General features: G+C 59.5%; 50 protein-coding genes (2 of these 50 running past the window's edge). 29 read left to right on the top strand and 21 right to left on the bottom strand.

Features of this window, described 5'->3' with window-relative positions; translation table 11 throughout:
* Positions 1-280, bottom strand: partial view of an RHS repeat domain-containing protein gene (locus tag DBP26_RS09155; protein WP_158541412.1) — the start only. The gene continues 1,412 nt to the left of window position 1, outside the view; only the first 280 of its 1,692 coding nucleotides appear in the window; its start codon is at positions 278-280; its stop codon lies off the left edge, out of view.
* A gap of 317 nt (positions 281-597) precedes the next feature.
* On the opposite strand from DBP26_RS09155, the gene DBP26_RS09160 reads away from it, so the two are divergent.
* Entirely contained in the window at positions 598-942 is a 345-nt protein-coding gene (locus tag DBP26_RS09160) for a hypothetical protein (RefSeq protein ID WP_108236970.1), read from the top strand.
* A 346-nt stretch (positions 943-1,288) separates the two neighbouring features.
* Here DBP26_RS09160 and DBP26_RS09165 read toward each other — a convergent pair whose 3' ends face one another.
* Both DBP26_RS09165 and DBP26_RS09170 read right to left on the bottom strand, forming a co-directional pair.
* Positions 1,289-2,278 carry a hypothetical protein gene (locus DBP26_RS09165; RefSeq protein WP_108236971.1) on the bottom strand — a complete coding sequence of 330 codons (990 nt, stop codon included), beginning with the start codon at positions 2,276-2,278 and terminating at the stop codon, positions 1,289-1,291.
* Between the two features lie 100 nt (positions 2,279-2,378).
* On the bottom strand, positions 2,379-3,320 hold the full coding sequence (locus DBP26_RS09170; RefSeq protein WP_108236972.1) for a hypothetical protein: 942 nt from the start codon (positions 3,318-3,320) through the stop codon (positions 2,379-2,381).
* Positions 3,321-3,655: 335 nt separating this feature from the next.
* Between DBP26_RS09170 and DBP26_RS09175 the strand changes: the two genes are divergently transcribed.
* From DBP26_RS09175 to DBP26_RS09185, 3 genes are all read left to right on the top strand, one after another.
* Positions 3,656-4,774 (top strand): GGDEF domain-containing protein, encoded by a 1,119-nt coding sequence (locus DBP26_RS09175; RefSeq protein ID WP_108236973.1) that lies wholly within the window; start codon positions 3,656-3,658, stop codon positions 4,772-4,774.
* Positions 4,767-5,717, top strand: a complete 951-nt coding sequence (locus DBP26_RS09180; RefSeq protein WP_108237045.1) for an iron-sulfur-binding ferredoxin reductase — start codon at positions 4,767-4,769, stop codon at positions 5,715-5,717. Before DBP26_RS09175 ends, DBP26_RS09180 begins: the two co-directional genes overlap by 8 nt.
* Positions 5,718-5,848: 131 nt before the next feature.
* Entirely contained in the window at positions 5,849-8,659 is a 2,811-nt protein-coding gene (locus tag DBP26_RS09185) for an RHS repeat-associated core domain-containing protein (protein WP_108236974.1), read from the top strand.
* Positions 8,660-8,716: 57 nt separating this feature from the next.
* Here the strand turns inward: DBP26_RS09185 and pyk are convergent, their stop codons facing one another.
* Positions 8,717-10,168, bottom strand: coding sequence for a pyruvate kinase (gene pyk / locus DBP26_RS09190; protein ID WP_108236975.1), 1,452 nt, complete (start codon positions 10,166-10,168; stop codon positions 8,717-8,719).
* A 188-nt stretch (positions 10,169-10,356) separates the two neighbouring features.
* Here pyk and DBP26_RS09195 point away from each other — a divergent pair, with 188 nt between their 5' ends.
* Both DBP26_RS09195 and DBP26_RS09200 read left to right on the top strand, forming a co-directional pair.
* Positions 10,357-10,731 carry a hypothetical protein gene (locus tag DBP26_RS09195; RefSeq protein WP_108236976.1) on the top strand — a complete coding sequence of 125 codons (375 nt, stop codon included), beginning with the start codon at positions 10,357-10,359 and terminating at the stop codon, positions 10,729-10,731.
* A gap of 320 nt (positions 10,732-11,051) precedes the next feature.
* The gene (locus tag DBP26_RS09200; protein ID WP_108236977.1) at positions 11,052-11,411 is read left to right on the top strand and encodes a PilZ domain-containing protein; all 360 of its coding nucleotides are present in this window, start codon (positions 11,052-11,054) and stop codon (positions 11,409-11,411) included.
* A gap of 12 nt (positions 11,412-11,423) precedes the next feature.
* On the opposite strand, the gene DBP26_RS09205 is transcribed toward DBP26_RS09200, so the two are convergent.
* Genes DBP26_RS09205 through DBP26_RS09230 form a run of 6 tightly spaced genes read right to left on the bottom strand, consistent with a single transcriptional unit; the run spans position 11,424 to position 18,344 of the window.
* Entirely contained in the window at positions 11,424-12,767 is a 1,344-nt protein-coding gene (locus DBP26_RS09205; protein ID WP_108237046.1) for a DUF58 domain-containing protein, read from the bottom strand.
* A gap of 8 nt (positions 12,768-12,775) precedes the next feature.
* A complete protein-coding gene (locus tag DBP26_RS09210; RefSeq protein ID WP_108236978.1) occupies positions 12,776-13,828 on the bottom strand; it encodes a MoxR family ATPase in 1,053 nt (350 codons plus the stop codon).
* Positions 13,825-15,045, bottom strand: coding sequence for a DUF4350 domain-containing protein (locus DBP26_RS09215; RefSeq protein ID WP_108236979.1), 1,221 nt, complete (start codon positions 15,043-15,045; stop codon positions 13,825-13,827). The genes DBP26_RS09210 and DBP26_RS09215 overlap by 4 nt, the downstream gene beginning before the upstream one ends.
* Positions 15,042-16,643: a DUF4129 domain-containing protein gene (locus DBP26_RS09220; protein ID WP_108236980.1), complete on the bottom strand. Its 1,602-nt coding sequence runs from the start codon at positions 16,641-16,643 to the stop codon at positions 15,042-15,044. Before DBP26_RS09220 ends, DBP26_RS09215 begins: the two co-directional genes overlap by 4 nt.
* Positions 16,630-17,610, bottom strand: coding sequence for a stage II sporulation protein M (locus DBP26_RS09225; RefSeq protein ID WP_108236981.1), 981 nt, complete (start codon positions 17,608-17,610; stop codon positions 16,630-16,632). The genes DBP26_RS09220 and DBP26_RS09225 overlap by 14 nt, the downstream gene beginning before the upstream one ends.
* Entirely contained in the window at positions 17,607-18,344 is a 738-nt protein-coding gene (locus DBP26_RS09230; RefSeq protein WP_108236982.1) for an RDD family protein, read from the bottom strand. Before DBP26_RS09230 ends, DBP26_RS09225 begins: the two co-directional genes overlap by 4 nt.
* A gap of 183 nt (positions 18,345-18,527) precedes the next feature.
* On the opposite strand from DBP26_RS09230, the gene sbcB reads away from it, so the two are divergent.
* Positions 18,528-19,958 carry an exodeoxyribonuclease I gene (gene sbcB / locus DBP26_RS09235; protein ID WP_108236983.1) on the top strand — a complete coding sequence of 477 codons (1,431 nt, stop codon included), beginning with the start codon at positions 18,528-18,530 and terminating at the stop codon, positions 19,956-19,958.
* Positions 19,959-20,060: 102 nt separating this feature from the next.
* Here the strand turns inward: sbcB and mvaT are convergent, their stop codons facing one another.
* Entirely contained in the window at positions 20,061-20,438 is a 378-nt protein-coding gene (mvaT, locus tag DBP26_RS09240) for a histone-like nucleoid-structuring protein MvaT (RefSeq protein WP_108236984.1), read from the bottom strand.
* Between the two features lie 342 nt (positions 20,439-20,780).
* Between mvaT and purU the strand changes: the two genes are divergently transcribed.
* Positions 20,781-21,632 (top strand): formyltetrahydrofolate deformylase, encoded by an 852-nt coding sequence (gene purU / locus DBP26_RS09245; protein WP_108236985.1) that lies wholly within the window; start codon positions 20,781-20,783, stop codon positions 21,630-21,632.
* Positions 21,633-21,793: 161 nt separating this feature from the next.
* A complete protein-coding gene (locus DBP26_RS09250; protein WP_108236986.1) occupies positions 21,794-21,976 on the top strand; it encodes a hypothetical protein in 183 nt (60 codons plus the stop codon).
* On the opposite strand, the gene DBP26_RS09255 is transcribed toward DBP26_RS09250, so the two are convergent.
* Positions 21,953-22,948: a lysylphosphatidylglycerol synthase transmembrane domain-containing protein gene (locus DBP26_RS09255; protein WP_108236987.1), complete on the bottom strand. Its 996-nt coding sequence runs from the start codon at positions 22,946-22,948 to the stop codon at positions 21,953-21,955. The two genes, DBP26_RS09250 and DBP26_RS09255, sit on opposite strands and share 24 nt — an antisense overlap.
* A gap of 288 nt (positions 22,949-23,236) precedes the next feature.
* Between DBP26_RS09255 and DBP26_RS09260 the strand changes: the two genes are divergently transcribed.
* The gene (locus tag DBP26_RS09260) at positions 23,237-24,727 is read left to right on the top strand and encodes a helicase HerA-like domain-containing protein (RefSeq protein WP_108236988.1); all 1,491 of its coding nucleotides are present in this window, start codon (positions 23,237-23,239) and stop codon (positions 24,725-24,727) included.
* Between the two features lie 70 nt (positions 24,728-24,797).
* On the opposite strand, the gene DBP26_RS09265 is transcribed toward DBP26_RS09260, so the two are convergent.
* Both DBP26_RS09265 and DBP26_RS09270 read right to left on the bottom strand, forming a co-directional pair.
* Complete coding sequence (locus tag DBP26_RS09265; RefSeq protein WP_108236989.1) at positions 24,798-26,270, bottom strand: inorganic phosphate transporter; 1,473 nt, start codon at positions 26,268-26,270, stop codon at positions 24,798-24,800.
* 193 nt (positions 26,271-26,463) lie between these two features.
* Positions 26,464-26,661 (bottom strand): hypothetical protein, encoded by a 198-nt coding sequence (locus tag DBP26_RS09270; protein WP_108236990.1) that lies wholly within the window; start codon positions 26,659-26,661, stop codon positions 26,464-26,466.
* 812 nt (positions 26,662-27,473) lie between these two features.
* On the opposite strand from DBP26_RS09270, the gene pcaR reads away from it, so the two are divergent.
* From pcaR to pcaD, 6 genes are all read left to right on the top strand, one after another.
* Complete coding sequence (gene pcaR / locus DBP26_RS09280) at positions 27,474-28,316, top strand: pca regulon transcriptional regulator PcaR (RefSeq protein ID WP_108237047.1); 843 nt, start codon at positions 27,474-27,476, stop codon at positions 28,314-28,316.
* Between the two features lie 166 nt (positions 28,317-28,482).
* Complete coding sequence (locus tag DBP26_RS09285) at positions 28,483-29,340, top strand: CoA transferase subunit A (RefSeq protein ID WP_108236992.1); 858 nt, start codon at positions 28,483-28,485, stop codon at positions 29,338-29,340.
* On the top strand, positions 29,337-30,119 hold the full coding sequence (locus tag DBP26_RS09290) for a CoA-transferase subunit beta (RefSeq protein WP_177411032.1): 783 nt from the start codon (positions 29,337-29,339) through the stop codon (positions 30,117-30,119). The genes DBP26_RS09285 and DBP26_RS09290 overlap by 4 nt, the downstream gene beginning before the upstream one ends.
* Positions 30,116-31,318, top strand: coding sequence for a 3-oxoadipyl-CoA thiolase (pcaF, locus tag DBP26_RS09295; RefSeq protein WP_177411033.1), 1,203 nt, complete (start codon positions 30,116-30,118; stop codon positions 31,316-31,318). The genes DBP26_RS09290 and pcaF overlap by 4 nt, the downstream gene beginning before the upstream one ends.
* A 176-nt stretch (positions 31,319-31,494) precedes the next feature.
* Complete coding sequence (locus tag DBP26_RS09300) at positions 31,495-32,784, top strand: MFS family transporter (RefSeq protein ID WP_108236994.1); 1,290 nt, start codon at positions 31,495-31,497, stop codon at positions 32,782-32,784.
* 93 nt (positions 32,785-32,877) lie between these two features.
* Complete coding sequence (gene pcaD / locus DBP26_RS09305) at positions 32,878-33,666, top strand: 3-oxoadipate enol-lactonase (RefSeq protein WP_108236995.1); 789 nt, start codon at positions 32,878-32,880, stop codon at positions 33,664-33,666.
* Between the two features lie 121 nt (positions 33,667-33,787).
* Here the strand turns inward: pcaD and DBP26_RS09310 are convergent, their stop codons facing one another.
* The 3 genes from DBP26_RS09310 to DBP26_RS09320 are packed head-to-tail and all read right to left on the bottom strand — an operon-like array spanning position 33,788 to position 39,522.
* Complete coding sequence (locus DBP26_RS09310) at positions 33,788-35,254, bottom strand: AdeC/AdeK/OprM family multidrug efflux complex outer membrane factor (RefSeq protein WP_108236996.1); 1,467 nt, start codon at positions 35,252-35,254, stop codon at positions 33,788-33,790.
* Positions 35,251-38,379: an efflux RND transporter permease subunit gene (locus tag DBP26_RS09315; RefSeq protein WP_108236997.1), complete on the bottom strand. Its 3,129-nt coding sequence runs from the start codon at positions 38,377-38,379 to the stop codon at positions 35,251-35,253. The genes DBP26_RS09310 and DBP26_RS09315 overlap by 4 nt, the downstream gene beginning before the upstream one ends.
* A gap of 3 nt (positions 38,380-38,382) precedes the next feature.
* The gene (locus DBP26_RS09320) at positions 38,383-39,522 is read right to left on the bottom strand and encodes an efflux RND transporter periplasmic adaptor subunit (protein WP_108236998.1); all 1,140 of its coding nucleotides are present in this window, start codon (positions 39,520-39,522) and stop codon (positions 38,383-38,385) included.
* Between the two features lie 252 nt (positions 39,523-39,774).
* Here DBP26_RS09320 and DBP26_RS09325 point away from each other — a divergent pair, with 252 nt between their 5' ends.
* On the top strand, positions 39,775-40,422 hold the full coding sequence (locus DBP26_RS09325; RefSeq protein ID WP_108236999.1) for a TetR family transcriptional regulator: 648 nt from the start codon (positions 39,775-39,777) through the stop codon (positions 40,420-40,422).
* 406 nt (positions 40,423-40,828) lie between these two features.
* Positions 40,829-42,010, top strand: coding sequence for a formate-dependent phosphoribosylglycinamide formyltransferase (gene purT, locus DBP26_RS09330; protein WP_108237000.1), 1,182 nt, complete (start codon positions 40,829-40,831; stop codon positions 42,008-42,010).
* A 90-nt stretch (positions 42,011-42,100) separates the two neighbouring features.
* On the opposite strand, the gene DBP26_RS09335 is transcribed toward purT, so the two are convergent.
* From DBP26_RS09335 to ccsA, 3 genes are all read right to left on the bottom strand, one after another.
* Positions 42,101-43,420 carry an MFS transporter gene (locus tag DBP26_RS09335; protein ID WP_108237001.1) on the bottom strand — a complete coding sequence of 440 codons (1,320 nt, stop codon included), beginning with the start codon at positions 43,418-43,420 and terminating at the stop codon, positions 42,101-42,103.
* 299 nt (positions 43,421-43,719) lie between these two features.
* Positions 43,720-44,958 (bottom strand): CNNM domain-containing protein, encoded by a 1,239-nt coding sequence (locus DBP26_RS09340; protein WP_108237002.1) that lies wholly within the window; start codon positions 44,956-44,958, stop codon positions 43,720-43,722.
* A gap of 10 nt (positions 44,959-44,968) precedes the next feature.
* Complete coding sequence (gene ccsA, locus DBP26_RS09345; protein WP_108237003.1) at positions 44,969-45,781, bottom strand: cytochrome c biogenesis protein CcsA; 813 nt, start codon at positions 45,779-45,781, stop codon at positions 44,969-44,971.
* 239 nt (positions 45,782-46,020) lie between these two features.
* Between ccsA and ffh the strand changes: the two genes are divergently transcribed.
* The 11 genes from ffh to DBP26_RS09400 all read left to right on the top strand — a co-directional run bounded on the left by ffh (position 46,021) and on the right by DBP26_RS09400 (position 57,214).
* Positions 46,021-47,400, top strand: coding sequence for a signal recognition particle protein (gene ffh / locus DBP26_RS09350; protein WP_108237004.1), 1,380 nt, complete (start codon positions 46,021-46,023; stop codon positions 47,398-47,400).
* Between the two features lie 246 nt (positions 47,401-47,646).
* Positions 47,647-47,898 (top strand): 30S ribosomal protein S16, encoded by a 252-nt coding sequence (gene rpsP / locus DBP26_RS09355; RefSeq protein ID WP_108237005.1) that lies wholly within the window; start codon positions 47,647-47,649, stop codon positions 47,896-47,898.
* 5 nt (positions 47,899-47,903) lie between these two features.
* The gene (rimM, locus tag DBP26_RS09360; protein WP_108237006.1) at positions 47,904-48,440 is read left to right on the top strand and encodes a ribosome maturation factor RimM; all 537 of its coding nucleotides are present in this window, start codon (positions 47,904-47,906) and stop codon (positions 48,438-48,440) included.
* 3 nt (positions 48,441-48,443) lie between these two features.
* Entirely contained in the window at positions 48,444-49,196 is a 753-nt protein-coding gene (gene trmD, locus DBP26_RS09365; protein WP_108237007.1) for a tRNA (guanosine(37)-N1)-methyltransferase TrmD, read from the top strand.
* A gap of 43 nt (positions 49,197-49,239) precedes the next feature.
* On the top strand, positions 49,240-49,590 hold the full coding sequence (rplS, locus tag DBP26_RS09370) for a 50S ribosomal protein L19 (protein WP_108237008.1): 351 nt from the start codon (positions 49,240-49,242) through the stop codon (positions 49,588-49,590).
* A gap of 174 nt (positions 49,591-49,764) precedes the next feature.
* The gene (xerD, locus tag DBP26_RS09375) at positions 49,765-50,661 is read left to right on the top strand and encodes a site-specific tyrosine recombinase XerD (RefSeq protein WP_108237009.1); all 897 of its coding nucleotides are present in this window, start codon (positions 49,765-49,767) and stop codon (positions 50,659-50,661) included.
* Between the two features lie 166 nt (positions 50,662-50,827).
* Entirely contained in the window at positions 50,828-51,568 is a 741-nt protein-coding gene (gene dsbC, locus DBP26_RS09380) for a bifunctional protein-disulfide isomerase/oxidoreductase DsbC (RefSeq protein ID WP_108237010.1), read from the top strand.
* A 76-nt stretch (positions 51,569-51,644) separates the two neighbouring features.
* Positions 51,645-52,949, top strand: a complete 1,305-nt coding sequence (locus tag DBP26_RS09385; RefSeq protein ID WP_108237011.1) for a homoserine dehydrogenase — start codon at positions 51,645-51,647, stop codon at positions 52,947-52,949.
* Positions 52,950-53,098: 149 nt separating this feature from the next.
* Positions 53,099-54,508 (top strand): threonine synthase, encoded by a 1,410-nt coding sequence (thrC, locus tag DBP26_RS09390; protein ID WP_108237012.1) that lies wholly within the window; start codon positions 53,099-53,101, stop codon positions 54,506-54,508.
* Between the two features lie 114 nt (positions 54,509-54,622).
* A complete protein-coding gene (locus tag DBP26_RS09395; protein WP_158541413.1) occupies positions 54,623-56,776 on the top strand; it encodes a transporter substrate-binding domain-containing protein in 2,154 nt (717 codons plus the stop codon).
* Positions 56,777-56,917: 141 nt separating this feature from the next.
* Complete coding sequence (locus DBP26_RS09400; RefSeq protein ID WP_108237014.1) at positions 56,918-57,214, top strand: DUF3509 domain-containing protein; 297 nt, start codon at positions 56,918-56,920, stop codon at positions 57,212-57,214.
* A 162-nt stretch (positions 57,215-57,376) separates the two neighbouring features.
* Here the strand turns inward: DBP26_RS09400 and DBP26_RS09405 are convergent, their stop codons facing one another.
* Positions 57,377-57,671: the final stretch of a TIGR02285 family protein gene (locus tag DBP26_RS09405; RefSeq protein WP_108237015.1), read on the bottom strand. The gene runs 599 nt beyond the window's last position; 295 of the gene's 894 nt are visible here — the last part of the coding sequence; the start codon falls outside the window, past its right edge — the gene reads right to left on this strand; it ends in the stop codon at positions 57,377-57,379.

Genomic DNA, 57,671 nt, shown 5'->3' on the forward strand with positions numbered 1-57,671 from the left:
TTTGTTCATGAGGCAACTGGCACCACGCTGGCTGTTCGTCCCAGTGGGTGTCAGGCTTGATACCGAACGTGGTCTGGCGCCTGATCTCGGAATCCCCCTGGCGGGTGGATTCACTGACAGGCAGGTGAAAGCGGTTCCAGGTGCGCGTCGTGGTCGCGAGCGTGCGCGCTTGTTCATCCATCTGCGTTTCAATGACTTCGTAGTTGTAATCTTCCTGGACCGCATAGAGGTTGTCGCGTCCGGTCTGCCAGTTGAAGGGGTGCTCGCTTCCGAATCCCAAAAGTTGAGTGCACCGACCCATTCGTAAGAGCGGGTCAGTTCAACGTCTCCCGTTCCGGATGAATGCTTCCATTCAATCACCCTTGGCAGTTCGGGGAAGGGAGCACCGGGTGGAAGCTGGTGGCCAAACTCGCCCGTCCCCCATCGGATGCTGTCCGATGTCCCCAATGGGCTGGTAAGTTCGGAAGGCAATAGTATTTCCAGTTCGGCATTCACCGGATGCGCCTCATAAGTCACGGTGAAGGGTCGTTCGATGCCAGGCAGGTACACAGCGCCCAGCATATCGTTCGTCAGTTGCAGTGACAGGGTACGAGCCTCATGGCCTGGCACCTGAAATACGACTTCTCCACCGTCGCCCTGAACCTCCAACAGCGTGCGGGTCTCGTCGCGGATTTTGTCGAGTCTGAAGTCGTCATTGGCGAACGCAGACCAATCCACGTACAGCCTGCGTCCCTCCTGGCTGCGAAGCTCCGTCAGCACGTATTTGGCACTGTTGGGTTGCTTGGTCAGAATCTCGGTCTGCCCGGATTTGTGATCGATTCGGACTTCAGTGTCGCTTTGGCACGTGACGACCATGGATTTGAGCTTGTTGTCGAACAGCACCAGCTCTTTGCCAGGCGAGAAGTCGGTATTTTTAATATCGATGGCAAAACGTTCGCCTGAAGAAAGCTGGAGGGAGGCTGAGGTTTGCTGCAGGTTGATTTCGCTGAAACCCAGTGCCCAACCGTAGCCAAATCCCCGGTCGACGGTCGAGGTCAATACGTTGAAGGACAAGGTGGGCGAAAGAGAGGGCCCCGCGAGATCGTTGGCGGGAAGTAGCGGCAGCTGGAATGCAATCGTGAACTGCCCTGTACGGGCATCGACGCCCGTCTTTATAAAATCCACGAAATTTGTCGCTTGGGTATGAATACCGCTGATTGACATATCATCACTCCCTGTAAATATGCCTGATAAAGAACGCACCCTTTTGAACGTCCGCTCAAAAGGGGCGTCGCTACCGCTGCACTATTCAGTGGTCATCGTAGTGCTCGTCAATGACTTTGAAGTTTGGAATGTTGCCGTTGGATTCCGTGAACATCTCGATTTTGTGTGTGTTTCCGTTCTGATCCCGCAACAGCCATACACTGCGCTCATTGAGGGGTTTGACCGATACAGGAAACGCAGGGTGTTTCTCATAAATGTTGACGCGTACGAAATTCATGACATTGCGTCGGGAGACATTGATGGTGATGTGTTCGTTGCTGAAACTCAGCTGTGTACCGACTCTGTAGGCGATGTGCATCTGTGTACGGCTTTCTTTGCTGTCAAAAAACCAGGATGCCTCGGCTTCGAACTTTTTGTGGAACCACGGCTCTCCCTCATCCACGGTTCCTTCTTCAGCTTTTACGGACTCCACCAGCCGGTGTCGTGGGTCCTTGAAGGACAGATGGTAGACGTCGACGTCCAGCTCTTTCGTGGCTTTCTGTCCTGCGTGCCAACTGCTCAGGTCCTCCCAGTGAACATCTTCGCCCCAGAATTTAAAATCCTGGCGAGTAAGTCTCAGATTCGGATTGACCGTCGTAATGGTGCACGATGAGTTGAAGTACTTGGTTCCGGTGATTGCTACAAGCTCCTCATCTTTGTTCATGGCTGCATGAAGATTGATGGGGATACCCGCTTCATGTGTGGAGGAAATGTAGAAGGTTTTGATGTTCTGGCCTGCGATAACCTCCGGTGCTCTCAAGTTGGACGGGCCGTGCGGGTCTTTAAAATAGTTGAACCGAGGGTCGCGCGTGGTCGAGACTTTGAAGTCATCCGACAGTTCACGGTATTCACCCCCTTTGGAAGTGACGAGCCTGAGGCTGCTCAATTGCTCTTCAGACAGCTCCACATTTTTTGCCGCTTGGTAGGTGACCGTTATTTCGATCTGCTGATGCCCGTTGTTATAGATTCGAGGCTGGCCAGAGGTTATCTGAATTTTAAATGTGCTGAGAAAGTGGGTGTTTTCAATGATCTTCATTTCATTCCATCCATGGAGTGACGTGCCGCTCGATCAAGATGTGCTTGAAAGAGAAGCCAGGCGGTTTGCCTACGTTAAACAGACTGAGGTCGTTTGCGCTTCACATGTACTCGAGCAACGCGAAATCCAGACCTGCGCCATCGTTGAACTGTTTCATCTCGATCGTGTGCGCATTGCCATATTGGTCCAGTAACGCCCAACGGCTGGCGTCGTGATGAAATTCCACCTCAGGGCGGTCGCTGGTCGTCTTCAGCCGCACGAAATTCATGACGCCCGGCGTCTGGTTCAGCGGGAGGGAGGTGCCCTGAAAAACGAACGCCTTGGGTTCGCCCATCGTGTAGGCGTAGTGGTAGAAGTTCTGAAAACGCGGTGGGACGGACGCTTCTTCATCAGCGTCCTCCCAGGGGGAAATATCGAGGTGGTTCTGGTAATAGGCGACGCCTTCACCAGCCCCGCGAGGAAGGGATGCCACAATTCTGCGTGCTGGGTCCTTAAAGGCCAGGGAATAGATTTCGCAGCTTGCCTGTGCGAGAGCAGGCTCAGGGTTCGGTACAGCGTCTCCCCAGAACAAGAAGTCGTCTGCACTCACCTGGGTGGGTGCTACCGACTCCACAGTGACCGAAGCGTTGAATGTGCTGCTGTGAGTGACGCAGCGCGTCTCGTCGTCCTTGCTGATGACGGCGTAGAGGGTGTCCTGGCGGGCCTCTGGGCGTGTCGACGAAACATAGAAAATCCGGCGCTGAGTCGTGGATTCGAGGCCTGTAATGTCGGAGGCAGATGCGTCCGGGTGATAGTCGAAGCGTTCGTCACGTTCGGTGCCGAGCTGAAGATCGCCAGAAAGCCCCTGATAATTGCCCTCATCATCCAGGGTGACGAGCTGGATGCTCGCCATCTGCTCTTCGGTGACTTCTTCACCTTCTTGTGGGGTGACTCCGACCGTGATTTCCACTTGGTGGCGCCCATTGGAGAACACCTTGTTGGAGCTGGAGGTGACAGCGAGGGTAAAGGTGCTGATCCATTGGGTATCGTCTGTATAGCTCATGGGGATTACCGTCCGTGGTGCTGATAAGAGACCCGAGTGTAGAAGTCGTCCCGCACCAGATGGATATACATATATATCGCGCGGCGACAGAGGTTTTCAGGAGTTGTCAGGGTGGGTGTTCAGCGGTGAGCGTCATCCTGCTTGAGGCAGCGGTAGGGATGGTCTATCGGATGTGTGGCAATGGCGGAGTCGCTGCGCGCGTTGGCGAATCGCCATGTTTGCTCTACATTGGCGTTTCCTGATGACCTCGGGACCGCGGCACTGCCTGCCGTCGCAAGACGCGGCCGTCGGCGGCATGAGGCGGGTCCACCTGGCTTGACTGTAGAGCTCCAACAATGAATCACCCTCATGTAGATGGATCTATTCAGCGCTTGCGGATGAAGCGCTTCGCCATGGCGGCGGGTACCTACATGCTGCTGATCGTGCTCATGTGGGTCGCGTACGGCGCGGGGTATTACCGAGCCGATTTCTTCGATGTCTGGCTCGTCAGTGTCTCGGTCATGATGTCGCAGGCAGCCCTGAGCCTGGTGTTTTTCAGCGGCTTTAACCAGCGCTTCAGGGATTCTAGCCTGACGGAGTTTCAAGTCCTGATGGGCCTGGGGTGGGAGACGTTTCTGCTCTACCACCTGGATTCGGCGCGGGGCACGTTCCTGGTGCTGTATGTGCTGGTCTTGCTCTTCGGTCTGTTCCACCTGCCGCCGAAAATATTCACCCGCTGCGCTGTCGTGGCGCTGCTCGGGTTTACCGCGCTCAACCTGTGGGACGCGCATCAGGGCCAGTTGTCCGACCCCGGTCTTGCCAGTCTGCAGACCAGCGCGCTGTTCATCGTTCTGGGCTGGCTGTGCCTGTATGCCCGTTTCGTACAAGGCTCGCGCCAGCGCATGCACCAGCACCGCATCACCTTGCAAGCGCACCAGGAAACGCTGCGCGGCATGATGTTCCAGCTTGAGGAGTTGGCCTCAACTGACGAACTGACCAACCTCTACAACCGCCGTCACTTCCTGCGCCTGGCAACGCGCGAGTTGGAAAGCATGGAGGGGAGTTACACCGCAGGCCTGGCGCTGATCGACCTCGACCATTTCAAGCGGGTGAACGATGTCTATGGGCATGCCACGGGCGACCGGGTCCTGCAGGTGTTCGCCTCCGCGGCAAGTCAATGCCTGCGTGCCGACGACATTCTTGCCCGATATGGCGGGGAGGAGTTCGTTCTGCTGATTCCCCGCTGCACTCGGGCACAGTTGATCGAGTGCTGCGAGCGCGTGCGGTTGGCCTTCGAGCAAACTGACATTCCCGAGTTGTCCGGCCTGCAGTTGAGCCTATCAGTGGGCATGACGGTCATCGAGCGTGGGGATGACATGGACCGCGCGCTGCACCGTGCCGACCAGGCGTTGTATCGCGCCAAGCATCACGGTCGCAATCGCTGCTATGGCGCCTGGGATCATGTCGATGCCTGAGTTGCGAGCAGCCGATCGACAGTGGTCAGTGGCTTCGGGTAGCAGCCTGCTCGATGCTTTGAATGACGCCGGTGTCGCTGTGCCCTATAGCTGTCGGGCAGGCAGTTGCCATGCGTGCCTGGTCCGTTGCCTCAGTGGCGAGCCACTCGACGCGATGCCCGACGCGCTGCCAGCCGCCAGGCGAGAGCAAGGCTGGCGCCTGGCGTGTCAGTGTCGAGTCGTCGAGGACGTCTGTGTCGAGGTGTTCGATCCTGTTCGAAACGGTGTTCCAGCCCATGTCAGCGGATCCGAATGGCTCAGTCCGACCGTACTGCGCCTGCAACTGCAACCCGAGCGGCCTCTACGGTATCGGACCGGTCAGCATCTGGTGCTCTGGACTTCGACAGGGGTCGCCCGGCCTTACTCGCTGGCGAGCTTGCCAGGAGAAGACCCCTTTCTGGAGTTTCATATCGATTGCTCACGGCCCGGCGCTTTTGCCGATGCCGCACGTGGCCTGAAGCCTGGCGATACGCTGCGTCTGGGCGAGCTTCGCGGCGGCGCGTTGCACTATGATCCCGATTGGCAGGAGCGGCCCCTTTGGCTCTTGGGCTCGGGCACCGGGTTAGGGCCGCTTTGGGGCATCCTGCGCGAGGCGTTGCGTCAGCGACACCAAGGTCCGATCAGAGTGATGCACGTTGCGAGCGAGCCTTATCTTGCGGCTCGGCTTCCCAGCCTGATGGCCGAACACAGCGCCCTGCAGGTGGAACTGATCGAGCCCGAATCCTTGCCGAATGTCTTGTCGAGCCTGCGTGTTCCCTCTCGGCAAACCATTGCGCTTGTCTGTGGCGCGCCTGCGAAGGTCGAGGCCTTCACGAAGCGCTTGTTCATTGCCGGGTTGCCGCGAGGGCAGGTGCTGGCGGATGTGTTTCTGGAAAAGGCCCGGTCAGTTGAGGGCCCACGGTAAATAGCATGCTCCCTACTGTCATTTCTGACAGTAGATAACGTTCGGACGAGGGGGTATCTATCTCGCTGGGCACTGCGACGCTCAGGAAAACGCAGGGTGGGACGCAGTGCCAACTGACCAGGGAGGTTTGCATGTCGAATTCTGCCTCATCCGTACATAGCGCGACGCCGGGCATCAGGGTCTTCGATCCAAGGGCTTTGGTCGTGTCAACGGTCGAATTTCATCGTGCAGCGGCGGATGCGATTGCCGAGCCGCGCGCCCATTACCAACGTTACGATAGGGCGGGGCGGCTCATTTCGGCCTACGATCCGCGTCTCGGGCGCACGTTAGCCGCGCAGGAAGGGGGTGTTCCCAACCGGTCTTATCACCGGAGCCTTTCAGGCACCGTGCTTCTTTCTCAAAGCGTCGACGCAGGGTGGGTGCTCAATCTTGCAGGCGAGGCGGGCGAATCACGAGTTGTATGGGATGGGCGCGGTCATGTTCACTACCGCGTATTCGATGATGAACTTCGGCTCACAACCGTCCTACAGCAGACAACTGATGGTTTCGCGAGTGTGGTCGAGCGGATGACCTATGGCGGCCCTAAGGAACATCATCAAAACCTCTGCGGGCGGTTGGCGCGGCATGACGATATGGCGGGGACGCTGCAAATGTCCTGCTACGATTTGGCGGGAAACGTTGCCGCCGAGCAGCGGCGCTTTCTCAAGACGCTGGACGATCCGGATTGGCCATCGGCTCTCGCCGCCCGTGACGGGTTATTGGAAATCGAAAGCGCGGAGACTTGCCGCGTTTTCAATGCCTTGAGCGAACCGTTACGGTGGATTGACGCGCGGCAGAATATTCAACGGTTCGAGTACGACATAGGTGGCCACTTGCATCGGGTTTCGTTGCAACTGAGTGGCGCCGAGCCACGGTTACTGCTCAGTCAAGTTCGCTTTAACGCGCTCGATCAGATCGTGAGCGAGACAGCGGGGAATGGAGTGGTGACATCAGCGCAGTTCTGCCCTCAGAGTGGCCGCCTGCTTCATCTGGAGTCCGGGCTACCGGGGGGTGCGGCGATTCAATGCCTGGCCTATCAATATGACCCGGTGGGGAACGTCACGCGCGTCGACGACGGCGTGAAACCCTCGGTTTTTTTTCGCAACCAGCAGATCAGCGCTACGAACACTTACGCCTATGACTCGCTCTACCAATTGATCGAGGCCACAGGCTTTGAGTTTATCCGGTCCGAGGGCTGGCGGAGCCTGACCGGCGCATACTTGGGTACTGCCGATCCGGGGCAACTGGCCAATTATTGCGAGCAGTACGCGTACGACTCAGCGGGCAATCTTCAAACTGTGGTGCACAGTGGCGCCCAAGCGTTTACGCGTCGCATGATCACTTCGGCGACCAGCAATCGGAGCTTGTTGGTTCAAGGCGATTGGACGCCGGATGAGCAGGATATTGCCAAGGGTTTCGATGCCAATGGCAATCAACAGGCTTTGTTCCGTGGTCAGGCTCTGGAGTGGGACGTGTGCAACCGGCTACGTCAGATCACTCCGGTTATCAGAGACGACGGGAGTACCGACAGCGAGCGATATGTCTACGACGCCTCGGGACAGCGTGTGCGCAAGGTGCGACTGGTGGGGGGGATTCCTCAGGTTCGCCGTCGAGAAGTGCGCTATCTGCCCGGTCTGGAGATACACAGCGATTCGGTGGGCGACACAGCGTGGCACACGGTTGAGGTCCACGCGGGTCGCAACCGGGTGTTCTGGACCCAATGGGTGAATGGAGCCCCAAGTACGGGGCGAGACAGCTTTGCCCGCTTTTCCCTCACCAATCACCAAGGCTCGGCGACGCTGGAATGTGACGAAACCGGCACGTTGCTCAGCCAGGAACACTACTACCCATACGGCGGTACGGCATGGTGGGCCCAGGCGCAGACCACCGCTGCGGGCTTTAAAACTCGACGTTATTCGGGCAAGGAGCAAGACGTCAGCGGGCTGTATGACTACGGAGCCCGTTATTACGCGCCGTGGTTAGGACGATGGATCAACCCGGATCCGGGAGAGGATGTGGATGGGCTGAATCGGTATCGATTTGTTAGCAACAATCCAGCCACAATGACCGATCCTGATGGGAGGGAAGGGACGGTGACATTGTTGTATGGGTTTGATCCTGCGCGGGACAAGTACTTGGAAGGCGGTAGCGAGGCGTCATCCCGCAGCATCGTGACGATCGATTTGTTGAATGCCGGGATCGGCATTTCGCCTGATACGGTGATGGGGTATTACGGGGATGTTATCGAGCCATTTTTTGACGGTAATGCCGAGGAGGGTGACGATACGGACGATCGTCAAGTACCTGAAGAGGGCGTAGATATATTTCTGGAAAAGGCTACTCATTATAAAGGCAGCAGAGAACAAGCCCACGCGCTCTTGCAGAGCTGGTCCGACTTTCTCTATGCGCACAATGAGAGATTCAACGTGCGCAACAAAATCAAACGGTATGACGAAAGACCAGAAAAATGGGGAGAGTTCTGGCGCAAAAATATGAGAATGCCGTTATCGCAACAAGGGCAGGGGGCAATGGCTGCGATGCTCCAAAAAGACCCCGAGGCATTGTTTGGAGGTTCCTCATCGGCAATGGAGCATGCCGCCGAGGGCGTAACCAACTGGATATTCAGACGCATATCCAAATTGGGGCTGGATTGGGCCCACAGCGATTCTGCGACGCTCCCCGCCGACGTCGAGTTCGTCGACGTAGGATTGAGTAGCCCTGCTGACGCTTCCAGCGGCTGGGAAGATCTGAACTCGACGCATTACAATTCGCGACGTTATAAAACCATCTCTTCAGACAATACCTACGAACCCATTACCTATTCGGAGCGTCGGCATGTGGAGCGTAATAAGGCCCAAATGTCGAAGGTGAGATTCATCAGGATGAACCAGCTCCACCATTAGCTCACTGAAAAGCCCCGAACGCTCACGCGCCGGGGCTTTTTCCATGACGGCAGCGTCTTACACGATTGGGTCGCCGACGTGCAGGATCTTCATGCCGTTGGTGCCGCCAATGGTGTGGTAGCTGTCGCCTTTGGTCAGGATGACCCAGTCGCCTTGCTCAACCAAGCCGCGCTTGACCAATTCGTCCACAGCCGATTGGCTGACTTGACCTGGCGGCAGGGAGGCCGGGTCGAACGGAATGGTGTACACGCCACGGAACATGGCGGCACGCGCCTGGGTTTCGCGGTGCGGAGAGAACGCGTAGATCGGCACCGAGGAACGGATACGCGACATGATCAGCGGGGTGTAGCCGCTTTCGGTCAACGCGATGATCGCTTTCACGCCCGGGAAGTGGTTGGCGGTGTACATGGCCGCCAGCGCGATGCTTTCGTCGCAACGGGTGAACGAGTGGCCGATGCGATGGCTGGAGGTCTTGCCGGTCGGATGGCGTTCTGCGCCGACGCAAATGCGCGCCATGGCCGCGACGGCTTCAACCGGGTACGCACCGGCCGCGCTCTCAGCGGACAACATCACGGCATCGGTATAATCGAGCACGGCGTTGGCCACGTCCGAGACTTCCGCGCGAGTCGGCATGGGGCTGGAAATCATCGACTCCATCATCTGAGTGGCGACGATCACCGCTTTGTTGTGGCGGCGCGCGTGCAGGATGATTTTCTTCTGGATGCCCACCAGTTCGGCGTCACCGATTTCCACGCCCAGGTCGCCACGGGCAACCATGACCGCGTCACTGGCGCGGATCAGCGCGTCAAGGGTTTCGTCATCGGCAACGGCTTCGGCGCGCTCGACCTTCGCCACCAGCCAAGCGGTGCCGCCCGATTCGTCACGCAGCTTGCGGGCGTATTCCATGTCGGCAGCGTCGCGAGGGAAGGAAACGGCCAGGTAATCCAAGTCCATTTCAGCGGCGAGCTTGATGTCTTGCTTGTCTTTTTCAGTCAGGGCCGGTGCCGTCAGGCCACCACCACGGCGGTTGATGCCTTTGTGGTCCGAGAGCGGGCCACCGATGGTCACGGTGCAATGCAGGGCGTCGGCGGTCTGGGTGTCGACCCGCATGACCACACGTCCGTCGTCGAGCAGCAGTTCGTCGCCTACACCACAATCCTTGACCAGATCGGGGTAATCGATGCCGACCACTTCCTGAGTGCCTTCGGTCAGAGGATGGCTAGTGGAGAAGGTGAACTTGTCACCGACTTTCAGCTCGATCTTCTTGTTCGCGAACTTGGCAATACGGATTTTCGGCCCCTGCAGATCGCCGAGCAGTGCAACGAAGCGGCCATTTTTGGCGGCGATGTCACGAATCAGCTTCGCGCGAGCCTTGTGCTCGTCGGGCGTGCCATGGGAAAAGTTCAGGCGGGCGACATCCAGGCCAGCGAGAATCAGCTTCTCGATGACTTCCGGCGAATTACTGGCAGGGCCAAGGGTGGCGACGATTTTGGTGCGACGAACGGACATGCACAAACTCCTTAATTGAAGCGCAGCGGAAGGCTACTCCTGTATTGCGCTGTAGTCATTGTTCCTTTGCACTACGCGTCACGGATTGCATGGGTAATCGGCCCAGTTCGTGCAAAGCCACAGCCGACGAAACGGACTTGAAGAAATCCGCCGCCTCGCCGATATGTTGGAGAGCACAGGAGACTCTCATGCGAATCGTGATGATATTAATGGCGCTGGTAGCCTTGAGCGGCTGCACGCGCTGGGCAATGAACAGCCATCTGGATAACGCTAATCGAGCGTACGCGAAAGGCGATTGCGACGCCGTGATGTACAACCTGTCCAAGGTAGACCGCGAGAGCCGCGCGCGCCGTTACGTTCAGCCTGAGGTGTCGATGTTGCGCGGTCAATGCCTGGAACGCCAGAAGCTTTACGTGGATGCGATCCAGACGTACCAGTTCATCATCACGCAATACCCCTATAGCGAATACGCATTCAGGGCCCGCGCGCGATTGGACACGCTGCACCAACTGGGGCATGACAACCTCGCACCGTCGGCGGTTGCTCGACCTGCTTCACTTTAGTTACACCCGTATGGATAGGGCGTCACGTTTTTCGAGTGGCCTTTCTGGAATAGTCGGCTAGTCTGCAAACGGTAGGGACCTAAGCTTTCTTCACAGGAGTGGCGAAGGGCACTTCAATTATTTCCACGAGGGCGAGCGTTCGCGTTCGCTATCGCGAAATTGAATAATGGATGCGTGACTTCGATTCTGTCTGCTGAGTCAGATGACGTCCCTGTGGTATGAACAGGTGGTTCGATCGGTCGTCGTCTGTGCTCACGCGTGATCGGATCTCTTCGCATTAGCAAGACCATGCTCAATGGTCATTCGAGGATCTCTGTCGAATGCTCAACGAAAGACGAATCGAGCGGCACCAATTGCCCTATTACCTCCAGGTGTTCAACCGCTACACCGACAAGCCATTGGGTTGCCTGGGGAATGTCTCAGAAGAGGGCCTGATGTTGATCAGCGATCTGCCGATTCTGGTCGGCGCCGACTTTCAGCTGCGCCTGAAAGTCCCGGATGAGAAAAACGGTCTGTACAACATAGACATCAACGCCAGTTGCCTGTGGTGCCAGGAAGACGAGACGCCAGGCGTCTACGATTCCGGTTTTAAACTGAAAGCCGCCCCTGCCGAGTATTACCATCTGATTCAGGCGTTGCAGCGTTACTTCAGCTTTTATCCTTTGGAAGCGTCTGCCTGAAACCGGCACCTGTCACAGGGTGCCGGCTTTTTTCCAGCTCAGGTAACGACTGACCAAACGTGGCCCCAATTCGGCGGGCCGAACGTCCAGCACCGGAATGCCATGAGCGGACAGCCGCTCATGCAGCTCTGCCCGCGCATTGAGAAAATTTACCGCGCCACAGTAGTCCAGCGCCTGCTGCCACGTCTGAATGGGCGTATGCCGCAGTTCGTCCAGTACTTCTTCACGCAAGCTGGCCACCAGCACCCGGTGCTGACGGCTCAATCGTTTGATCGCGCCCAGCAGCTCATCGTCATCTTCATCGCGCAGGTTGGTGACCAGAACCACCAGCGCCCGCCGCTTCTGCCTGATCAGCAAGTGGGTGATCGCAACGGAATAGTCAGCAGGTTTCTGAGTGCTCTGCAGGTCGTAGACCTGATTGAGCAACAGGTTCAACTGGTTGGAGCCCTTGACCGGTGTCAGGTGCCGGTCTTGTTCGGCAGCGAAGGTCGACAGCCCCGCCGCATCGCCTTGCCTCAGCGCAGTGTAGGCCAGCAGCAGACAGGCATTGAGTGCATGATCGAAGTGGGTGAGTTCGCCGTCCTGACTGCGCATCCGCCGTCCGCAATCGAGCAGGAAGACGATTTGCTGATCGCGTTCGTCCTGATACTCCCGTGCAATGGGTGTGCGATGCCGGGCAGTGGCTTTCCAGTCGATCTGCCTCAGACTGTCGCCCTCGCGAAACTCTCGCAACTGATTGAATTCCAACCCCAGCCCACGGCGGGGTTGTTGGCGGATGCCGATCCGGCTGAGCCAGTTGTCGACAGCCAGCAACTGGCTGTCGTGCAGCCGTGCGAAGTCCGGATAGATCCGCGTCGAGTCGGGCAACGGAAGGTAGCGTCGAGATAGCCAAAGCCCCATCGCACTGCGCAGTTGCACCTCGGCCTTTTCAAAAGTGAACAGGCCCCGACTCGTCGGGCGCAGTCGCCAAGTCAGGTCCCCGGTGTGGCGCGGACGCAAGGTAACGTGTCGAGGCAGGTTCTGGGTCTCGAAACGGTTACCCTGTCCTTCCGGGCCGTGGTCGAAGAAGGTCACGGCAACGCTCCGCCGCCAGTCGTGGTCGATGCCAACCCTGACATCGACCCATCGGCCTAACGGAAGGCTGCCCGGAACGTGGCGCTGCAGGCGAGGGCAGGGCAAACGCCAAAGCCCGAACGCATCGGTGGCGGCCAACAGGCCGGTCACACAGACCAGTATCCAGAACAGCCGCTCCAGTCGCCCCGCCAATCCCCACTCCAGCGCTTGAAGGATGCCAATGAGCACGCCGAATCCTGACAGAATCGCCAGCCACCAGAGCAGTCGCGCGGAGGGTTTCAACCGTTGGGTCATTGACGCGGCGCCGGGACCTGATCGATCAGTTGCTTGAGCACCTGATCGACCGACAGCCCTTCGAGGTCCAATTCAGGCGATAGGCGAACGCGGTGGCGCAGCACGGCCAGTGCGCAGCCCTTGATGTCATCGGGTGTCACGAAGTCCCCGCCGCGCAGCAGCGCGCGGGCCCGACCACCACGCACCAGCGCGATGGAGGCCCGCGGGCCTGCTCCCCAAGCCAGGCCCGAACCGCTGCGAGTGGCGCGAGCAAGGCGTACGGCGTAGTCGAGTACCTGGTCGTCCACCGGCAGCTCACTGGCGATACGTTGCAGGGCCTGGACGTCTTTGGCGGTCATCAGGGTGCGCAACGGCTGGACGTCGAGCATGTCCGAGCGCGTCGAGCGAGTCACCTGCCGCACGATCTCCAGTTCCTGATCTGCCTGGGGATAGTCCATGCGAACCTTGAGCATGAAGCGGTCCAGTTCAGCCTCTGGCAGGGGGTAGGTGCCTTCCTGCTCGATCGGGTTTTGCGTCGCCAGAACCATGAAGGGTTGAGGGACTGGCAGCGCCCGTCCTTCGAGGGTCACTTGGCGTTCCTGCATGGCCTCCAGAAGCGCAGCCTGAGTTTTTGCCGGCGCGCGGTTGATTTCGTCGGCGAGCAGCAGGTGGGTGAACAGCGGCCCTTTACGCAGCTTGAACTGTTCGCTCTGCATGTCATAGACGGCGTGCCCGGTGACATCGCTGGGCATCAGGTCCGGGGTGAACTGGATGCGCGCGAACTCACCACCGAAACAGCGGGCGAGGGCGCGAACCAGCAACGTCTTGCCGAGGCCCGGAACCCCTTCTAGCAAAACGTGGCCGCCGCCGATCAGAGCGGTGAGCACATCGTCGATGACCGCAGCCTGACCGATCACGGCCTTTTGCAATTCATGACGCACGGCCTGCGCCAAGTGGATCGCCCGGTGACGTTGTTCGGTCGCACGGCTCGCTGCTTCCGGCGGGGTAGACCGTTCGATGGCTGTTTCGCCGTCCGAGACGCTCGAAGGGGTCAGTGGATGATCGCTCATGCTAAGGCATTCCTGAGACGTTGCAGGTAGGCAACCTGCCGGGTGAATTCGATGTTCGAGACGCGCTCGTCCAGGCGCGGTCGCAAGGCGCGCCCTATATCGCGGGTGGATTGGCCTGTCATTCGGGCCAATATCTGCCATTGCTCCGTAACCGGCAGTTGGTCGAAACCCGGCTGACGTTGGCGGGCGCAGCGCAGAATGTCTTGCTGCAGCGCGCGCAGCATCGCTTGGTGGCCTTGCCGCCTCAGCATGAAATCGGCGCTCGCCCGCAGGTGTTCGCTCAATTGCCGCCGCGCCTGAGGAGGCAATGGCTGAAGGGGGCCCTGACGCATGCCGTTGTGCCACAGACCAGCGCCGATCAGCAACGCGAGGGCAAAGAGGGCCTGCGGGAAGTACTTCCACACCAGCGCGGGCAGATCCTCGTGCGGGGTGCGCAGAAGCAGGGTGACGTCACTGTCCTGGCTGAGATACCACAAGAGCCAGGCGTTGTCGTATTTGCCGATGGCCTGAGTCTTCCACAGATCGGCGTCCGTCAGCACCGTGATCAACCCCTTGCCATACATCATTTGCAGCAGGTGAGTCGCATCAGCGCTGTTGGCCCAGGACTGTGCCTGGTTTTCCGGGTCATCCAGATGAAACGCAGGGTCGAAACTCATGTAGGCCGGATCTGTCTCGTTCTCGACATAAAGGCGGGTCAGTTCGGGCCAGGGGGTTGTAGGGGGCTCGACCTCAGGCGCAGTCAGCGGGATCACCGGTTGATTCAGCATTCGTTCGCGCTGCTTGTCCTGTTCGCGCACGTCGTGCGTCAAGTACTGGCGGATCTTCAACTGGTCCAGCAGCAGATCGCCGCTACGACCTTTCTTTTCATCCCAGAGCTGTTCGGCAACGAACAATAGCCGTCCGCCTGCCCGTGTCCAGTCAAGCAGGCGGCGAACGTCACTCGGGGTCATCTTTTCCCGGGTACCCAATAACATCAAGGTTTGCGGTTGCGAGCCTGTCTGAGGGAGCGAACCGAGGGTCTGGGTGGTGGTGACATGAATCCCGCGCTGCCGTAGAAACGTTTCGGCAGCCAGATAAGGATTGGCTCTTACTTCGGGCGAGGGACCCTGGTCGACAACTTCCTGATAGCGTTCCAGGCGGTTGAGCAGGGGCGCGCTGGCCGTTGCCAGGCCGAGCATGAGCAAGGCGATCACCAGAATCCAAGTCCGACGGCTCATGTTCGCGGCTCTCCAGCGAACAGGCGTCGCCAGTCGTCGCAAAGCGATCTCAGCACCTCGACAGCGGGCAGGCGGTGACCATAGGCCAGACTCTGCCAGTGCTGGGTGAGTGCGTGGCTGTACGCCAACAGCGCCGGTTGGTTCAACTGCGCGGTATATTCCAGCACCTGCCCTTCGGTGTCGGAGGCTTTCAGCGGCAACTGATAGTCGGTCAGCAGACGGCTGAGCAGGGCGCGATAGAGCAGACTCAGGGACTCCCGGGGTGAACGCTCCCAGAGGCGTTCGGCCGCAGCCGCGACATCCTCCGGCAGCGTTTCTGCGCTCACTTGCAAGCCAAATAATTGTTGAGGCGCAGCGTGTTTCGTTGGAGAAGCGGCTTCGTTACGGCCGACGAATGCGCCGAACCAGGCGCGTCGGCGCCAGATCACCCAACCCACGATCAAGACGATGAGGCCCCAGAGCAGGGCCTCGAACACGGTGGACAACGCCTTGCCGAGGTTAAGCATGCCCACGATCAGTTTCGCCAGCCATTGGGGCGTGTCGTTGGTTTTCCCCGCGCCAGCCACCTGCCTTTGCTCGGCCAGGCGCCAGCCCGCAACGGTCTTCGGATTTTTGAATGGCGGGCTTTCGAGCAGGCCTTTGATCGCGCTGCGCGACGCTGTGCTCGTCAGTGGTTGGGCAAGCAGGCGTGGCGAGGAAGGGCCCGCAACCTCATCCTCCGTTTGCGGAAGGTCCAAAGGGGGCAGTGGGCAGCTGTAGTGCGAGGTGTCCGGGAGGTCGTCCGCCATGACGGGGTGTGGCGAGACACTCAGCACGAGCAGGGCGCTTACCCACACGGCATAAGCGCTGCCGATCGCGCGCTGGCGCAGTCGCCGGAAGGCGAGTTCGATATCCCAGGCTTCCAGCGTGGTACGACGATTAAGGTAAAGCGAAAATCCCGCCGCAACGTAGACCGGCCCCCAAATCACCAGTACCAACGCGTAGAAGCCATTGGTCAGGTGCTCCAGCCAATTCCAGCTGCCATCCTCCGACAACAGGCTGTGCCACGACCAGTCGAGCGCGACCTGCTCCGGAATCAATGCGTAGACCAACAGCATCAGGGCAGCCCAGAAGCTCGTTTCCAAGGCGCCGCCCATCGAGGTGAGGCATCTCGCAACCCACAGGTTCCTCCGACCGAGCAGTCCGATGCGTTGCGCACGCAACATCCCGTCCAGACCTTCCAGTTGCTGCACCGGCAAGTTGAAACTGCGGCTGAGGCTCAAGCGGCGCCAGGTCAGGCTGGCCAGCAACTGAGGCGGTAGCGCCCGAGCCCACGCCATGAGGGACCTCCTGAGGGTGGGAGGCTCGCCGAACAGCGCCTGCGAGAGAATAACCAGCGGCAGGCGCTCGAAGGCGGGCTTCAGCCACCAGAACAGAAGCACTGCCAGGGTCGGGTATTCCCATAGCACTGCGCTCAGCAGAGCGAACGTGGGCAGTGTCACCAACGCCCAACTGGTCATCAACAAACGTCGATGTCGTTGTGCAAGCAGGACCCCGAGATCGACAGCTTCCCAGGGATTACGTGGGCGTATCGCCACGTTGGCTTCAGTCAGGCGCATGGGTGATGCGTCCCGCGAACATCAGGTAGGCGGCCACCAGCGCCCATAACATTGCGCCCACCCAATACTTGGTGCTCGGCTGCGGCCAGGTCATCGACGACCAGTAAGCTTCCAGGAAGGCGGCAATCGTCAGGAACAGGATGACGCCACCGATCAGGCGCACGCTGGTGCGGGCGGCGCGTTTCAGGGCTTCGCTCCGTCGCAGCGGGCCTGGCGCGACCAACGCCCATCCCAGCTTCAGGCCCGCGGCCCCTGCGAGGACAATCGCTGTCAGTTCGAAGGCACCATGGCCGATCACGAATGGCCAAAAGGTTTCGCCAAAGCCCGCGTTGGTCAGATGACCGGCGACTGCGCCGATCGTCAATCCGTTGAACAGCAGAAAGAACAGACTGCCCAGGCCGAACAGCAGCCCGCTGGCGAAGGTCTGAAAGGCGATGCCGATGTTATGCATGATGTAATAGCCGAACATCAGCCCATCCTTGCTCGACTCCCGTTCGGGCGCCAGGCCGATGCGCCTGGCTGCGGGGTCGTACATGCTTTCCATTTCGCCCACCTGCGCCGGACTGACGACGCTGTAGATCAGGTCCGGATAGCCATGCACCAGCAGGCCCATGATGAGCAGGCTGCCGAAGAACAGCAGGCTCGAGAACGCCACCAGGCGCCACTCGGCGCGTACCAGCCGAGGAAACCCAGCGAGCACGAACATCAGCAATTGAGCGCCCATTTGGCTACGGTGACGATACAACTGTTGGTGGCCACGCATGGCCAACTGCTGCAATGCGTCGACGAGGTGGCTGCTGTATCCGCGCTCGTGGGCCAGCGCCAGGTGCTGGCAGATCTGGCGATAATCTTCGGCGAAGCCTTTGCCTGCTTCGCTCAGGTGACGACTGCGCTCCAACAGGGCCAGGCGCTCGGCAAAGCGTGCCCATCCAGCCTGATGGCGTCGTTCGAACTGGCGCTGTTTCATGTCGAGCCTGCCAGCCCGCGGGCGATGCCGTGCAACTGGTCGACAGCGTCTTGAGGGGTCGCCCCGACGGGCAATTGCAGGGAAGTCGCGAGAAGTGCTGCCAACTCCTGCGCTCGCGCGGGCGTCAGCGTGTGTTGGCGCTCGGCAAAGGCCAGCACCGCGCGCTGCTCATCGAGTGTCAGAGGCAGCGGGCAGGTCAGAGGGGCGCCGTCCGGTACCTCAGGGCGAGGCACGGGCATCTCGCGGTAGATCACCAGGGTGCCCGCGGCCAGGTCTCCCAGCCGTTTGAACAGCGGATGTTGAAGACAGACGAAGGCGCCCACGCTATAGCCGAACGGCAGCATGTCGATGAAGCGCAGCAGGTTGCGCAGCAGAGAGGCTGACCAGCCTACCGGCGTTCCATCCTCATGCACCACCCGCAGCCCCATGATTTGCTTGCCAGGTGTGCGCCCCTGATGCAGTACTTCGAACAGGACCATGTACCACCAGTTGGTGAGGAACAGGACTATCGAGAAAAGGCCGACCCCGAACTCACCGAGGGCGTTGAGGACGAAGAACAGCGCGACCAGCAGCGCACCGCGTATGGCCAGGTCGATCGTGAACGCCAGTGAACGGGACAGCAGGCCCGCTGGGCGCAGCAGCAAATCGATGCCTTCCGGTGTTTCCATGCGGATGCGGGTGTCCAATAGAGCAGGCGATGCGGCGTTCCTTTGCCAGGCTTGCGAGGGGGACATGGTCGGGTGAGGTACGCCTGAAAATAAAGTTTGATGCTAGCCATGGGATGAAAGCTAAGCAACCGGATGATTCCGAACCGAGGTGTGGGAAACGTCTTCAAACACTTTCCTCAATCACTCGCGCAATCTGGGCTCCGGTTTCCATCTGGTAGACTGCGCGCGACTCAAGCTCAGGATCTGCCCGTGACTTCCAGCATCTTCTGGTACGACTACGAAACCACCGGTATCAATCCTCGCAATGATCGACCGCTTCAGGTTGCGGGCATTCGAACGGATGACCAGCTCAACGAAATCGGTGAACCGATCAACCTCTATTGTCAGCCCAGTGATGACATCCTGCCTCACCCGGCAGCGTGTCTGGTCACAGGTATCACGCCTGCGCGGCTGGCCGAAAAGGGCCTGTGCGAAGCGGATTTCATGACCCGCGTCCACGCCCAACTGGCGTTGCCTGGCACCTGCGGTGCGGGCTACAACACCCTGCGTTTCGACGACGAGATGACGCGGTACAGCCTGTACCGAAACTTCTTCGACCCTTACGGTCGGGAATGGCAGGGGGGCAACAGCCGTTGGGATCTGATCGATGTTGTGCGCACGGCATATGCGTTGCGGCCTGAAGGCATTGTCTGGCCGGAAGAGGATGGGCGAGTGACGCTCAAGCTGGAGCGATTGACGGCTGCCAATGGCATCGATCATGGGCAGGCTCACGATGCACTTTCCGATGTGCGTGCAACGATTGCATTGGCGCGCTTGATCCGGGAAAAACAACCCAAGCTGTACGATTATCTTTTTCAGCTTCGCAATAAACACAAGGTTCAAGAACAGATCCGTTTGCTGCAGCCGCTCGCTCATATATCCGGGCGCTTTTCGGCCGCGCGAAGTTATTTGAGCGTGGTTCTGCCGCTGGCGTGGCACCCCACCAACCGTAATGCGCTGATTGTCTGCGATCTGTTTCATGATCACAGCCCCTTACTGGAAGAAGAGGCGCACACCCTGCGCCAGCGCTTATATACGCGCCGCGAAGATTTGCTCGAGGGTCAGTTGCCGATCCCGCTCAAACTTCTCCATATAAACAAATGCCCGGTCGTCACACCGTTAAGCGTCTTACGTGAGGAGGATCGCCAGCGGCTTCAACTGGATATGGAGGTTTATAAGGCGCGCGCCCGCGATCTGAGCGAGGGTCAGATGATTTGGCAGGATAAGTTGCAGACGGTATACGCGGCCGAAGAATTTCCGGTCACGGAGGACCCGGAACAGCAGTTATATGATGGATTTATTAACGACCGTGACCGCCGCCTTTGCGAACAGGTGCGTCTGGCTGAGCCGCACCAGTTGGCAACCGCTGCATGGCCTTTTGATGATCCACGTCTGCCGGAATTGCTGTTTCGCTACCGAGCTAGAAACTTCGCGGAAACCCTCAGTGAAGTTGAGCAGCAGCGCTGGTCGAGTTTTTGTCGCCAACGGTTGACCGACCCTCAGGCTGGGGCGCCGAACACCTTGAAGGCTTTCACCAAGGCGCTGATAGGGCTTTCGCTTAAAGCGAAACCAGAGCAGTTGAAAGTCTTGGCGCAGTGGCAGGATTATTCGCTGCAGTTGCAGCAGCGTCTCGGGTTGTAAGCCATCACCTTCGAAGTCGACGCAATAAAAAACGCCAGCAATCGCTGGCGTTTTTTCAGGTCGCATATCAATGTACAACCGCGCTTGCAACGCCTTGGCTAGTTAGCCCAGCAGTGTGGACCAGCTCTCTACCTCGTCACCGCCCCACTTGGCTTTCCACTCTTTGAGCGTCTTGTGGTTGCCGCCTTTGGTTTCGATGATTTCACCGTTGTGCGGGTTCTTGTATTGCTTGACCTTGCGCGCACGTTTGGTGCCGGTAGTTTTGACGGCGGCGCCACGCGGTGCCTTGACCTTGGCATCCGGGTCCAGCAGCGCAATGATGTCGCGCAGGGACTTTTGGTACTCGCCCATCAGTGAACGCAGCTTGCCTTCAAACTCAAGTTCTTTTTGCAGCTTGTCGTCTTGTTGCAGGTTTTGCAGGCGAGCCTGCAATTCTTTGATGGCTTCTTCCGTGGCGCGGTATTCGTTGATCAGAGACATGAGGGCTACCTGTGTTGGGATGAGCAGGGTGTAATGACGCAATAATAGTCACAGTATTTGCGCAAGTAAACATTTAAGAAAAGTTTTATTCGTAGCATTTTGAAATAGCGCCAACATACCTAGCCCCCCAACTACGGTTTTTGGGCCGTGGGCATAAAAGTGGCGGGCAACAAGTTTTTTCCCGGCGGTGTTCGACACACCATTCTGGCGTCGAAACAGGGGGGCATTACCGCTGATCGGATCCTTTTCCAGGCGAAGGTGAAATCCGCGTGAACCGCATACTGCACGGGCGCCGACTTATCGTTAGAATAGCCGCCTTTGCGAAGTTCTGGAGTTCCCTCAATGCGCACTTTTCGTCTGGTGATCGCCTGCCCGGACCGTGTTGGTATCGTTGCCAAAGTCAGTAACTTTCTGGCGTCGTACAACGGCTGGATCACGGAAGCCAGTCATCACTCTGACAACCTCAGTGGCTGGTTTTTCATGCGGCATGAAATCCGCGCCGATACCTTGCCTTTCGACCTTGAAGGCTTCCGCGCGGCGTTCGCACCCATCGCCGAAGAATTCTCCATGGACTGGCGCATCACCGACTCCGCTCAGAAGAAACGCGTGGTGCTCATGGCCAGCCGTGAATCGCACTGTCTCGCCGATTTGCTGCATCGTTGGCACAGCGATGAACTGGACTGCGAAATTGCCTGCGTGATTTCCAACCACCAAGACCTGCGCAGCATGGTCGAGTGGCACGACATTCCTTACTACCACGTCCCGGTCGATCCGAAAGACAAGGAGCCGGCATTTGCCGAGGTTTCTCGGCTGGTCAAGCAACACCAGGCCGATGTCGTGGTACTGGCGCGCTACATGCAGATTCTGCCGCCTCAACTGTGCCGGGAATATGCGCATCAAGTCATCAACATCCACCACAGTTTCCTGCCATCGTTCGTAGGGGCCAAGCCTTATCACCAGGCGTCGTTGCGCGGCGTCAAGCTGATCGGTGCGACCTGTCACTACGTGACCGAAGAGTTGGATGCCGGTCCGATCATCGAGCAGGACGTGGTGCGCGTCAGTCACCGCGATAGCATCGAAAACATGGTGCGTTTCGGTCGTGACGTCGAGAAGATGGTGCTGGCACGCGGGTTGCGGGCGCATCTGGAGGACCGTGTCCTGGTGCATGACAACAAGACCGTGGTCTTCGACTGATTCCCTGCTCGTCTGGCGGTGTCTGACGCCGCCAGCTCGTCATGCGGCGCTTGATGCTGCGCCATACCTTTTGCCGAACGTACGCTTTGAAACGGCTCGGGTCAGTGTGCGAGAGTGCGCATTCGCCTGTTCACCAATGCCGCCTCCGGAGGTCCGTTCCAATGGCTAACCCACTCGATAAAGCCACGTCCAAAGCTCCGCCGACGTTGGGCGAGGGCTGCCTTGCGCGTTACGATCCCGACGCGTTGTCTGCTGAAGATGGCACTGAGTTCGAAGGCGCTGCGCAGCTGTGGAAGGAATTGACGTCCACCGAGGAAGAATCATCCAGCCCTGACCCGCAATAGCTTCATCAGCAGCGGCTTGCCGACCAGCAGCAGAAAGACCGGGCCGCCCGCAACCAGATAGAAGTAATAGGTCACGATCCGCCAAATCAGAATCGCCGCGGCTGCGGTTGATTTCCCCACCATCGGAGCCAGCAACGCAGCCGACGTCAGCTCTGCAGCCCCTGCGCCGCCGGGCGACAGGCTGAACTGGCCTGCGCTCAGCGACAGCATTTGCACCAGAAACGTCCAGGCCCAATCGATGTCGACCCCAAGTCCTCGCAAGGCCAGGTACATCACGCTGTAGCGCAGCCCCCAATGCACGCAGGTCAATGCAAACACCTTGAGCAAAATGCGATGAGGCATTTTCCAGGTTTCAGCCAAGGCGTCGCGGAAATGCAGGAGTTTGCGCGCCCAGCGAATTCGCGTGGTGTTCTTGCGCCGCAAACGGGTTAACAGCTTGCCATTGAACAAGATGATTCGGCGGTGAAAACGGGCGAAACCCGCACAGGCGCATAAGCCAGCTCCGATCAACAGCGCGCTGGCGATGAGCATCCACTCCAGGTTTTCACTGAGCTGATGGAAGACCGCGTAAATCAGGATCCCGATCAGGGCGAGCAGGAAAAACACCAGATCATTGAGTTGATCGGTGGCGAACGCGGCGGTGCTTTTTGCCGAGCCGATTCCGCAGCGAGAGAGCAACGCGACCAGGGTCAGTGGAGCGCCACTGCCTCCGGGCGTCGCGCTGTACGCAAACTCCGTGGCCATGACGATACCCAGGCTTTTGCGCATGCCGACCCCCGCAGCACTTTCCCCCAGCAGCAAGCGCAGGCGCATGGTGTTCGCGCACCATCCTACGAGCACCATGCCAAACATTGCGCCCAGCAAGGCCAGAGGGAAATTGCGCAGCCGATGAAACACTTCAGTGCCGCCCATGAAAAATGGGATCAGTAGCGCGACCAGCAGGATGGCGCCGAGCCAGGTGAGGCGTTTCACGCGAACAATCCGCTATTGAGCGAGAGGGCGGGGGCGGTGGTCAGAAGGTCATTGCGGGTCGACACGATGGAAAGGGCTCTCGGTGGATGGGTTCAAAATGGCTTGCGTCGTGAATTGACCCTGTTTGGCGACAGGTGTTCGTCTGTCCGCAACGGTGAGGTCGCGCTGGCCGCGTTAAGCTAGAGTGAAGGGGCTGACTCAGCTTGGCAATGCTCGATGCAGGCAGGGGCGAGTGGTTTCCCCCCTGCCTTTGAATGAAAAATGCCCCATTGAACCAAAGGTAAAGACATGGCGGATTCACAACAGATGCTGATAGGTGCCGGACCGGATGGCCAGCCGGTCGGCCAGACGCTCAGGCTGGGCAACCGCCACGGCCTGGTCGCAGGCGCAACGGGCACAGGTAAGACAGTCACCCTGCAACGCTTGGCCGAGTTATTCAGTGATGCCGGGGTAGCCGTGTTCGCCGCCGACATCAAAGGCGATCTGTGCGGGCTCGGGGCTGCGGGCAATCCCCAGGGCAAGGTCGCTGAACGCATTGCCGGGATGCCTTGGTTGCACTACACCCCCCAAGCCTATCCTGTGACGCTTTGGGATGTTTATGGCCAGTCCGGCCATCCCTTGCGGACAACGTTGTCGGAAATGGGGCCCTTGCTCCTCGGAAGTCTGCTCGAGCTCACCGACAGTCAACAATCGGCGCTGTACGCCGCCTTCAAGGTGGCCGATCGCGAGGGTTTGCTGCTACTCGACATCAAGGACCTGAAGGCGCTGCTCAATTATCTGCGCGACCATCCCCAGGCGTTGGGCGAAGACAGTGCCCTGATGACCACTGGCTCCAGCCAAGCGCTATTGCGACGTCTGGCCGTTCTGGAGCAGCAGGGCGCGGAGGCTTTGTTCGGTGAACCAGCCCTGCAATTGGAGGACATCCTGCAACCGGCGAGCGATGGGCGGGGGCGGATTCATCTGCTCGATGCCAGCCGGCTGGTGCATGAGGCGCCGAAGGTCTATGCGACCTTTCTGCTCTGGTTGCTGGCGGAACTCTTCGAGCAATTGCCCGAGCGTGGCGACGCGGACAAACCGTTGCTGGCGCTGTTCTTCGATGAGGCCCATCTGTTGTTCGCGGATACTCCCAAAGCGTTACAGGATCGCCTCGAGCAGGTGGTCCGCCTGGTGCGTTCCAAAGGCGTTGGCGTGTATTTCGTCACCCAGTCGCCTAGCGATCTACCCGATAACGTGTTGGCGCAGCTTGGCTTGCGCATTCAGCATGGCCTGCGGGCGTTTACCAGCAAAGAGCAGAAGTCACTCAAAGCGGTGGCGGACGGTTTTCGGCCCAATCCAGCCTTTGATGCGCTGACCGTGTTGACCGAACTGGGCATCGGTGAGGCGCTGGTGGGCACGCTCCAGGACAAGGGCACGCCCGAAATGGTCAGGCGTGTGCTGGTGGCACCGCCGCAATCCCGAATCGGACCGCTGACGGTCAATGAGCGGTCGGCACTGCTCGCTCAGTCTCCGCTGGCGGGGCGTTATGACAAGGCGGTTGACCGTGAGTCTGCCTATGAGATGCTTCTCGCCCGTAAAGGCGCAGCACCCGAGGGCGCTGAAGAATCTGCCGCTGCAGAAAAAAACGAAGGCGGTCTTGCGGACCTCGCGGGCGGCTTTCTCGGCAGCCTGGCGGGGCAGGCAGTCAAAAGTGCGGTGCGCCAGGCGGCCAACCAGATCGGCCGGGAGTTGGTGCGTGGCTTGATGGGGTCACTGCTGGGCAACGGCAAAAAGCGACGTTGAGCGCTGGAGCCTCCAAAACGAAAATGCCCACGGGTCAGGTGGGCATTTTCATTTCAATCGAATTGCCGAGTCACACAAGCGCCTTGGACGCCAGCCAGAACAGGGCGGCGGAGAGGGCGACCGTGGCCGGCAGCGTCAGCACCCAGGCCAGCAGGATGTTGCGAACGGTGCCGCCTTGCAAGCCGCTCTTGTTGGCAACCATCGTGCCTGCTACACCCGAGGACAGGATGTGGGTGGTGGAGACCGGCAGACTGAACACGTTGGCCAGTGCGATGGCGCTGGCAGTAGTGATCTGCGCCGACATACCTTGTGCGTAGGTCATCCCCTGCTTGCCGATTTTTTCGCCGATGGTCAGGACCACGCGCTTCCAGCCGACCATGGTGCCGATACCCAACGCCAGTGCCACGGCCAGAATCACCCAGAACGGGGCGTATTCGGTGGTAGCGGTCAGGTCTTTGCGCAGTTTTTCCAGGTCGGATTTTTCACGGGCGTCCAGCGCCGGCAGTTTCCCGACCTTGCGTGCCGTGTCGTCCAGGCACAGCAGGTAGCGGCGAACTTCGATCCGGTGTTCGGCAGACAGGCTGTGATAGTCGGTGACGCCTTTCAGGTTGTTCAGCAGCGCGTCGATGGTAGGTTCGGTCTGCTCTGGATTGCAGCTGAAGTGCTCTGGCAGATCGCCGGTTGTCGATTTACCCAACGCCAGATACTCGCCCAGCGTCGCATTGTTGCGCTGATAGAACTGGCTCAGGTGCAGCGTGGCATCACGGGTGCGCTCGATCTGGTAGGTGGTCGAACTCAGGTCCAGCACGAATTGCGCCGGCACGATACCGATCAATACCAGCATGATCAGACCAATGCCTTTCTGACCATCATTGGAACCATGAACAAAGCTGACGGCCATTGCCGAAATCACCAGCACCAGGCGATTCCAGAACGGAGGATGCTTCTTGTCTTTGGTATTGCGGCGCTGTTCCGGCGTGTTGTGCATCTTGGACAGCGGGCGCCACGTCTTCAACGCAATCAACGCGAGTGCCGCGACAATGAAGCCCATCAGCGGGGAAAAGACCAGCGAGGCGCCGATGTCGATTGCCTTCTGCCAGTTAACGCCTTCGCCCAGCGGGATGTGGTTGATCAGCGCGTTGGCCAGACCTACCCCCAAAATCGAACCGATCAGCGTATGAGAGCTGGAGGCGGGTATGCCGAAGTACCAGGTGCCCAGGTTCCAGGTGATTGCCGCGGCCAGCAGCGAAAACACCATGGCCAGCCCATGACCGGTATTGACGTTGATCAGCAGTTCGACCGGTAGCAAATGGACGATGGCGTACGCAACGCCGACACCGCCGAGCAGTACCCCGAGAAAATTGAAGACACCCGAAAAGAATACGGCCAGGTGAGGGGGCATCGCCTTGGTGTAAATGACTGTCGCCACCGCGTTGGCGGTGTCATGAAAGCCGTTGATGAACTCGAAAGTGAGGACAAACGCCAGGGCGAGCAGCAAGCTCACAATCACCCAAGCATCCAGTCCGCTGAATAAATCGATCATGGAAGGTTTTCTGACCCGGTATTAAGGGGGCGGGATTATGACAGAAAAAAAACTAATCGATAGGCAAGCCGCCCATTGGTAGCAACCTGCAACGAAAATTTCTGCCGGTGCGCCCCATTGACTTCTTGCGAAGGAAGCCCGCAGGTCACCTGCCGACGCCTGTAGGACCGGCGTGAACCGACCGCTCGAAGGATCAGCGTTCTTCCTTGAGCTCTTCTTCCATCTTCTGCAGTTCTTGTTTGAATGCCTGATCGAGCAGGCTGGCGCGTTTGCGCCAAGGCTTGCGTTCCGGCTCTGGTTGAGCGGCGTAGGTGGTGATTTCACCACCGTAAACTTCCTTGTAGCGTTGTTCCTGGCGCTCTAGTTCTGCGCGCAGTTCATCTTTGGTCACGTTATTACCTGCAGGTGCGAGTTGTTCTGGTGATAACGCAGGTGGCAGAAGTGGCACACGCTTCGGACTTATCGCTCCAAAAGCAACGGGTATGCGATAAGTCTCTGGCGAATGTATTTGAACACTAATGTCACATGCGGCTACGCCCACCAGATCGGCAAACTGTCGTAGCCCCATTCAGTTTTTTGCCAGAAGGCTGGCGGATTGACCAAGCTTCTGGCCTGTCTATCGCCGGGCATGGCACTCGGGTAGTGCATGCGGCACGTCGATTGGATCCATCGCGAATAGAAAACTTCAAGATGGCACACGCGCCTTGGCGTTATAGCACGTCAACGAGGGGTACTATCTCGAAGAAGAACACGGGAGTCAACTGTGCCGAGCCATCCAATTTAACTTGCACGGATAAATACTGTTTTTTTGTACGAAGGTTCCGAAGTTGAAAGAACGCAAATCGTGACAGAACTTTAATATTCGAAATCTGAAGTGCAGAGACAAAAAACTGGCGACGTAATTCCACGTCGATTTGCATAGGGATAAGGGCAGCGCCCAAACGTTCGCCTTTCATCTGCGAGAGACAAAAACGGCCTTGCTACGCGCAAGGCCGTTGCCTGGGACTTCTCAGTGGGTACCTGACCAGTATTTCCAAGAAGCCACATGGTGGCGTGTGAAAGGTATAAGCAACCGCGCGATGGGTCAATTGCGATTATCGGCCAGTAGTTCGATAATCGCCCAAACCAGCCTTGCTCGTACTGCGAAAAGAAGCGAGAGTGGCGCCATAGAAGGCCTGCGCGGCCACGACGAACGGTATGACGATGAACGATGAACTGCGTAATTCTTTTTCTTCGCTGGCTCCGCCCATCGTAGCCTCGCCGGCCAAGCGGATTCAGGCCATGACAGGTGATCCGGATTTCATGACCTCTCTGGCCCGCGGATTGGCCGTCATCCAGGCGTTCCAAGAGCGCAAACGCCACCTGACGATCGCTCAGATCAGCCACCGCACGGAGATCCCGCGGGCCGCGGTGCGCCGATGCCTGCATACCCTGATCAAGCTGGGGTATGCCACCACGGATGGACGCACTTATTCGCTACTGCCTAAGGTGTTGACCTTGGGGCACGCGTACTTGTCTTCGACGCCGTTGGCAGTTTCGTCCCAGCCGTACCTGGATCGCATGAGCAATCAGCTCCACGAGGCCTGCAACATGGCCACGCTGGAAGGCGATGACATTCTCTACATCGCGCGCTCGGCGACGACCCAGCGGCTCATTTCCGTTGACCTTGCGGTGGGCGGGCGTCTACCGGCCTATTGCACCTCGATGGGGCGAATTCTGTTGGCGGCGCTGGATGATGTTTCTTTGAAGGAATACCTGGACCACGTCGACCTCCAACCCAAGACCAGCCGCACGTTGCGGACGCCCGAAGCGCTGCTCGAATGCTTGCAACAAGTGCGGCAGCAGGGCTGGTGCATCGTCGATCAAGAGTTGGAGCAAGGGCTGCGGTCGATCGCGGTTCCGGTTTACGACGCATCGGGGCAGGTGCTTGCCGCACTCAATGTCAGCACCAGCGCCGGACGGGTGACGCGCAACGAGCTCGAGCAGAAGTTCCTGCCGATCATGCTCGATGCCAGCCGCGACCTGAGCACTCAACTCTTTACTTGAGTCGATCCGCTCTAGTGGATGAGTCAACACGCAGTAATCGTTCGATTATCGAACGGATAGTCGATTATCGAATTGTTCGGCCGTCTTCCCAGGCATAACCTGAATCACATTCCGGCGACGGTTCCCCCCGCCGCTCATCCATCGCGATGTGATACTGGAGAGCCCCATGGCTGAGATTCTTTCCCTGCACGATGCTGTGAAGCGATGTGTCAACGACGGTGACACCGTTGCACTTGAAGGCTTTACCCATCTGATTCCGACGGCCGCAGGCCATGAAATCATCCGTCAAAGAAAGAAAGACCTGACGCTGGTCAGGATGACCCCCGACTTGATCTACGACCAATTGATTGGCGCGGGCTGCGCGAAGAAGCTGATCTTCTCGTGGGGAGGGAATCCGGGCGTGGGTTCGCTGCATCGCTTGCGTGACGCCGTAGAGAAGCAATGGCCGCAGCCCATTGAGATCGAGGAACACAGCCACGCGGACCTCGCCAATGCATACGTCGCCGGCGCCTCGGGGTTGCCTTTTGCAGTGCTGCGCGCCTATGCCGGGTCCGATTTGCCCAAGGTGAATCCGCTGATCAAGTCCGTGACGTGCCCCTTCACTGGCGAAGTGCTCGCCGCCGTACCGTCCGTTCGCCCCGACGTAACCGTAATTCATGCTCAGAAAGCCGATCGCAAGGGCAACGTGCTGCTGTGGGGCATTCTGGGGGTCCAGAAAGAGGCGGCACTCTCCGCCAGGCGTTGCATCGTGACCGTCGAAGAGATCGTCGATTGTCTCGATGCGCCTATGAACGCCTGTGTATTGCCGACCTGGGCGCTGAGCGCGGTTTGCGTGGTACCCGGGGGGGCGCATCCTTCTTACGCCCATGGCTATTACGAGCGCGACAATCGCTTTTATCAAGAATGGGACCCCATCGCGCGGGACCGCGAGGCCTTCGGCGCCTGGATCGACGAGTACATTCATGGCACCCGTGATTTCACTGAATTCCAGAGCAAGCTGGCCCGCGCTTCGGAGGCGAAATGATGACTTACACCACCAGTGAAATGATGACCGTGGCTGCAGCGCGCCGCCTGAGAAACGGGGCGGTCTGCTTCGTCGGTATCGGGTTACCTTCCAAAGCCGCCAACCTCGCGCGACTGACCTCGTCACCCGACGTCGTCTTGATCTATGAATCGGGCCCGATTGGCGCCAAGCCAGACGTACTGCCGCTGTCGATTGGCGACGGCGAACTGGCTGAAACCGCGGATACCGTGGTGTCGACCAGTGAAATCTTCAGGTACTGGCTGCAAGGCGGTCGGGTCGATGTCGGCTTTTTGGGGGCCGCCCAGGTCGATCGCTTCGGCAATATCAATACCACCGTGGTAGGCGACTACCACCAGCCCAAAGTGCGGCTGCCGGGAGCAGGGGGGGCGCCGGAGATTGCCGGGTCGGCCAAAGAGGTTCTGATCATTTTGAAGCAATCGCCTCGCACCTTCGTCAGCACACTGGACTTCGTCACTTCCGTTGGCCATGGCGAAGGCGGCGATTCGCGCAAGCGCCTGGGGCTGCCGGGGGCCGGGCCGGTCGGGATCATCACCGACTTGTGCATCATGGAGCCGGAGCCGGGCACCCATGAGTTCGTCGTCACCACGCTGCACCCAGGCGTCACGCGCGAGCAAGTGATTGAAGCCACTGGCTGGGAAGTGCGGTTCGCCGAGCAGGTCTCGATGTCCGAAGCCCCCAGTGAATATGAACTGTCTGCCTTGCGTGACCTGGAAGCGCGAACCGCTGCCGCTCACGGCCAGGCCCCGGGAGAAGCGTGATGCGTGAAGTGTTCATCTGCGACGCGATTCGCACCCCCATTGGCCGCTTCGGCGGCGCATTGGCCACTGTGCGCGCCGACGACTTGGCCGCGTTGCCGATCAAGGCGCTGATGGCGCGCAACCCCTCGGTGAACTGGAAGGAAGTCGACGAGGTGTTTCTTGGCTGCGCCAACCAGTCCGGCGAGGACAATCGCAATGTGGCCCGCATGGCGCTGCTATTGGCGGGCCTGCCGGAGACCGTTCCGGGCGTGACGCTGAATCGCCTGTGCGCCTCCGGGCTGGACGCGGTCGGCACAGCGTTTCGCGCCATCGCCTGCGGCGAGATGGACCTGGCGATTGCCGGAGGCGTGGAGTCGATGTCCCGTGCGCCGTTTGTGATGGGCAAGGCGGAAGCTGCATTCGGTCGTGGTCAGAAACTGGAAGACACCACCTTGGGCTGGCGTTTCGTCAACCCGCTGATGGAGAAGCAGTACGGCGTCGAAACCATGCCGCAGACGGGTGACAACGTCGCCGAAGATTTCAACGTCTCCCGTGAAGATCAGGACGCGTTCGCGTTGCGCAGCCAACAGCGTACGGCGGCGGCTCAAGCGAACGGTTACTTCGCCGAAGAGATCGTGCCGGTGCGCATCGCCCATAAAAAAGGCGAAGTGTTGGTTGATAAGGACGAACACCCCCGCGCCGATACCAGTCTAGAGGCACTGAGCAAGCTCAAACCGGTCAACGGGGCGGGTAAAACCGTCACCGCAGGCAACGCCGCAGGGCTGAACGATGGCGCGGTAGCGTTGATTCTGGCGTCGGCAGAAGCGGTCAAAAAACACGGCCTGACGCCGCGCGCCCGAGTTCTGGGGATGGCAAGCGCCGGTGTCGAGCCTCGTGTGATGGGCATAGGCCCCGTCCCGGCGGTTCGCAGATTGGTCGAACGCCTGGGGCTGGCGGTAGAGGATTTCGACGTCATCGAGCTCAACGAAGCATTCGCCAGCCAGGGCCTGGCCGTCCTGCGGGCCTTGGGCATCGCCGACGATTCGCCCAGGGTCAACCCGAACGGCGGCGCCATTTCGCTGGGGCACCCGCTGGGGATGAGCGGAGCGCGCCTGGTGCTGACGGCCTTGCACCACTTGGAAAATACCGGCGGCAGCAAAGGCTTGGTCACCCTGTGCGTCGGTGTAGGGCAGGGCCTTGCCCTGGCGATCGAGCGGTAAACGACCGGCGCCTGCCAGCCGCCCGAGCCCATGGTCGCCTCCACGAAAAGGCAACTCGTGGCTTGGGCGGTTGTCCTTGTGATGTCTAAGTGTTACTGCTTAAGTCTAAGTGTTTCAGGTTATGTCGTAGACTCACCCTTCTTGCTGGTCTTTATAAAAATATTGGGGAAACAATAATGACAACGACTCACTACACCGGAGAAGAAAGGAGCAAACGGATTTTCGCGATTGTAGGTGCCTCCTCAGGCAACCTGGTGGAATGGTTCGACTTCTATGTCTATGCCTTCTGTGCCATCTATTTCGCGCCCGCTTTCTTCCCGTCCGATGACCCAACGGTGCAACTGCTCAACACCGCCGGGGTATTCGCTGCGGGCTTTTTGATGCGTCCTATCGGGGGCTGGCTGTTTGGGCGGGTCGCCGACAAGCATGGCCGCAAGAACTCCATGATGATCTCGGTATTGATGATGTGTGGCGGCTCGCTGGTCATCGCCTGCTTGCCGACCTATGCCGCGATCGGCGCCTGGGCACCGTTCCTGTTACTCGTCGCGCGCCTGTTTCAGGGCTTGTCGGTGGGAGGGGAATACGGCACGACGGCCACCTACATGAGTGAAGTCGCCTTGCGGGGGCAGCGCGGTTTCTTTGCTTCGTTTCAGTATGTGACCCTGATTGGCGGCCAATTGCTGGCGGTGCTGACTGTGGTCATCCTGCAGCAATTTCTCAATGCCGATGAATTGAAAGCCTACGGTTGGCGGATTCCTTTCGTGGTGGGCGCCATCGCGGCGGTCATCTCGTTGTTGCTGCGTCGGTCGCTGAAAGAAACCACCACCGCCGAGGTTCGTCAGGACAAGGACGCCGGTAGCATCGGCGCTTTGTTTCGCAACCACACGGGTGCGTTCATCACGGTACTGGGGTACACCGCGGGCGGCTCGCTGATTTTCTATACATTCACCACCTACATGCAGAAGTACCTGGTGAACACCGTGCACATGGACGCCAAGACCGCCAGCTTCATCATGACCGGCGCACTCTTTCTGTACATGTGCATGCAGCCGGTGTTCGGCGCGCTGGCGGACAAGATCGGGCGCCGCGCCTCGATGCTATGGTTTGCCGGTCTGGGGACGCTGTGCACCTTTCCGATCCTGCTGACCCTCAAAACCACCACCAGCCCGCTTGTCGCCTTCTTGCTGATCACTTTGGCACTGGCCATCGTCAGCTTCTACACCTCGATCAGCGGCCTGGTGAAAGCTGAAATGTTCCCGGTTCATGTCCGCGCCTTGGGTGTGGGCCTTGCCTATGCCGTGGCCAACGCCATCTTCGGCGGTTCTGCGGAGTTCGTTGCCCTGAGCTTCAAGAACATGGGGTCAGAGAACACCTTCTATTGGTATGTCACGGCGATGATGGCGATTGCCTTTCTCTTCAGCCTGCGCCTGCCGAAAAAGCCGGAATACCTGCACGAAGACCACTGATCCACGTTCGTCTCGCGCGCCCGCGAACGGGCGCGCGTGCTCCATACTGTGGAGCTGAAGTTCTCGCAAAGTGCTCAGTCCAAGGGAGTTGTCATGGCATTCGTAAAATTGCAAGACGGCGAATTGCATTATCAGATTCAAGGCCCTGCAAGCGCGCCAGTGTTGGTGCTGTCCCATTCGCTCGGCACCGATCTGCATATGTGGGATGCGCAGGTGGCTTCGCTCAGCAAATCGTTCCGCGTGGTGCGGTACGACACCCGGGGCCATGGCGAATCTCTCGTCACTCAAGGCCCTTACACCATCGAACAGTTGGGTCGCGACGTGTTGACGTTGCTCGACACATTGAAGATCGAGAAGGCTCATTTCTGCGGATTGTCGATGGGGGGACTGATTGGCCAATGGTTGGGTGTTCATGCCAATGAGCGTCTGCACAAACTGATCCTGTGCAACACCGCCGCGAAGATCGGTGGCCCGGATATCTGGGGGCCCCGTATCGAGATGGTAGAGAAGGGGGGCGAACAGGCGATGAAGGCGCTAGGCGCCGGTGCCGTTGAGCGCTGGTTTACGCCGGACTTCGCGCGTGAGCATGCGGACCGGGTGGCGCCTCTGCTTGACGTACTCGCCGCGACGTCGCCCCTGGGTTATGCCGCATGCTGCGCGGCGGTGCGCGATGCGGATTTTCGCAAGCAGGTGACCTCCATCACCGCCCCGACCTTGATCGTGTGCGGCAGCCATGACTCGGTGGCCACCGTCGCGGATGGGCACTATTTGCAGAACCACATACAGGGTTCGCAATTGTCCGATTTCTATGCTGCACACCTTTCCAGCGTCGAGTTGGGTGAAGTCTTCACCTTGCGCGTGACGGAGTTCTTGCTGAGCTGAGAGGGTGAGGGATCGGTGGTGCTGCAGCCTACGTCAGCTGCAGTGTCGTCAAGGCACGAAGGATTGAGCGCCAACGAGGGACAAAAAAACCACCTTTCGGTGGTTTTTTTAGGCCTTCAGGTCAGAACATCCGCATGGGCGGTACGTCACCCGAGGTGGGCTTTCGCTCCCCGGTCGGTGTCCGCTCATACCAGCCGCCACCCAGGGCGCGGTAGAGATTGACCTCGCTGCTCAGTTGCGACAGACGATCGGTGATCAGGGATTGCTGCGCGCTGAACAACTGACGCTGGGCGTCGAGGAAGGTCAGGTTGCTGTCGATACCGATCCGATAGCGGCGCTCTGCCAACCGGTAGTAATCCTGGTTGGCATTGACGAAGTCAGACTGGGCTTTCAACTGATCGGTGAAGGTCTTGCGCGCCGCCAGGCCGTCGGAGACTTCCTGGAAGGCGGTTTGAATCGCCTTCTCATAGTTGGCGACGCCGATGTCCTTCTGGATCTTCGAATAATCCAGGCTGGCACGCAGGCTGCCCGCATTGAAGATCGGCAGGTTGATCTGCGGCTGGAACAGCCAGGTGCCCGAACCGCCCTTGAACAGCCCGCTCAAGTCACTGCTCGCCGTGCCTGCGCTGGCGGTCAGGCTGATGCTCGGGAAGAACGCTGCCCGCGCTGCACCAATGTTGGCATTGGCCGCTTTCAGGCTGTGTTCGGCCTGGAGGATATCCGGACGACGTTGCAGCAGTTCCGACGGTAGCCCTGCGGGCATTTCGTTGAGCATGTCAGCGCTCAACGGTTGCGGTGCAGGCAGGTTGGCCGGCAGCCCGGTGCCTAGCAACAGCACCAGGTTGTTTTCGTCCTGAGCGACCAGGCGCTGATACTGCGCCAGCTTGACGCGGGCGCTTTCGACGGACGTACGCGACTGTGCCAGATCCAGCGCCGACGCCACGCCGACTTCGCTGCTGCGTGAAGTGAGACGGAAGCTTTCTTCGAAAGCACCGAGGGTGTCCTGGGTCAGCTTCAGCAGTTCCTTGTCGGCTTGCCAGGTCAGGTAGGCATTGGCCACGTTGGCCACCAGACTGATCTGCGTGCTGCGGCGGGCTTCTTCGCTGGCGAAGTAGGTTTCCAGCGCTTGCTCACTCAGGCTGCGCACCCGGCCGAACAGGTCCAGCTCATAGGCGCTGACACCCAGGCCAACCGAATACTGGCTGGTGATCCCCGCTTGGCCTGTCTGCGACAGGTCGCCCGGAACCCGCTGACGGGTGCCGGACGCGTCGGCCGCCACGGCCGGGAACAGGTCCGCACGCTGGATGCGGTACTGCGCCCGGTAAGCGTCGATGTTCAGCGCCGCGACACGCAGGTCGCGGTTGTTGCTCAGGGCGGTCTGGATCAGTTGCTGCAGCGCCGGGTCATGGAAAAACTGACGCCAGCCTTGTTCGGCCGCAGCCTGATTGGCCGCTTCGGCCGGCGAGTACGCCGGGCCTTGCGGGTATTGCGCAGCTACCGGTGCCGCGGGTTGCTGGTAATCAGGGATCAACGAGCAGCCGCTCAAGACGATCGCGGTCACTGCCAGAGAGATCAGGGACTTGCTCATTGGCCAGCCTCATCGTGTGGGATGTGTTTCTGTTTGCTCTTGAACAAACCGGAGATCGATACGAAGAACAACGGTACCCAGAAGATCGCCAGAATGGTCGCGGTAATCATACCGCCGATCACGCCTGTACCGATCGAATGCTGGCTGCCCGAGCCCGCGCCGCTGGAAATGGTCAGGGGTACGACACCGAGAATGAATGCCATCGAAGTCATCACGATCGGGCGCAGACGCATGCGACAGGCTTCCACCGCCGCGTCGAGCAGCGATTTGCCCTGTTCATGCAATTCCTTGGCGAACTCGACGATCAGAATGGCGTTCTTCGCTGCCAGGCCCACCGTTACCAACAGGCCCACCTGGAAGAACACGTCGTTGGACAGCCCGCGCAGGCTGGTCGCCATCAACGCACCGATGACCCCCAGTGGTACCACGAGCAGAACGGCAATCGGAATCGACCAGCTTTCATACAGTGCCGCAAGGCAGAGGAAAACCACCAGCACCGATATCGCGTACAACGCCGGCGCTTGCGAGCCGGACAGGCGTTCTTCGAACGACAGCCCCGTCCACGAGTAACCGATGCCCTGCGGCAATTGCTGCGCCAGGCGCTCGATCTCGGCCATGGCTTGGCCGGTACTGTAGCCCGGTGCCGGCGTACCGAGAATTTCCTCAGCTGGAACGCCGTTGTAGCGCGACAGTTTTGGCGAACCGTAGATCCACTCGCCGCTGGCGAAGGCATCGAACGGAACCATGGTGCCGCTGGCGTTACGCACGTACCATTTTTTCAAGTCTTCAGGGCTCATACGGGACTTCGGCGTCCCCATGATGTACACCTTCTTCACTCGACCGCGGTCGATGAAGTCATTGACGTAGTTACCGCCCATCGCGACCGATAGCGTGGTGTTGATGTCCGACTGGGTCACGCCGAGGGCGCGGGCTTTCTCGTCATCGATCAGCAGTTGGTACTGCGGTTCGTCTGTCAGTCCGTTCGGACGCACCCCCGCCAGGATCTTGCTTTGCGACGCCAGACCAAGCAGTTGGTTACGCGCCTGCATCAGCTTTTCATGGCCAACGCCCCCTTGGTCCTGCAGATAGAGGTCGAAACCGGTGGCGTTACCCAGCTCCAGTACCGCGGGTGGAACGACGGCGAAGGACATCGCGTCACGGAAGCCGAAGAAGTGCGCCTGTGCACGCTTGGCGACTTCGAACACGCTGTTGGACGAATCCCGTTCTTCCCATGATTTGAGCATGACGAAGCCCAGGCCCGAGCTCTGACCACGACCGGCGAAGTTGAAGCCGTTGACGGTGAACACCGAGTTCACGCCTGGATCGGTCAGCAGGTACTCGCGCATCTTGTCCAGCGTCTGCTGGGTTCGCTCGGCGGTGGAACCCGGTGGGGTCTGCACCTGGGCGAAAATCACGCCCTGGTCTTCTTCGGGGAGGAACGCCGTCGGGATGCGTGTGAACATCCAGATCATGCCTGCGAAGATCAACAGATAAGCGAGGAACGCGGGGAATTTGTGGCGGATCACATGGCCGACGCCCCGCTCGTAGCTCTGGACGCTGCGGTCGAACGTTCGGTTGAACCAGCCAAAGAACCCTTTGCGCGGCTGGCCGTGTTTCTCGGGGTCGATTGGCTTGAGCATGGTGGCGCAAAGCGCCGGTGTGAACACCAGAGCAACCAGTACCGAGAGCGCCATGGCCGAGACGACGGTGATCGAGAACTGGCGATAGATCACACCGGTGGAACCGCCGAAGAACGCCATGGGCAGCAACACCGCCGACAGCACCATGGCGATACCGACCAGCGCGCCCTGGATCTGCTCCATCGATTTGCGCGTGGCTTCACGGGGCGACAAGTGCTCCTCGGCCATGACCCGCTCGACGTTCTCCACCACGACGATGGCGTCGTCCACCAACAAGCCGATGGCCAGCACCATGCCGAACATGGTGAGGGTGTTTATGGTAAAACCGGCGGCCGCGAGGATGCCGAACGTACCCAGCAATACTACGGGCACGGTCATCGTGGTGATGACGGTAGCGCGGAAGTTTTGCAGGAACAGGTACATCACCAGGAACACCAGGACGATCGCTTCGCCCAGGGTGTGCACGACGCCGTTGATCGATTCTTTTACCACCGGGGTGGTGTCATAGGGATAAACGACCTTCATCCCTGGCGGGAAGAAAGGCTCGAGGCGATCCATGGTGGCGCGGATGGCTTTAGAGGTGTCCAGCGCGTTCGCACCGGTCGCCAGCTTGATCGCCAGGCCCGAGGCCGGCTTGCCGTTGAACTGCGCGTCGACGCTGTAGTTCTCGCCGCCCAGACCGATGGTTGCCACGTCTTTGAGGCGAACCTGCGAGCCGTCCTGGTTGACCTTGAGCAGGATGTTGCCGAACTGCTCGGCGGTCTGCAGGCGCGTCTTGCCGATGATCGTCGCATTGAGCTGCTGGCCCTTGACCGCAGGCAGGCCGCCGATCTGACCCGAGGAGACCTGAACGTTCTGCGCGGTGATCGCCGATTTCACATCCACAGGGGTCAACTGGTAGTTGTTCAGCTTGTCCGGATCAAGCCAGATCCGCATCGCGTACTGCGAACCGAACACCTGGAAGTCCCCGACACCCGGGGTCCGCGCAATCTGGTCCTGAATATTGGAAACGATGTAGTTGGACAAGTCTTCCTTGGCCATGCTGCCGTCTTCGGAGACCAGACCGATCACCAGGAGGAAGTTTTTCACCGCCTTGGTCACCCGCAAGCCCTGTTGCTGCACCTCTTGAGGCAGAAGCGGGGTTGCGAGGTTGAGCTTGTTCTGCACCTGCACTTGCGCAATATCGGGGTTGGTCCCCTGGTTGAACGTCACCGTGATGGTCATGCTGCCATCAGAGTTACTCTCCGAAGAGATATAGCGCAGATTGTCGATGCCGTTCATCTGCTGCTCGATCACCTGAACCACGGTGTCCTGCACGGTCTGTGCGGACGCGCCAGGGTAGGTCACCTGAATGGCGATGGCGGGCGGCGCGATGGCGGGGTACTGGTTGATCGGCAGATTGAGGATCGAAAGAGCCCCAACCAGCATGATCACGAGGGCGATGACCCACGCGAAAATCGGTCGGTCGATGAAAAACTTCGACATGAATCAGTTACTCCCTTGCGCAGGGGCCGGCGCGGCTGCCTTGACGTTGGTCGCTTCGGCGACCTTCACTTGCGCGCCCGGTTTGACGTATTGCAGGCCTTCGGTGATGACGCGATCACCCGGGTTCAAGCCCTTCTCGACGACCCAGTCGGTGCCGCTGGTGCGGTTGGCGACCAGCGTGCGCTGCTCGACCTTGTTGTCCTGATTGACCACCAGTGCGGTCGGGGTACCTTTGAGGTCGCGGGTCACGCCCTGTTGCGGCACCAGGATCGCCTGCTCGTTGACACCGGCCTGCAGGCGGGCGTGTACGAACATGCCGGGCAGCAAAGTGTGGTTCGGGTTGGGGAACACGGCGCGCAGGGTGACAGACCCTGTGGTCTGGTCGACGGACACCTCGGAGAATTCCAGCTTGCCGTCTACCGGATACTGGCTGTTGTCCTCCAGGGTCAACTTGACCTTGGCGGCGTTTTCACCGGCCTTTTGCAGCTTGCCGCTTTCCAGTTCGCGGCGCAGGCGCAGCATCTCGGTCGAGGACTGGATGACGTCCACATAGATCGGATCGAGTTGCTGGATGGTGGCCATCGCGTCGGCCTGACCATTGCTGACCAGCGCACCTTCGGTGACCAGTGAGCGACCGATGCGGCCGGAAATCGGCGCGTACACCTTGGTGTAGCGCAGATTGATCTCAGCCGTCTGCACGGCGGCCTGAGCTTCGCGCGCGTTGCCCACGGCGGTGTCGTACTCCTGACGACTGACGGCCTGTTCGTTGATCAATTGCTTGTACCGCCCAGCCAGCGAACTGGTCGCATCATAGGTGGCCTTGGCGCTGTTGAGGTTCGCCTCATAGATGGCAGGGTCGATCTGATACAGCTGTTGACCGGCCTTGACGTCGGTGCCCTCAGTGAACAGCCGCTTGAGAATGATGCCGTTGACCTGAGGGCGCACTTCAGCCACCCGATAGGCGGTGGTGCGGCCTGGCAAGTCCGAGATCAGGGTGTAAGGTTGGGGCTGGATGGTCACGACGCCGACCTGAGGAGGCGGAGGAGTCGCCGCCGTGGCTTCTTCCTTTTTACTGCATCCACTGAGCAGCGATGCCAGAGCGGCGGCAGTGACCAGTACGGTAACAGCTGGCTTGAATTGCATGAAGATCCTCGGGTCAGGAGCAGGGCTCATGAAAAGTGGAAAGGGTATGGATGCTTTTCCGGCTGGATAAGTAGCAAGCTAATGAATATACTTACGTTCACGGCTGTTTGTAAACACCTGTAACCGCGACGTATGATCGCGTTTCGGGAATCGATCGCTCGCACGGGACAAGGCATTACAAAGGCCGCCCGCTACGCTGTTCGGGCCTGCGGACCGCAGCGCCTGACGCATCTTCATTGAGGTTTTACTGCCATGGTTCGTCGCACCAAAGAAGAAGCTCAGGAAACGCGCAGGCAGATTCTGGAAGCGGCCGAACAGGCGTTTCTCGAGCGGGGTGTCGCCCGTACCACGCTGGCGGACATAGCGACCTTGGCGGGCGTAACCCGCGGGGCCATCTACTGGCACTTTAGCAACAAGGCCGATCTGGTGCAGGCGATGCTCGACAGCTTGCATGAGCCGCTGGAAGCGATGGCGCGCGCCAGTGAAAGCGCGGACGAAATAGACCCGCTCGGCTGGACGCGTAAACTTTTGATTCATTTGTTTCAACAAGTTGCTACGGACCCGAGAACCCGCCGCATCAATGAAATTCTCTATCATAAATTCGAATTCACCGATGAAATGTGCGACATGCGCCGCCAGCGCCAATTCGTCTGGCTCGATGCCAATGAGCGTATCGCCCTGGCCTTGAGCAACGCCTCGCGACAGGGGCAGTTGCCTGCCGACCTGAACCCGCGGCGAGCGGCGATCTGTCTGCATGCTTATATACACGGCATTCTGGGCCAGTGGTTACTGGTGCCCGAAAGCTTCTCGTTGCACGAGGAGGCTGAACGCCTGGTCGATACCGTTCTGGACATGCTCCGTTTCAGCCCCGCTTTGAGAGACCCGACCGCGCGCCGGTGAGCGCCTCCTCTCACGGGTGCAGCCACTCTTTCAAAGGATCGGCTGCGCCGTCCCGAGTGACCGACTATAACTGTGTGGTGCCTGACCTGCATCTATATAGCGAAGCGTTGCTGTTGAACAGTCGGTTTACCTAGCCTTTACGCAAATCCCGAGCCGTGTTCAGCCACCCGACAGGCGAGGCCGAGGTTCTCTGCCAATGTGGCGGGTGCCGTTTCGCCCGTTCGCCTGCTTCGGGCATGGCGCCCGTGCGACCCGTCGGGTGCGAGAAAAGGGGGCGTGCTGGTGTCAGGTCGTCAGCCGTCCGTCCCCCTCCATGCTGGCTTCATGGTAAATTGCGCGCCTTTCTCCCCTGCGGTTGCTCGCCTGTGGCGGGCTGCCCTCGATATCTGCTCCACGAGGACCTGAGATGACCCAAATCGGAACTCCATTGTCGCCGACCGCGACCCGCGTTTTGCTCTGCGGTTGCGGCGAGCTTGGCAAGGAAGTGGTGATCGAACTGCAACGTCTGGGCGTTGAAGTCATCGCCGTCGACCGCTATGCCAACGCGCCAGCCATGCAGGTCGCACACCGCAGCCATGTGATCAACATGCTCGATGGGGCAGCGCTGCGCGCGGTGATCGAGGCCGAAAAGCCGCACTACATCGTGCCGGAAATCGAGGCGATCGCCACCGCGACCCTCGTGGAGCTGGAGTCCGAAGGTTTCACCGTCATCCCAACGGCGCGCGCCGCTCAGTTGACCATGAACCGCGAAGGCATTCGCCGCCTGGCCGCCGAAACGCTGGACTTGCCGACGTCGCCCTATCATTTCGCCGACACCTTCGAAGACTACCGTAAAGCGGTCGAAGATCTGGGCTTTCCCTGCTTCGTCAAGCCTGTGATGAGTTCGTCAGGCAAGGGGCAAAGCCTTCTGAAAACGGAAGCGGATGTCCAAAAGGCCTGGGATTACGCCCAAGAGGGCGGGCGAGCGGGCAAAGGCCGGGTGATCATCGAAGGCGCCATCGATTTCGATTACGAGATCACGCTGCTGACGGTGCGTCACAAAGGGGGAACTACATTCTGTGCGCCGATCGGTCACCGTCAGGAAAAGGGCGACTATCAGGAGTCCTGGCAGCCGCAGGCCATGAGCCCCGCGGCGCTGGCAGAGGCCGAGCGCGTGGCCAAGGCGGTGACCGGCGAGTTGGGAGGGAGCGGTCTTTTCGGCGTCGAGCTCTTCATCAAGGGCGATCAAGTGTGGTTCAGCGAAGTGTCGCCTCGTCCACATGACACCGGTCTGGTGACCCTCATCTCTCAAGACCTGTCGCAGTTCGCCTTGCATGCCCGCGCCATCCTCGGGCTGCCGATTCCATCCATTCGACAGTTCGGCCCTTCGGCTTCGGCGGTGATTCTGGTCGAGGGTCAATCGACCCAGACGGCTTTCGCCAACCTTGAAGAAGCCCTCAAGGAACCCGACACCGCGCTGCGGCTTTTCGGCAAGCCTGAAGTCAATGGCCAGCGCCGCATGGGTGTGGCCTTGGCGCGGGATGAGTCCATCGACGCCGCTCGTCGCAAGGCAACACGCGCCTCGATGGCTGTGAAAGTGCAGGTATAAGCTTCACGGCTGATGAAAACGGCGCCTCTCAGGCGCCGTTTTTCGTGGGCATTCGCGTGTCCGAGCGTGACCCGGCCACGCGAGCGCGTGTCAGGCGATCTTATCGAGATCGGCGTGCCGGGTTTCTTTCAGGCAGAGCACGGCGATCAGGCTCAGCAACGCAGCGGCAGAGACGTATCCGCCGACCCAACTCAAGCCGCCCATCTCCACCAGTTGCTGAGCGAAGAAGGGTGCCACCGAGGCACCCACGATGCCTCCGATGTTATAGGCCGCTGATGCGCCCGTATAACGTACGCGTGTTGGAAACAACTCAGGCAGCATCGCCCCCATCGGGGCAAAGGTGACGCCCATCAGGAACAGCTCGATGGACAGGAACAGCGTCACGGCCCAGGTCGTGCCATGGGTCAGCAGTGGCTGCATCAGGAAACCCGAGAGGACCGCCAGCACGCCGCCGATAATCAGCACCGGCTTGCGTCCGAAGCGATCGCTGGCCCAGGCGGACAGCGGCGTCGCCAGCGCCATGAACAGCACGGCAAAGCACAGCATGGCAAGGAAGGATTCGCGGCTGTAGCCCAGGCTCTTGACCCCGTAACTGAGCGAGAACACCGTCGAGATGTAGAACAGCGCGTAGCACACCACCATCGAAGCCGCGCCCAGCAGTACCGGTGCCCAGTAATGCGAGAACAGTTCTGCGATCGGCATCTTCACCTGCTCGTGACGCGCAATGGCCTTTGCGAAGATCGGCGTCTCTTCCAGCTTGAGACGCACGTACAGACCGATTACCACCAGCACTGCGCTGAGAAGAAACGGAATTCGCCAGCCCCAGGTGCGGAATTGTTCGTCGTTCAGCGTCATGGCCAGCGTGAGAAACAGGCCGTTGGCCGCCAGGAAACCGATCGAAGGGCCCAGTTGCGGAAACATGCCAAACCAGGCGCGTTTGCCTTTGGGGGCGTTTTCGGTAGCCAGTAACGCTGCGCCACCCCACTCACCCCCAAGCCCCAGGCCCTGGCCGAAACGCAGCACGCACAGCAAGATCGGCGCCCACGATCCAATGGCGTCATAACCGGGCAACACGCCGATCAAAGTGGTGCAAATGCCCATCAGCAGCAAAGACGCCACCAGTGTCGATTTGCGACCAATGCGGTCGCCGAAGTGGCCGAACAGCAGCGAGCCCAGCGGGCGAGCGAGAAACGCGATACCGAACGTCAGAAACGCCGACAGCATCTGCGCCGTGCTGGAGGTCTGTGGAAAGAACACCGGTCCGATCACCAGCGCGGCGGCCGTGGCATAAACGTAGAAGTCGTAGAACTCGATGGCGGTGCCGATGAAGCTGGCTGTGGCGACGCGCGCGGCGGAGTTGGCCGGCCGCGCACTCTCATCGCTGGACGGATAGGTGGAGGTACTGGTCATGCGAGTATCCCTGGCAGTCATGTCGCCTGTCAGCAGGCAGAGAAGGGGCCTGCGCGCTGGGGGCGATCATCATTAATTATTGTTGGGTACAGCGCTGAACAGACTAGCCCGGATGCGGGAGGGGCGATTGCTCGGGATGGGAGCGTGCGCCAGAGGCGTCGCGTGAAGACGTCAGGCTGAGTGACTGGCCGACTTACGCCTGGTGCGGGTAGCACGCGGGTCGGCGGGGCTGGGTAAGCGGTTCGATTATAGGAAGGGCATCTGCGTGGAAACAAGTGTTTCAAAGTGCTGGATGCGCTTCAGATCACGTCTTTGGTCCGGCTGTTCTGCCACATCAGTACGCGGGTGACGCGGTTGTCCTCGGTTTCGAGGGTTTCCAGGCGGTACGGGCCGATCTTCAAGCACACCGAGCTGTCAGGAATCGTTTCCAGCGCTTCGGTGATCAGGCCGTTGAGGGTTTTCGGGCCGTCAGCGGGCAGGTGCCAGCCCAGGCTCTTGTTCAGGTCTCGAATCGAGGCTGCGCCCTCGACCACCAGGCGCCCATCGGGCTGCGGGTGGATGTGCGGATTGTCCAGGGTCTGCTCGCTTTCGAATTCGCCGACAATCTCCTCCAGAATGTCTTCGAGACTGACGATGCCCTGAACTTCACCGTATTCGTCCACCACCACGCCCATGCGTCGCTGTTGCTTGTGGAAGTTCAACAGTTGCAGCTGCAACGGTGTGCTCTCCGGGACGAAATAAGGTTCGTAGCAGGCAGCGATCAACGCTTCCTTGGTCAATTGTCCCCGTGGCAGGAGATGGCTGATCATCCGGGTGTTGAGCACGCCTTCGACCTGATTGATGTCGTTGTGGTAGACGGGCAAACGGGTATGCCGCGAGATGATCAGCTTGTCGGTGATTTCTTCGATCGTCTCATCGAGATTGATGCCGTCCACTTCGCTGCGTGGAACCAGGATGTCGTTGACCGTCATGCTGTCCAGCGCATGAATGCCGGACAGAACACGGGAGCGGCCGAACTGGCTTTCGTTGTCCTGATAGACCACCGTGCCCATGTCGTCGTCATCGGCGGCCGTATCGGGGCGGCGCTTGGAAAGGAAAGGGCGCAGTACCAGTTTGGCGAGGTTCTTGTACAGCCACGTGAGGGGGCGCAGCACGTGCATCGGGATGCGCAGAACGTTGTTACCCAACAGAAGAATCGCCTCGGGACGCCGGGCGGCGAGTTTGCGGGGAATGAATTCGGTGACGATCACCAGCAGACTGGCGACGAGGATCCAGGCGAGTAGCGGGCCATGGACATACCACTGACCGATCGCCAGCACCGTTGCCAGAACGGTGATGAGGGTTTTAAGCAGGGTGTTGCCCAACACCAGGCTGTTGAAGTTAAAGGCGAGAACCGGCTTGGGCGGCTCGGTCGAGCGAGGATTGATGCGGGCCGCGCGCAGGTTGTGATGAGCCGCTTCGACGGCGCTGAACAGCGCTGACCACAGAGTGAGCAGAGCAAGCAGCGCGAGCAACGTGCCGGTGGGCAGGTTTTCCATGGTCGGCCTGTCAGATATGCAAGATGTATTCGCGGACCAGTTTGCTGCCGAAATAGGCCAGCATCAGCAGCAGGAAGCCGCCGAGCGTCCAGCGGATTGCTTTGTGACCCCGCCAGCCCAGACGCGTGCGGCCCCATAGCAGGACGCTGAATACGATCCAGGCGAGGATCGACAGCAGCGTCTTGTGCACAAGATGTTGTGCGAAAAGGTTCTCGACGAACAGCCACCCGGAGATCAGCGACATCGACAACAGCGTCCAGCCCGCCCACAAGAACCCGAACAGCAGGCTTTCCATGGTTTGCAGGGGCGGGAAGCTACGGATCAGCCCGGAGGGGTGCTTGTTCTTGAGCTGGCGGTCTTGCACCAGCAGCAGCAGTGCCTGAAACACCGCGATGGTGAACATGCCGTAAGCCAGGATCGACAGCAGGATATGGCCGATAAGGCCCTGCTCGCCGACGATCGGCTGCAGCGTACCGGCAGGCGCGAACTGTGCCATCAGGGTGGTCAGCAGGCCCAATGGGAAGAGCAGTACGAGGAGAATTTCCACAGGGATGCGGATGCACGCCAGCATGGTGACGATGATCACCGCCACTGCGATCAGGCTCGCCGCGCTGAAGAAATCCAGCCCCAGGCCGATCGGCCGTACTAGCTGGCTGAACAGCGCACTGGCCTGGCAAGCGACCGCCAGCGTCCCGATCAGGCACAAAAGCCACTTGTCGGCCTTCCTGCCCTGGCGCAGACGAATACCTTGATAAAGAGTCGCAGCGGCATAGAGGACGGCGGCGGCGAGGCTGAACGGCAGACTGGGTGACAAGGGGAACATAGATCCTGATGGGCGGGCCCGAAAGCCGCTGAGTGTGGCATAGAATCGGCGTAGCACGAAAGACCACGCAAGCCGACGTCATGGTGTCCGCGCGTCGGACTCTCCGCTATAATCCGCGACCTGCTCACGCCAACGCCTTGTCGAGCGCTGTTCCTTCCTTATATAAGCATCGCATCGAGCGGTGGCCGGAGAACAGGGCCGCACCCACTGGGGTTCGCCGCGAACTCAAAGGATCACGCATGTTTGAAAATCTGACAGAACGTCTTTCACAGACGCTGCGCCAGGTCACCGGCAAAGCCAAGCTGACCGAAGACAACATCAAGGACACGCTGCGTGAAGTGCGTATGGCACTGCTCGAAGCCGACGTTGCCTTGCCGGTCGTCAAAGACTTCGTCAATCGCATCAAGGAGCGAGCGGTCGGCACCGAAGTCTCCCGCAGCCTGACGCCGGGTCAGGCGTTCGTGAAAATCGTCCAGGCCGAACTGGAAGAGATGATGGGCGCTGCCAACGAGGAGCTTTCGCTCAACGTGGCGCCGCCGGCCGTGGTGCTGATGGCGGGTCTGCAGGGGGCGGGCAAGACCACCACCGCGGGCAAGCTGGCGAAGTTCCTTAAGGAGCGCAAGAAGAAAAGCGTGATGGTGGTGTCGGCAGACGTGTACCGCCCTGCCGCGATCAAGCAACTGGAAACCCTGGCCAACGACATCGGCGTGACCTTCTTCCCGTCCGACATCAGCCAGAAGCCAGTGGCCATTGCCGAAGCGGCCATCAAGGAAGCCAGGCTCAAGTTCATCGATGTCGTGATCCTCGACACCGCCGGTCGCTTGCACGTCGACGCCGAGATGATGAGCGAGATCCAGGCCCTTCACGCAGCGGTCAAGCCCGCCGAAACGCTGTTCGTGGTCGACGCCATGACCGGTCAGGACGCCGCCAATACGGCGAAAGCGTTCGGCGACGCGTTGCCGCTGACAGGCGTGATTCTGACCAAGGTCGACGGTGATGCCCGTGGCGGCGCCGCGCTTTCCGTTCGTGCCATCACTGGCAAACCGATCAAGTTCATCGGTATGGGCGAGAAAAGCGAGGCACTCGAGCCTTTCCACCCGGACCGAATCGCCTCGCGCATTCTGGGCATGGGCGACGTCCTCAGCCTGATCGAGCAGGCCGAGCAGACCCTCGACAAGGAAAAGGCCGACAAGCTCGCCAAGAAACTGAAGAAAGGGAAGGGCTTTGACCTCGAAGACTTCCGCGACCAGTTGCAGCAGATGAAGAACATGGGTGGCCTGGGTGGCCTGATGGATAAGTTGCCGAGCATTGGCGGCGTCAATCTGTCGCAAATGGGCAACGCGCAGAACGCTGCAGAAAAACAGTTCAAACAGATGGAAGCCATCATCAACTCGATGACCCCGGCTGAACGCCGCGATCCCGACCTGATCAGCGGTTCGCGCAAGCGCCGCATCGCAATGGGTTCCGGCACGCAGGTGCAGGACATCGGACGTCTGATCAAACAGCACAAGCAGATGCAGAAGATGATGAAGAAATTCTCCACCAAGGGTGGCATGGCGAAAATGATGCGCGGACTGGGCGGGATGATGCCCGGTGGCGGTGGCATGCCTCGCCTTTGATCGGCTTGGGCGCGTACCGTTCGTCCGTGCCCGCTTCTTTGGGATCGCCTCCCTCAGGTCTGCCCACGCAGGCATACAGGCCGTCGAAACGATGGCTCCTATCACGGATGTGGATGGCTCAGGGCCTTGCGCCGGAAAAAGTCATTTGCAAACGTCCGGATATTCCTTAGAATATGCGGCCTTTCGGGCACCCCGTGCCCGTTCGTGCACTTTAGATTTGCAGCACACTAACAGGAACTTTGTTCAATGCTAACAATCCGTCTGGCCCTTGGCGGCTCCAAGAAGCGCCCGTTCTACCACCTGACTGTGACCGACAGCCGTAACCCACGCGACGGTTCGCACAAAGAGCAAATCGGTTTCTTCAACCCGGTCGCCCGTGGTCAGGAAATCCGTCTGTCCGTGAACCAAGAGCGTGCCAACTACTGGCTGAGCGTTGGTGCACAACCTTCTGAGCGCGTTGCTCAGCTGTTGAAGGAAGCTGCGAAGGCTGCGGCCTGAGCGATATGAGCGCGACGCCAGCATCTGCCGACGATCTGATCGTCATCGGCAAGATCTATTCGGTACATGGCGTGCGTGGAGAAGTGAAGGTGTATTCCTTTACCGATCCGACTGAAAACCTGTTGAAGTACAAAACCTGGACGCTCAAGCGCGAAGGGAGTGTGAAACAGGTTGAGCTGGTCAGCGGGCGCGGGAGCGACAAGTTCCTGGTCGCGAAGCTCAAGGGTCTGGATGATCGCGAAGAAGCCCGTCTTCTCGCCGGTTACGAGATCTGCGTGCCAAGCCACCTGCTACCGGGGCTGGACGACGGCGAGTACTACTGGTACCAGCTTGTCGGCCTCAAGGTCATCGACCATCTTGGGCAACTGCTCGGGAAAATCGATCACCTCCTGGAAACCGGTTCGAACGATGTCATGGTGGTCAAGCCCTGCGCAGGCAGTCTGGATGATCGTGAACGCCTGTTGCCCTATACGGAGCAATGCGTGTTGGCAGTCGATCTGGTTGCAGGCGAGATGAAGGTGGATTGGGACGCGGATTTCTGAGCAATGGCCAGCCTGCGCATAGAAGTCATCACGCTGTTTCCCGAGATGTTTTCCGCCATCAGCGACTACGGCATTACCAGTCGTGCGGTAAAACAGGAGCTTTTGCAGCTGACCTGTTGGAATCCGCGGGACTACACCACGGATCGGCATCACACGGTGGACGATCGCCCCTTCGGCGGTGGTCCGGGCATGGTGATGAAGATCAAGCCTCTGGAAGACGCTCTGGTTCATGCCAGGCAGGCAGCAGGGGATGCGGCGAAGGTGATTTACCTGTCGCCACAAGGCCGCAAGCTGGAACAAGATGCGGTACGCGAGCTGGCAAAGGAAGAAGCACTGATTCTGATTGCCGGTCGTTATGAAGGCATTGACGAGCGCTTTATTGAGGCTCATGTCGATGAAGAGTGGTCGATAGGGGATTACGTGTTGTCTGGCGGCGAGCTGCCGGCCATGGTCCTGATCGATGCGGTTACACGGCTGCTGCCCGGAGCTTTAGGGCATGCGGACTCCGCGGAGGAAGATTCCTTCACGGATGGTCTGCTCGATTGCCCGCACTACACCCGACCTGAGGTGTATGCGGATCAGCGTGTACCCGACGTATTGCTCAGTGGCAATCACGCACATATCCGGCGTTGGCGTTTGCAGCAGTCCCTTGGTAGGACCTACGAACGACGAGCCGATCTTCTGGAAAGGCGCTCGCTTTCTGGAGAAGAGAACAAGCTGCTGGCGGAATACCTCCGTGAGCGGGACGATAGTTAACGTATCGATGGTAGATCCGACTGATTTACCTTAGGAGCACAACATGACGAACAAAATCATTCTGGCCCTCGAAGCAGAGCAGATGAGCAAAGAAATCCCTCCTTTTGCCCCGGGCGACACCATCGTCGTTCAGGTGAAGGTAAAGGAAGGTGACCGTTCCCGTCTGCAGGCGTTCGAAGGCGTTGTCATCGCCAAGCGCAACCGCGGCATCAACAGTGCTTTCACTGTTCGCAAGATCTCCAACGGTGTTGGCGTTGAGCGTACTTTCCAGACCTACAGCCCGACCATCGACAGCATGGCGGTCAAGCGTCGCGGTGACGTCCGTAAAGCCAAGCTGTACTACCTGCGCGACCTGTCGGGTAAAGCAGCACGCATCAAAGAAAAACTGTCTTGATTCCAGTTCTTCGGTGCAGAAAGGAGCAGCCTTCGGGCTGCTTTTTTTATGGCCGGCGAAAAGTGACAGTTGGCGCAGAGGGGGTTCGCCAAAATCGTTCGGCTCGACAATTTTGTCATGCGGGGGTGGATGTGAAAAACTGCTCCACGTTTTCGTTCGCTCAAGTCTGACTCCATGCCTGCCCTAGACCACCCCATGATCGACCGTTTCCTCGATGCCCTGTGGCTAGAAAAGGGTCTCTCGGACAATACCCGCGACTCGTACCGCAGTGACCTGGCGTTATTCAACGGTTGGTTGCAGGAGCGAGGTGTCGATGTGATGGAGGTGGGGCGGGAGGTGATCTTCGATCACTTGGCCTGGCGTGTGGATAACGGCTACAAGGCGCGTTCGTCCGCACGTTTCCTTTCCGGGGTGCGAGGGTTTTACCGCTATCTGCTGCGTGAGAAGCTCATTTCGGTGGACCCGACACTGCAAGTGGACATGCCGCAACTTGGTAAGCCGTTGCCCAAATCCTTGTCCGAAGCCGATGTCGAGGCGTTGCTCGCGGCCCCCGATTTGAGCGAGGCCATCGGTCAACGCGACCGGGCAATGCTGGAGGTGCTCTATGCCTGTGGCCTGCGTGTGACCGAGTTGGTCAGTCTGACGCTCGAGCAGGTCAACCTGCGCCAGGGCGTCCTGCGCATCATGGGCAAGGGCAGCAAGGAGCGCCTGGTGCCTATGGGGGAAGAGGCCATCGTCTGGGTCGAGCGGTATTTGCGTGACGCCCGTCAGGAGTTGCTCGGCGGTCGTCCCAGCGATGTGCTGTTCCCCAGCATGCGGGGTGAACAGATGACCCGGCAAACGTTCTGGCATCGCATCAAGCTGCAGGCCAAGGTGGCCGGCATCGGCAAAAGCCTCTCCCCGCACACGCTGCGCCACGCGTTCGCCACTCATTTGCTGAACCACGGGGCAGACCTTCGTGTGGTGCAGATGCTGCTCGGCCACAGTGACCTGTCGACGACACAGATCTACACCCATATTGCCCGCGCAAGACTGCAGGAACTGCACGCCAGGCATCACCCTCGCGGGTAGTGGACAGCAGGAATTTGCGACGAGTCTTACGTCAGTCAGCGTCGGCCTCTTGAGCCTAATGTGATAGGCTTTGCCGGTTTCGCAGATTGGCACTTCGAAAAGGATGTGACGGCTCCGTATCCACCTTTTCGGGCCTGCCCAACTGCCCACCGCTCGAGGAGTTTTCATGCGCGTGACTCGTTTTATCGGTGCTGCTGTCGTAGCGCTGGCCAGTACTTTCAGCCTGTTCGCCCACGCCGATGAAGCGTCCGACAAGGCCATCCGCAAGACGCTGGAATCGCTGAACCTGGAAATTCCGGTGGAGAGCATCTCCAGCAGCCCGCTCAATGGGCTGTATGAAGTCAACCTGAAGGGCGGTCGAGTGCTCTACGCCAGCGCCGACGGGCAATTCGTCATGCAGGGTAACCTTTACCAGATCCAGGGCGGAAAACCCGTCAACCTCACTGAAAAGGTCGAGCGCCTGGCGATCTCGAAGACCATCAACGGTATCCCCACCGCGGAAATGGTGGTCTATCCGGCAGTTGGCGAGACCAAGTCACACATTACCGTGTTCACCGACACCACATGCCCGTATTGCCACAAGCTGCATGGTGAGGTGCCTGAGTTGAACAAGCGCGGGATCGAAGTCCGCTACGTGGCGTTCCCTCGCCAGGGCCTGGGTTCGCCCGGCGACGAGCAACTGCAGGCTGTCTGGTGCTCCAAGGATCGTCGCGACGCGATGAACCGCATGGTCGACGGCAAGAACATCAGTGCGCCCAAGTGCGATAACCCGGTGACCCGCCAGTTCGAGATCGGTCAGTCCATCGGGGTCAACGGTACGCCCGCCATCGTGCTGGCAGATGGTCAGGTGATTCCGGGTTATCAACCTGCCCCGCAAGTGGCCAAGCTGGCGTTGAGCGCCAAGTAATTCAACAGCGAGCCGCACTGTGATGCGGCTGTTACCACGGTCGGCCTCGCGCCGGTCGTTTTACGGGGAGTTCATAGTGAAACCGGTCAAAGTAGGCATCTGTGGGCTGGGTACTGTCGGTGGCGGTACCTTCAATGTGCTAAAGCGTAACGCCGAGGAGATCGCCCGTCGTGCCGGGCGTGGAATCGAAGTCGCGCAAATTGCCATGCGTTCGCCAAACCCCCATTGCCAGATTACCGGTACCCCGACCACCACCGATGTTTTCGAAGTGGCCAGCAATCCTGACATCGACATCGTTATCGAGCTGATCGGCGGCTACACCGTCGCGCGCGAGCTGGTGCTAAAAGCCATAGAAAATGGCAAGCACGTGGTCACTGCCAACAAGGCGCTGATCGCGGTGCACGGTAATGAAATCTTCGCCCGAGCGCGGGAGAAAGGCGTGATCGTCGCCTTCGAAGCGGCCGTGGCGGGGGGCATTCCGGTAATCAAGGCGATTCGGGAAGGCCTGGCGGCCAACCGCATCAACTGGTTGGCAGGTATCATCAACGGCACAGGCAATTTCATCCTGACCGAAATGCGCGAAAAGGGTCGGACGTTTCCTGACGTGCTCGCCGAAGCGCAGGCGCTAGGTTATGCCGAAGCCGATCCGACGTTCGACGTGGAAGGCATCGATGCGGCCCACAAGCTGACGATTCTGGCGTCCATCGCGTTCGGCATTCCACTGCAGTTCGACAAGGCCTACACCGAAGGCATCACCCAACTGACCACTGCCGATGTCAATTACGCCGAAGCGTTGGGCTACCGCATCAAGCATCTGGGCGTGGCACGCAGCACTCCGGCGGGCATCGAGTTGCGGGTCCACCCGACGCTGATCCCGTCCGATCGCCTGATCGCCAACGTCAATGGCGTCATGAACGCCGTCATGGTCAATGGCGACGCCGCCGGTTCGACGCTGTTCTACGGTGCCGGCGCTGGCATGGAGCCCACGGCCTCATCCGTGGTCGCCGACCTGGTGGATGTGGTGCGTGCCCTGACCACTGACCCGGAGAATCGCGTGCCGCACTTGGCGTTCCAGCCTGATTCGCTGTCGGCCCATCCGATCCTGCCGATCCAGGAGTGCGAAAGCGCTTACTACTTGCGCATTCAAGCCAAGGATCACCCAGGCGTCCTGGCACAAGTGGCGAGCATCTTGTCCGAGCGCGGGATCAACATCGAGTCGATCATGCAGAAGGAAGTCGAAGAGCAAGATGGGCTGGTGCCGATGATTCTGCTCACCCACCGCGTGGTCGAGCAGCGCATCAACGATGCCATTCAGGCGCTCGAGGCCCTGGAAGGCGTTGCGGGTCCGGTCGTTCGCATCCGTGTCGAGCATCTGAACTGACAGCAGCGACACGCTTTAAGCTAAAAGCTGCACGAAAGAGCAAAATCACATCGCGGCGAGCTTCGAACCGCGAGCTGGAAGGCAAAGGCAAACCGCTTTTGCTTGCAGCTTGCAACTTGCAGCTTGCGGCTCGAACCGAAGGTTTGTTTATGCGTTATATCAGTACCCGCGGCCGCGCACCGGCCCTGAATTTCGAAGACGTCCTGCTCGCTGGGCTGGCCAGCGATGGCGGTCTGTACGTCCCTGAAAATCTCCCACGATTCACCCAGGAAGAGATCGCGTCCTGGGCGGGCCTGCCTTACCACGAGCTGGCGTTCCGCGTCATGCGTCCGTTCGTGGCGGGCAGCATCCCGGATGCCGATTTCAAGAAAATCCTGGAAGAAACCTATGGCGTGTTCGCACACGCTGCCGTGGCGCCGCTGCGCCAGCTCAACGGCAACGAATGGGTACTGGAGCTGTTCCACGGCCCGACCTTGGCGTTCAAGGACTTTGCCCTGCAATTGCTGGGACGGTTGCTGGATTACGTGCTGGAAAAACGCGGCGAGCGCGTGGTGATCATCGGCGCGACGTCCGGCGACACCGGTTCTGCTGCCATCGAAGGCTGCCGCCGTTGTGACAACGTCGACATTTTCATCCTGCACCCGAACAACCGGGTTTCCGACGTTCAGCGTCGTCAAATGACGACGATCTTCGGTGACAACATTCACAACATCGCCATCGAAGGCAACTTCGACGATTGCCAGGAAATGGTGAAGAACAGTTTCGCCGACCAGAGCTTCCTCAAAGGCACGCGTCTGGTTGCCGTGAACTCGATCAACTGGGCGCGGATCATGGCCCAGATCGTTTACTACTTCCACGCCGCGCTGCAATTGGGCGGCCCGGCGCGTTCAGTGGCTTTCTCGGTACCGACCGGCAACTTCGGCGATATTTTTGCCGGTTATCTGGCGCGCAACATGGGGCTGCCGATCAGCCAACTGATCGTCGCCACCAACCGCAATGACATCCTGCACCGCTTCATGAGCGGCAACCAGTACGTCAAGGAAACCCTTCATGCCACGTTGTCGCCGTCCATGGACATCATGGTGTCATCGAATTTCGAGCGTTTGTTGTTCGACATGCACGGTCGCAACGGCGCAGCGCTCGCCGAGTTGATGGACAGCTTCAAACAGGGCGGCGGCTTCAGTGTCGCTGAAGATCGTTGGACCGAAGCCCGTAAACTGTTCGACTCGCTGGCGGTGAGCGACGAGCAGACCTGTGAAACCATCGCTGAAGTCTTTGCCAGCACCGGTGAGGTGCTCGACCCGCATACGGCGATCGGCGTCAAGGCGGCGCGCGACTGCCGTCGCAGCCTCGACACCCCGATGGTGATTCTGGGCACGGCGCACCCGGTCAAGTTCCCGGAAGCGGTGCAGAAAGCAGGCGTGGGAAAAGCACTGGCACTGCCTGCACATTTGTCTGATTTGTTTGAGCGCAATGAGCGCTGCACGGTGCTCCCGAATGATCTGAAAGCCATGCAGGCCTTCGTCAGTCAGCACGGTAATCGTGGCAAGCCGCTCTAGCGGTATCGCCGTGTAACAACTTAAGGCCCGCTCACCCGCGGGCCTTCTCGTTTCTGCATGCCAAACTTGCGAGCATTTCTGAGCTTCGTAAACAACTCACTGGCGGTAGAACACATGAACATGGACACGCAAGGAATGCCCGTCCAGCCCCGAATCACTCTGTTTATCCTATTGACGCTGCTCCTGATCGGCAGTTGGAGTCCACCGGGCCAGAGCGCGGAGACATTGCCCTTTGTCCTCGGGGCGCCTTTCAAAGTCGAGGAAAGACTTCACCTCAACGCCGAGGAACGTCGTTGGCTGGATGATCGCGCCGTGCTCAACGTCGGCATCCCCATCGCCGATTACGAACCGATCAACATCACCACGGACCAGAATCGCTATCAGGGCATCAGCGCAGATTACCTGAGCCTGATCAGCGCCAAGCTTTCCATCCCCATAAAGATCACGGGGTTTTCCCGCCGTGAAGAAGAGCTTGCCGCGTTGATGGCGGGCAAGGTCGATCTGCTCGCAAGAGCCAGCGGTTCCGAGGGCGGGAAATCCGATTTGATCTTTTCACAGGTTTACATGCCTGATCGCTCGGTGGTGGTCGGTCGCTCCGCTGATTCGCCCCTGGAGACGCCGCTCAAGAGCAAACGCATCGCGGTGCTGAACGGCTATGTGGATGAGGCCGCCTTGAACAGGGCTTATCCGGACAGCCTCATCGTGCTGGCACCGACACTGCACAGCGGTATGGAAGCCCTCGCTCAAGGTGACGTGGACGCCTTTGTCGGCAATGAGGTGATTGTCCGGGCGTACCTCGCGCTGCGCCCGTACCTGAAGCTGAGTGTTCAATTTGAGAGCGCACTGGCCCCTTCTGGTTTGTCCTTCGCTTTGCGAGGCGACGACATCCGGCTCAAATCGTTGGTCGATCGCGCGCTCGACGATCTCGACGAATCGGTCGGCCGGGAGATCCAGCGACGCTGGACAGCCGGGCTGGGCGATGATGTCGTGAATCAGCGCATCCGCTTGAGCCCTCAGGAGCAGCGATGGGTGCGCAGGCATCCCCAAGTCACCGTGGCGTCCACTCAGCTCCCGCCGTATATCTATCAGGATGAGAAGGGACGCTGGGTGGGCCTGAACATCGATCTGCTCGAGCGGATTTCCCGCATGACCGGCCTCATATTTCGGCATGACGTCATGCCGTCCACCCAGGCCGCACTCGAGGCGCTGAGCGCTGGCAAGGCCGATATGAACACCACCCTCGCTGAGACGGCCGAGCGCCGGATGCAACTGAATTTCAGCTATGCCTATGGGGGCAACAACTGGGTCTACGTCGTGCGGGCGAATCGGCAGTCGCCCACGACCCTAGGCGACCTCTCGGGAAAAGTGCTGGCTATGCCGAGGCGTCATGCCCTGGTGGACTTTCTGCAACGCGATCATCCGGATATCCGGTTGAAGCTTGTCGCGACCTATGCGGATGCGCAGCGGCTCGTCGAAACCGGAGACGCTCAAGCGACCATTCAGAACGAGGCGGGTGCCTGGGCCTCTGTGACCAGGCCGCTCAAGGTCGGCCGAAGCGTCGAAGGATTGTGGTCGCCGGATCGCTTCGTCGTGAGCAAGACACAGCCGGAACTGCTAAGCATCCTGAACAAAGCGCTCGATGAGTTTCCGGTCGCAGAAATGCGAGCGATACGAATGAAATGGCTGGGAAGCCTTCATCCCCCTCCACCCATCTGGTCACGCCCCCCCGTTTGGCTCTACGGCGTGTTAGCCCTTGTAGGGGTGTCGTGGCTGGTGTCGTTGTTCTGGCGTGCGCGTATCAGGGTGCTTGAAGCTCAATGCAGGCGGGCAGAAGAGCAGCTCAATGATCATCATCTGTTTCTCTGCACGTTGCTCGACGCTTTGCCCGATGCAGTCTACGTCCGCGATTTGCAGGGGCGATTGGTGACCTGCAATCGGGGCTACGAAGAGTGGCTCGGCATCAGCTTCGAGCAGTTGCATGGCCGGCGTTTGACGGATATCGACTTGCTGCCTCGCAAAACTGCGGAGGCGGTGCATGCCACTTACATGGATATTCTGAGCACCGGGGAGCCGGTCCGAGGGCGGGCGCCTCTGACGCTCGTAGAGCCTGAAGTGGACGTCTTTCAGTGGGTCGCTCCGTTTTATCGTGCCAACGGTGAGCTGCAGGGGGTAGTGGGCGGCTGGGCCGAGCTACCACCCCATGGCCATGTTGAGCGGGAGCGGGCCGGCATCCCACGGACAGCGGTATCCGTGGGGCCATCAGGATGAATTCCATCTGTCACATTCGACGGGCATGCTCCCAGGGAGGCAGACCTACAGATCGATGCAGCTCTGGAAAGAAACTTTCCACTTCCGACCGTGGTCACTGATGAGCACCTTTTGCATTCAAATGATTGAGTGGTGAATCCAATGGAAAATATCAGCTTGTTGCTCAGCGAAGCCTTGGCGCCTTATCAGGCGATTCTGGGGGCTGTCGGGGTCAAGGGCGAGCGTCTGGTGACGTTGAAAGATGCAACCGGTGCAACCGTCATCGAGCGGATCTATTCCGCTGCGCAGTTGTGTGACAAACGCCAGTTGACCGATGTGGTCGATGGGCTGCGTCGGGACTTGATGGTGGCCGAAGGGCGTATCGAGCCTTGCGTCATCGCGGCCATGCGTAATGCGACACAGGTCACTCATTTCACCGCCGGTCAGACTTTCATCTAAGGGACGTGGAACCTTATCGATTGATCGGGCTCCTATCCAGTACGGCAGGCGCAGGCATTGTGCTCCGGTGTTCGTGTAGCCTGCCGTACGGGTCCAGATTGGACCGCGGTTGACCCCGAGTAGTCTCCCCGCTGCTCGGGGTTTCTTTTTGCCTGGCGTTTTTCAGTTTTGCGCTTCGTCGAAAAACGTCTGGGCATCGCGCAGGTATTCCTCCTTCTTGACCATCCACTCGGCGTAAAACCCGATGAGTCGGGTGGTCCGCAGAACGCGCATTTCACGGTTGATCACCTCCATGGCCGCACGGCCCCTATCGGTCTTCGAGCAGCCGATGTGCGCAAACTGATATTTGGGCGCGTTCTTGATCGGAAAAAACTCCAGATCTTCGAGCGGGATGCCTTGTTGTTGAGCGTGATAGCGCACCTCTGGCCAGTAGCTGATGATGGCCTGAAAACGATCC

Origin of the sequence: Pseudomonas sp. RIT409 (assembly GCF_003052515.2) — a bacterium.
Classification (GTDB): Bacteria; Pseudomonadota; Gammaproteobacteria; order Pseudomonadales; family Pseudomonadaceae; genus Aquipseudomonas.

What these genes read in the sequence shown, in the direction of transcription:
- DBP26_RS09175 (WP_108236973.1), top strand. Translation starts at nt 3,656, where the DNA reads ATGAATCACCCTCATGTAGATGGATCTATTCAGCGCTTGCGGATGAAG.
- mvaT (WP_108236984.1), bottom strand. Translation starts at nt 20,438, where the DNA reads ATGTCTCTGATCAACGAATACCGCGCCACGGAAGAAGCCATCAAAGAA.
- DBP26_RS09200 (WP_108236977.1), top strand. Translation starts at nt 11,052, where the DNA reads ATGCTCAACGAAAGACGAATCGAGCGGCACCAATTGCCCTATTACCTC.
- pyk (WP_108236975.1), bottom strand. Translation starts at nt 10,168, where the DNA reads ATGTCCGTTCGTCGCACCAAAATCGTCGCCACCCTTGGCCCTGCCAGT.
- rimM (WP_108237006.1), top strand. Translation starts at nt 47,904, where the DNA reads ATGAGCGCGACGCCAGCATCTGCCGACGATCTGATCGTCATCGGCAAG.
- DBP26_RS09225 (WP_108236981.1), bottom strand. Translation starts at nt 17,610, where the DNA reads ATGAAACAGCGCCAGTTCGAACGACGCCATCAGGCTGGATGGGCACGC.
- DBP26_RS09220 (WP_108236980.1), bottom strand. Translation starts at nt 16,643, where the DNA reads ATGCGCCTGACTGAAGCCAACGTGGCGATACGCCCACGTAATCCCTGG.
- DBP26_RS09265 (WP_108236989.1), bottom strand. Translation starts at nt 26,270, where the DNA reads ATGATCGATTTATTCAGCGGACTGGATGCTTGGGTGATTGTGAGCTTG.
- DBP26_RS09185 (WP_108236974.1), top strand. Translation starts at nt 5,849, where the DNA reads ATGTCGAATTCTGCCTCATCCGTACATAGCGCGACGCCGGGCATCAGG.
- DBP26_RS09335 (WP_108237001.1), bottom strand. Translation starts at nt 43,420, where the DNA reads ATGACCAGTACCTCCACCTATCCGTCCAGCGATGAGAGTGCGCGGCCG.
- rpsP (WP_108237005.1), top strand. Translation starts at nt 47,647, where the DNA reads ATGCTAACAATCCGTCTGGCCCTTGGCGGCTCCAAGAAGCGCCCGTTC.
- ffh (WP_108237004.1), top strand. Translation starts at nt 46,021, where the DNA reads ATGTTTGAAAATCTGACAGAACGTCTTTCACAGACGCTGCGCCAGGTC.
- DBP26_RS09195 (WP_108236976.1), top strand. Translation starts at nt 10,357, where the DNA reads ATGCGAATCGTGATGATATTAATGGCGCTGGTAGCCTTGAGCGGCTGC.
- DBP26_RS09310 (WP_108236996.1), bottom strand. Translation starts at nt 35,254, where the DNA reads ATGAGCAAGTCCCTGATCTCTCTGGCAGTGACCGCGATCGTCTTGAGC.
- trmD (WP_108237007.1), top strand. Translation starts at nt 48,444, where the DNA reads ATGGCCAGCCTGCGCATAGAAGTCATCACGCTGTTTCCCGAGATGTTT.
- DBP26_RS09320 (WP_108236998.1), bottom strand. Translation starts at nt 39,522, where the DNA reads ATGCAATTCAAGCCAGCTGTTACCGTACTGGTCACTGCCGCCGCTCTG.
- DBP26_RS09285 (WP_108236992.1), top strand. Translation starts at nt 28,483, where the DNA reads ATGGCTGAGATTCTTTCCCTGCACGATGCTGTGAAGCGATGTGTCAAC.
- DBP26_RS09250 (WP_108236986.1), top strand. Translation starts at nt 21,794, where the DNA reads ATGGCTAACCCACTCGATAAAGCCACGTCCAAAGCTCCGCCGACGTTG.
- DBP26_RS09165 (WP_108236971.1), bottom strand. Translation starts at nt 2,278, where the DNA reads ATGAAGATCATTGAAAACACCCACTTTCTCAGCACATTTAAAATTCAG.
- purU (WP_108236985.1), top strand. Translation starts at nt 20,781, where the DNA reads ATGCGCACTTTTCGTCTGGTGATCGCCTGCCCGGACCGTGTTGGTATC.
- purT (WP_108237000.1), top strand. Translation starts at nt 40,829, where the DNA reads ATGACCCAAATCGGAACTCCATTGTCGCCGACCGCGACCCGCGTTTTG.
- DBP26_RS09395 (WP_158541413.1), top strand. Translation starts at nt 54,623, where the DNA reads ATGAACATGGACACGCAAGGAATGCCCGTCCAGCCCCGAATCACTCTG.
- DBP26_RS09210 (WP_108236978.1), bottom strand. Translation starts at nt 13,828, where the DNA reads ATGAGCGATCATCCACTGACCCCTTCGAGCGTCTCGGACGGCGAAACA.
- DBP26_RS09315 (WP_108236997.1), bottom strand. Translation starts at nt 38,379, where the DNA reads ATGTCGAAGTTTTTCATCGACCGACCGATTTTCGCGTGGGTCATCGCC.
- DBP26_RS09340 (WP_108237002.1), bottom strand. Translation starts at nt 44,958, where the DNA reads ATGGAAAACCTGCCCACCGGCACGTTGCTCGCGCTGCTTGCTCTGCTC.
- DBP26_RS09290 (WP_177411032.1), top strand. Translation starts at nt 29,337, where the DNA reads ATGATGACTTACACCACCAGTGAAATGATGACCGTGGCTGCAGCGCGC.
- dsbC (WP_108237010.1), top strand. Translation starts at nt 50,828, where the DNA reads ATGCGCGTGACTCGTTTTATCGGTGCTGCTGTCGTAGCGCTGGCCAGT.
- pcaD (WP_108236995.1), top strand. Translation starts at nt 32,878, where the DNA reads ATGGCATTCGTAAAATTGCAAGACGGCGAATTGCATTATCAGATTCAA.
- pcaR (WP_108237047.1), top strand. Translation starts at nt 27,474, where the DNA reads ATGAACGATGAACTGCGTAATTCTTTTTCTTCGCTGGCTCCGCCCATC.
- thrC (WP_108237012.1), top strand. Translation starts at nt 53,099, where the DNA reads ATGCGTTATATCAGTACCCGCGGCCGCGCACCGGCCCTGAATTTCGAA.
- rplS (WP_108237008.1), top strand. Translation starts at nt 49,240, where the DNA reads ATGACGAACAAAATCATTCTGGCCCTCGAAGCAGAGCAGATGAGCAAA.
- DBP26_RS09400 (WP_108237014.1), top strand. Translation starts at nt 56,918, where the DNA reads ATGGAAAATATCAGCTTGTTGCTCAGCGAAGCCTTGGCGCCTTATCAG.
- DBP26_RS09230 (WP_108236982.1), bottom strand. Translation starts at nt 18,344, where the DNA reads ATGTCCCCCTCGCAAGCCTGGCAAAGGAACGCCGCATCGCCTGCTCTA.
- ccsA (WP_108237003.1), bottom strand. Translation starts at nt 45,781, where the DNA reads ATGTTCCCCTTGTCACCCAGTCTGCCGTTCAGCCTCGCCGCCGCCGTC.
- xerD (WP_108237009.1), top strand. Translation starts at nt 49,765, where the DNA reads ATGCCTGCCCTAGACCACCCCATGATCGACCGTTTCCTCGATGCCCTG.
- DBP26_RS09300 (WP_108236994.1), top strand. Translation starts at nt 31,495, where the DNA reads ATGACAACGACTCACTACACCGGAGAAGAAAGGAGCAAACGGATTTTC.
- DBP26_RS09325 (WP_108236999.1), top strand. Translation starts at nt 39,775, where the DNA reads ATGGTTCGTCGCACCAAAGAAGAAGCTCAGGAAACGCGCAGGCAGATT.
- DBP26_RS09260 (WP_108236988.1), top strand. Translation starts at nt 23,237, where the DNA reads ATGGCGGATTCACAACAGATGCTGATAGGTGCCGGACCGGATGGCCAG.
- DBP26_RS09160 (WP_108236970.1), top strand. Translation starts at nt 598, where the DNA reads ATGGCCTGGCACCTGAAATACGACTTCTCCACCGTCGCCCTGAACCTC.
- DBP26_RS09180 (WP_108237045.1), top strand. Translation starts at nt 4,767, where the DNA reads ATGCCTGAGTTGCGAGCAGCCGATCGACAGTGGTCAGTGGCTTCGGGT.
- DBP26_RS09170 (WP_108236972.1), bottom strand. Translation starts at nt 3,320, where the DNA reads ATGAGCTATACAGACGATACCCAATGGATCAGCACCTTTACCCTCGCT.
- DBP26_RS09215 (WP_108236979.1), bottom strand. Translation starts at nt 15,045, where the DNA reads ATGAGCCGTCGGACTTGGATTCTGGTGATCGCCTTGCTCATGCTCGGC.